The sequence below is a fragment of the Flavobacterium sp. YO64 genome (assembly GCF_004119505.1).
Classification (GTDB): Bacteria; Bacteroidota; Bacteroidia; order Flavobacteriales; family Flavobacteriaceae; genus Flavobacterium; species Flavobacterium oncorhynchi.
Map to the genome: position 1 here is coordinate 57,672 of NZ_NRQV01000003.1, position 57,671 is coordinate 115,342.

The following is a 57,671-nucleotide window of genomic DNA, read 5'->3' on the forward strand; positions in this document are numbered from 1 at the left end:
ATTGTTCCGCTTGCTTTTCCATTGATAGCCGGAGCAGGTACAATGACTACTTTACTCTCGCTTCGATCTCAATTTCATACGGTTAATATTATCATTGCAATCATACTAAACATTGTCTTAGTTTATATTGTTTTGAAATCGTCTAAAAAAATCGAAAATTTATTAGGAGAAAACGGACTTGGCGTGGTTCGCAAGACATTTGGAGTCATACTTTTAGCAATTGCTGTTAAATTATTTGCTGCTAATGTTAAAGGTTTGTTTGTCTAAGATTTATTTTTATACTTTTACCTCATAAAATTTCTAAAACAGAACTTTAAGACTTTTTTTTAACTTAAAGTTCCTTTTTACTATTTTAGACAAATAAATAAGCATATGAAAATCTTTACTTCAATCTTAGTGCTTCTAGCATTAGCTCTAATTGTTTTTAATATTACGTTATTAGACTTTAAAAATCCTTTTCAAGGTGATAGTATGGTAGCTTTTATTGGAATCGCAGCTTCTTTCTGCGCAGTATTGATTCTTTTGATTTTTAGAATTTCAAAAAGAATTGAAGAAAAAACAAACGGTCGATAATATATGTTTGACGTTTTAATTGTCGGTGGAGGAGTCTCAGGGATTTCTTGTGCCCTTGTTTTGGGTTCTGCCAAAAACAAAGCTTTTGTTACCGATAAAAAAATTGGAATCTTTACACATCAAAAGAATTCTTCTTTACAAGAAGCTATTTTTTACAATGCTTATGGTATTTCACCTGGAAAATTAGGTTCTGAATTACTAACAGAAAGCACACAAGATTTAGCAGCTTCTTATCCGCATATTACTCAAATCGCAAATGAAAAAGTAATTAAAGTAGAAGGAACTTATCCTGAGTTTACTGTAATTACCAATAAAAATTCCTACCAAACAAAAAACATTGTTATTGGAATTGGTTCTGCAAATACTTTTGACATTGAAGGTTTGATGCAGTATATTGAACCTCATAAAAAAGCACTTCCCGAAAAACAACGTATTCAGCTTAAAAACGACGATCATAAAGTAGCCGAAGGCATTTATGTAATTGGAACTTTGGCAGGCTGGAGAAGCCAATTAGCCATTGCTGCAGGAAGCGGCGCGGCTGTTGCAACAGATATTCTTACTTTATGGAATAACGGCGTACAAACTCACGCACATGATAGCATTAGATAAAATTTTAAACCGTTTCTGTTATTTTACCGAAACGATTTCTTTTACTTTGATATATTTCTCTGTATCCGTTTTCCAGATCTCTCCTTTTACAGAAACCTCATCGCCTTCTTTTAATTTCTTGTAATTTTCTGGACCGCCAACATTTACAATACTGATTGTCGCAAAATAAACTTCGTTTTTAGCCGTATTGATTTTAGCTGTATACCCATCCTTTCCAAATTCAATGGATCGAACTTTTCCCGAAATTGTATTTTTATCTTTCATACTTGCACAAGAAATTGCAAAAGCTATTAGAAGTAAAAGGAAACTTATCTTTTTTAGATTTTTCATATTTTGTGATTTATCCGCAATCTTGAGAGCTAATAATAACGAAAAGTAAGCAAAGTCTTGTTTTGAAAATTTACGCTAACTGCGCGCAGCTTCCAGCGATCACTTTTAGATCTTCGCCAAACTGTTTCCAAACACGAATGTATCTCAAAACACCATCAATCGGGTTATTATCAAATTTTCCTTTTAATGAAACTGTAACAACAACGACAGCCGAATCGCCAATTAAATTAATAATTTGATCAGAAGCCTCAATCATATCAATTTTCATTTTACCCGAACGATAAGAATCGAGATCAAACTGTTTTGTAATTGTATTGCCATCAGGCAAATTGAACAACAAATCGTCATGAAGCATTCTTTCTAATACTAAAACATCAGCATTTTTAACAGCAGTCAGAAGTTCGATTTCGGCATTTACAACAGTTACTACTTCCATATTAAAAAGGTTTATGATTACTTTTTCGGATTTAAAATTGTTTTTATCATGGCGTCATCTTTCAAAATAACATCATAATAATACATTTCTCCATACAATTGTCTGGCAAATTCTGCAGTAATATATCTATTTACCAATGCTTTGGTTTTATCTAACTTTAGATCTAAACCGGTTAACGAAATGTATTTTTTAAACTTCTTAAAGTAGTCGTCAGAATTTTTCATCTGCGCCAGAAACTCATTAAAATGAGCATCTTTAAAAGCGCTTCGGTTTTTATCTAATTCTTCAAAAACAAAATGCCCTACTATTCCAGTTTGAAGCAAATAAGCAACATTTTCATTTCCGTGTTCAGCTTCCATCGGTACAAAAACATCCGGAACAATTCCGCCGCCGCCGTATACGATTTTACCTTTTGGCGTTTTAAACTTTAAAGAATCTGCGACTTTTATACTGTCTTTTGCATACAATTCGCCAGTTGTAACACGTGATTCTGATTCTTTAAAATACGCTTCATTTCCTTTTTTATAGGGTTTTTGAATTGATCTTCCAGTTGGTGTATAATATCTTGCCACCGTAAGACGAACTGCCGATCCATCGTTGAAATCCATTTCACGCTGTACTAAACCTTTTCCAAAAGAACGGCGACCAACGATAGTCCCACGATCATTATCCTGAATTGCACCTGCTAAAATTTCGCTTGCCGAAGCACTATTTTCATTGATTAACACATATACTTTCCCTGCTTCAAAACTTCCAGCTTTTGTAGCATACGTTTTTTCTGTTGTTCCGTTTTTATTTTTGGTAAAAACAATCAACTGTTTGTCTTTTAAGAATTCATCTGCAATTGCAATCGCTTCTTCCATATAACCACCTCCATTATCACGAAGATCGATTACGAGCGACTGAATTCCCTTTTCTTTTAATCGTGTCAAACCTGTTTTAAACTCGTTAAAAGTAGTTTCGGCAAAACGATTTATTTTTATATAACCTACGTTATTCCCAATCAACAAAGAAGCATCGACACTTTTAATTGGAATAATGTCTCTTTTGATTTTAAATTTCAGCTTCTTTTGCTCAGATTTTCTAAAAACAGTCAATTCAATTTCTGAACCTTTAGCTCCTTTTAGTTTAGAGAACAAACTGTCTGATGGCAGTTTTCGTCCGTATAATTTAGTTTTTCCTGCGAATAAAATTCGGTCGCCGGATTTCAATCCTGCTTTTGCAGAAGGCCCATTTTCAACAGGTTTTATAATGGCAACAGAATCTTTATACATATAAAAATTGATGCCGATTCCAACAAAATCACCTTTCATACTTTCGGCTACTTCAGCCTGTTCGCTTGGCGGAATATAAACGGAATGCGGATCTAATTTTGAGAGTATATTATCAACGGTAAGATTAACAATTGAATCGGTGTTGATGCTGTCAACATATTCATTATTGATAAAATCGATAAGTTTATTGAGTTTAGTTTTGGAGTAATTTTTAGCCAAAAACTGGTCATCTGCAGAAGTGTGCATTAAACTTCCGAGTACTGTTCCTAGAGCAAAAGTGGCTCCAATAACAATGGGCAGATATTTGGGATTAAATTTCATTATTCTTCTAAAACAGGAATATGTTCTACTTCGACACCCGCTTTTATTAAAAATTGAATTCCAGAGTCATCACGATATCCGTTATGATAAACTACTCTTTTTATGCCTGATTGATGTATTAATTTACTGCATTCTTTACATGGCGAAAGCGTGATATACAAAGTTGCACCTTCACATGACTGAGTTGATCGCGCTACTTTTAAGATCGCATTTGCTTCGGCATGTAAAACATCCCAGCGTGTTAAACCATCTTCGTCTTCACAGCAATTTTCAAACCCTGAAGGCGTTCCATTATAGCCGTCAGAAATAATCATTCTGTCTTTTACGATGATAGCACCCACTTGTTTACGCTTGCAATAAGAGAGTAAACTCCATTCTTTAGCGATTCTCAAATAGGCTTTATCGTATTTATTAAGTTTTTTTACTTCCATTTATTTTATCTGTTCCAAATTGGGCTTTCGATAATCATCGGAATTACTACTCCAATAATAAAAGCCGACATCACAAGTGCCCAGTCGCGTTTTGAAAAACGAAACACAGTCTGTACAATATATGAGATTACCAAAACCACAAAAACCACTACTAACTGCGCTGCTTCGATACCTAAAGCAAATTCTCCTAAAGGTAATAATTTTGAACTTGGCGAACCTCCTAAAATAGTTTTAAAATAATTCGAAAATCCTAGTCCGTGTATAATTCCAAAAAACAGCGTTACAAAAAATATTAAATTTATGCCGTCATTTTTAGTTGCTTTTCCTGCTGTAAAAAGATGATATAAAGCTGTAATCAAAATTGTTATTGGAATTAAAAACTCTACAAGATTTACTTTTACTGCAATTATTCCAAAAACAGAAAGTACTAACGCTACGGTATGACCAATTGTAAATAAGGAAACTAAAAGCAAAATGCGTTTCCAGTCTTTAAAAGTATACGGAACTGTTAATGCAATTAAAAAAAGAACATGATCGTAAGCGTTGATATCTAAAACATGCTTTAAACCTATTTGAAAGTAAATCCAAAATTCTGACATAAGAACTAATAATATTTTAATGATTAGGGGTTGTAAACATACGATTTATTTTGAAGATTCAGTAAATACAGTTCTTAAAACAATGAATAAAAATAAGTTAAATTTATGAGGAATTTAAAATTGTTAAATTAAAATAAGATTTATCTTTGCGAAATAAAACACTTTTTAATTATGCCATTTTCAGAATTATTTGATAACGAATTCAAACAAAGAAACAGAGGTCATTTCTCTGCAATTGTGCGTGTAGCATTTGCTGACGGTAAAGTAAGTCCTGAGGAGAAAGACTTTTTGGACAAATTAGCTTCAAGATTAGAAATCTCGGAAGAAGAATACAGTGAAATCTTAGTTGATCCTTGGAAACATCCAATAAACCCGCCGTATTTATATGCACAACGTTTAGAGCGTTTGTTTGATTTGGCGAGAATGGTTCATGTTGATCATCATTTAGGAGACCAACAAGAAGTTATGTTGACTCGTATGGGATTAGCTTTAGGATTTACTCCAGGAAACGTAAATTACATTATTTCAAAAGCATTGTCTTTAGTAGACAAAAAAGTAGATTTAGATACTTTTGTTTTTGAAATGGAAAATATGAATAAATAATATTCAGATTTTAGCGTTCAGTTTTTATACTGACTTAAAATTGAAACTTAAATAAAACTCAAAAATAAACCCGACTAGATTTTAAATCTTGTCGGGTTTATTTTGTTTGTACTGTATTCAGATTTATGAATTATAAAATATCAATTATTGTTTAAACAATTCTATTTCATAAAACAGAATGGCGTATTAATCCTTAATTAATTTCAACCCCAATTTTCCTTGTCGTTCTTGACTATCATTTGCAGTAATCTCATATGTATAATTCCCTTTTTCAAGAGTTGTTTCTCCAACATAATCAATAGGCTGCAATGTATATGTTTGACCATCAATTTGTAACTCAACAAATGCATAACTATATGCATACTCAAATACTTTGTAACTTGTTTTCTGTCCTGAACTTACATCCTCGAAATTCACATTTCCGGTTGAAGTATTTACTGTAATATTTTTAAAATTAAATTTACTTGCATTCGACAATCTAATTTTTACTCCAGAGGAATCATCATCATTAGAACAGCTAAATAAAGTTACGGTCAAGATTAACAAAATGGATAGTTTTTTCATAAGTCTTTTATTTAAAAGATGTTGAAAATGTAAAAAGGTTGCGTCGTCTAAAAAAAATAGTTTACTATTGCGCTTCTTTCATAAACTCCTCTGCCTTTTCGACCATTTTATAGCTTCCGCAGAAAAACGGAACTCTTTGATGAAGTTCTGTTGGCTGGATTTCCATAATTCTTCCAAAACCGTCTGTTGCTTTTCCTCCGGCTTGTTCTGCAATAAACGCCATTGGGTTACATTCGTATAATAAACGTAATTTCCCCTTTGGTGCTTTTGAACTTGTTGGATAAATATAAATTCCGCCTTTAATCATATTTCGATGAAAATCTGAAACCAAACTTCCAATATATCTTGACGTATAAGGTCTGTCTTCTTCTTCACGCTGACAATATTTGATGTAGTTTTTTACACCTTGCGGAAAATGAACATAATTCCCTTCGTTTACCGAATAGATATTTCCGTTTTCTGGAAATTTCATATTTGGATGCGAAAGGTAAAATGTACCAATTGCCGGGTTTAGTGTAAATCCGTTTACACCATGTCCAGTTGTATACACTAACATAGTCGAAGTTCCATAAATTACATATCCTGCTGCAACTTGATTGATTCCCGGTTGTAAAAAATCCTCGCTTGTTACCGGAGTTCCTATTGGAGTAACTCTTCTAAAAACAGAAAAGATAGTTCCTAAAGAAACATTTACATCAATATTCGATGATCCGTCAAGCGGATCCATCAAGATCACGTACTTATTATTATGACTGTTGTCGCTCCCCTGAACAGTTATAAAATCGTCGTTTTCTTCTGAAGCAATACCACAGACAATCTCACGGTTTATTAACGTCTGGATAAATACTTCGTTTGCATAGACATCTAATTTTTGCTGGTCTTCGCCTTGGATATTTTGTTCGCCTGCTGCGCCAATAATATCTACTAAACCTGCTTTGTTTACTTTATAGTTTACGACTTTCGCCGCCAAACGTATAGAGTTGATAATTCGGGAAAGCTCCCCCGACGAATACTGAAATGCTTTTTGGTTCTCAATAATAAACTCTCCCAGTGTTTTATTGCGTTCTTCCATTGCTATATCGTTATAGTTTTTAATTTTAAGTCACAAATATCGCTTATTTTGTGAGAATGATTTAAAAATTATTTTGTTAGTTTACTACTATTGTATATTTGCTAATTAATAGCTGAAAGCAGCATATAAAAAAATGCTTTTTTAGCTAATAAACGGTTAATAATAAGAATATATGAAATTGATCTTGACAAAGACACAATATTATATAGGAGCGATAAAAGAATAAAATTAGGATAGTTATGAATATTAGAAAAGGGAATCCTGAAGACATGAAATATGTTTTGGGATTAATACAGGAACTGGCAATATTCGAAAATGAACCTGATGCGGTTATTATAACTGAAGAGGATTTAATACGTGATGGATTTGGAGAAAAACCGCTTTTTCATGTATTTGTAGCTGAGATTACAAATGATTTAAATGAAAAGGAAATTGTTGGAATCGCATTGTACTATTATCGCTATTCGACTTGGAAAGGAAAAACAATCCACTTAGAAGATTTAGTTGTAAAAGAGAAAATGCGGGGTACTGGTCTTGGTTCTGCATTGTATGCCGAAATAATGAGACAAGGCAAAAGAGACAATGTGAGAAGGGTTGAATGGAATGTTCTCGATTGGAATACTCCTGCTGTAAAATTTTACGAGAATTCAGGTGCAAAAATTCTCGACGGCTGGCAGGTTGTTCAAATGGATGAGTTAGGAATTAATACGTTCTTAGATAAATTATAAAAATATTAGTTTGCCACGAATTTGCTTCGCCTGTTCGCTTTCGCTCGAGTCACGAATTAGCACGAATTAAATTAGTGGAAATTTGTGTAATTCGTGGCAAACTGACACAGATTGTAAAATCATTTTAATCCTTAATCTGTGGCAAAAAAAGACGCATAGCGGTGCGTCTCTACAAATTTAATCCAAATAGAATTGGAATTTAGAAAATTGAAATTTTATAAAAGAAACAGCATATATACAAAATGAGAGTATTTAAATTTGGTGGTGCATCTGTAAAAGATGCTGAAGGAATAAAAAACGTATACGACGTTTTACAAAAAGTAGGTTATGAAGATGTGATTTTAGTTGTTTCGGCAATGGGAAAAACCACAAATGCTCTTGAGGTTGTTATCAAGAATTATTTTGATAAATCGGCAGAGCTGAATTCATCTGTACAAGAAATAAAAAAATACCACAACCAAATCTTATTGGATTTGTTTGAAGATGAAAAACACGAGGTTTTTACGGCTGTGAATGCGCAATTCTCAGAATTAGAATATTTCTTAGCGCATAATAAATCTCCAAATTATAATTTTGTTTATGATCAAATTGTAAGTTTTGGAGAGTTAATCTCGACTACTATTTTAAGTCATTTTATGAATTTCATGGGCATTCAAACGCAATGGCTTGATGTTCGTAATTTCATTAAAACAAATGCAAACTACAGAGATGCCGAAGTAGATTGGGAAACAACGCAGCAGCTTATAAGCAAAAATGTACCTAGAAAAATCTTAAACATCACTCAAGGATTTTTAGGTGCTGATGAAAATAATTTCACTACGACTCTAGGTCGTGAGGGTTCTGATTATACTGCAGGAATTTTTGCTTATTGCTTAAACGCCGAAAGTGTAACGATCTGGAAAGATGTACCAGGAGTTATGAATGCTGACCCGCGTTATTTTGAAAATGCAAGTTTGTTGAATCAAATTTCGTATCGTGAAGCAATCGAATTGGCTTTTTATGGTGCCACTGTAATTCACCCGAAAACATTACAGCCATTACAGAAAAAAGAAATTCCTTTATATGTAAAATCATTTATCAACCCATTATTAAAAGGAACTTGTGTTTCTAAAGGTGTTGATCTTGAACCGCAATATCCTTGTTTTATCGTAAAAAGAGAGCAGCTTTTAATTTCTCTTTCTTCGATTGATTTCTCTTTTATTATGGAAGAAAACATCAGTGAGATTTTTGGGTTATTCCATGAATTTAAAATCAAAGTAAATTTAATTCAGAATTCTGCGATTAGTTTCTCTGTTTGTGTGGAAGATAAATTTGGAAATTTCAGTGATTTGAATGCTATTCTTTCGAAAAAATTCAAAGTAGATTACAGCGAAAATGTAACTTTATATACCATCCGTCACTTTACAGAAGATGCTGCACAGACTGTTGAAACAAACAAAGAAGTTTTACTAAAACAAGTCAGCCGCGAAACCATGCAAATTGTAACTAAAGAACTAAATTAATACTTTGTAAAAGGTAATTATTTCAATTCAAATATATTTTAAAAAGGCTTCACTTAATTGTGAAGCCTTTTTTTCTACCTCGCCCTATTATTCTCTGTCTGCTCAATTTCAGTTTTCTTGTAAGTTGTCTTTTTTGAATTCCCAAAACTATAAGTTGCTATTAGTTTAAAATAATTTGTAGTATAGGTTCTGTGGTAATAAATTTGAGTCTGCCCCACTTCGTAATCACCAGAAACCATAAACTTATGAAAGATATCATTCGCCGTAAAATTTAGTCTTAGCGCCTCTTTAAAAAAGTTTCTTTCAATACCCAGCGTTACAGTTGAGCGCGGATTTTCACTTCGCAATCCATAGCTTTTGTCGCCAAGATACCAAGCTAATAATTGAATTTTGAAAAGATCAGGAATCGTAAAAGTATTATTTGAGTACAAATAAATTTGAGGCTTAACCGGGCCTAAAGCATATTCATAAAAATTATCAACTGATTTGCTTAAATTCATACTTACCGTATTTGTAGAATTCCACCATTTCACATTGAAAGATCTCGAAATCGACGTAAAAAAAGTATGCTCTTTTTCGATATTTAAAGACCTTAAAATATAGCTATTTGGCGTGTCGCCCCGCAATGCAGCACCCGAAATTGGATCAATTTTGTAGGTGTACCCAACTTTAAAATCAAACTTTTTATACATCGTACCAATTTCAAAAGCATGCGTTTTTTCAGGAAGCAAATTCGGGTTTCCTTCTATTGTCGTAAATGGATCTTGATAAATAACATAAGGATTTAAAGCTTGGTAACGAGGTCTTGTAATTCTGGAAACATACGAAAAATGTGCTTTCCAGTCTTCTGATAAATTAAAATTCAAAAGGAGGTTTGGAAAAAAATTCTCATAATCTTTACCAAATTTCTGAACCCCATTTGCATTTGTATACAAATCATAACTTGTGCTTTCTACCCTTGCTCCAATAGAAAAATTTACTTTTTCACCTAGCATACTTCCAAAATTAAAATAAGCCGCACTAATCTTTTCCTTGTATGTAAAATCACTCGAAAGAGTATCGTCTAATTCAAAATCATTGGTATTAGCAATAAAAAAGTCAGTTCCAGACTTTATAGCGGCATAACTAAATTTAGCTCCAAGTTCAAGTTTTGTTTTATCACTAATTTTTCTCGAATAATCGGCTTGTGCCATTATAATGTTAATGGTACTTCCAACATCATTTTTTAGAAATCTTTTGCCCTCTGTTTCCTCAACAACACTATTTTCTTCAATAAAATCTCTTACCGTTCCGTTGTAATTTGAATATTGTGTTCCTATAAACAATGACGAACCTTTGGGATCTGTTATCAGATTATAATTCAAATTAATAAACTGATTCAGCAGTACATCATTTTTGGCAATATCTGTAGCATAAAAACTATTTCCGGAATTATTCGTTATTGAATTTCTGCTTTTTACTGCTCCGCCTAAATCTTCGATATTTCCACTGTAAGCCAGCGAAATATAACTATTCATCGAAAAAGTATATTGAATTCCAGCTCCAAAATTGGAGTAATTATTAAATTGCCTTTGCCAATCTGTAGTTAGAGCAGACTTCATAAAAACATCTGGATTTGGACGCGTTCTGGTGGTGTACAACAATTCTCGACCTTTGCCCAATTGCAATCCGTAATTGGTTATAAAAGAAAATTTACCTTTCGTATAATTAAAATCTAAAAGGGTATTGGTGCTTGTTCCTGCAAATTTAGAAACGGTAACATGCTGGCTTGCCGTTCCCATTATACCATTTTCGATGTTTTGTTTTGTAATAATATTGATAACTGCTTTTCCTTCGGCATCGTACTTTGCTGATGGATTTGAAATTACTTCAATTTTTGCAATCTGCGAAACAGGAATCGCTGCAAAACGTTCATAATTTATCAAGATTCCGTTGAGATAAATAATCGCTTCACCTTTGCCCAAAACGCTTATTTGTCCTTCGGCAACTACAACATTTGGAACTCGCCCTAACAATTCATTTACAGAACTGCTCGCTGCCAGAACAGTTCCGGTTACATTAACATCGATTGTACCGTTTGCACCGTATTTAAGCAATGACGGCTGACTTTTTACGACTACTTCGTTTAACTGATTGTTACTTTCTAAAACTATAATCGAACTCAAATCAATATTTTCGGCATTTGAATAATTTATGTTCATATGCTTATCTGTAAATTCTGATGAAGTCAATTTTAAAATTACTTCTTTTTGATTAATATCAGATAATTGAAAAACTCCGTCTAAAAAATCCTGCTGTTTTATAATCAAGGAATCACGAACAGACAAAACAACAGCTGTTCCCATCATCAATTCGTTATTACGATTGACCACTTTTCCAGAAATTTTTTGAATAGATTGCGCCTTTAAAAATGCACTATTAAAAAGAAAACAATATAGGTAAACGAAAACCAGAATTAAAAACCTCATAAAATTTAATGATTAAGATTTGACTTTTTGCAGAGACAAAAGTCAGCTCTAAACCACGAAAAGAGGTAAGCGAAAGCGAAATCAGGAGTACGAATTTATAAATTAATACTTCTGTTAAGCCTGTAAAGTTTGAAGCTGATAGTTTAAAGGTGTAGTTCCTGTATGTTTTTTAAAAGCGGCAAAGAATGTCGATTTCGAATTAAAACCCACATCATAACCAACAGATTCTAAAGTCAATTTATCATTTGACCTTATTATTATACAAGCTTCATTTATTCTCAATTCATTTACATAACTTGTAAAATTCTTCCCCAGATTATTATTCAAAAACTGAGACAATTGATGCGGCGTCACATTTAATTCTTTTGATAAATCCTGTAAGCTCAAATTTGCATTTTTATACAAACTTTTCTCAATCATTTTGTTCTGGAGTTTCTCAAGTAAAAGGGCAGCTTCAGATTCTTCCATTTTCTTTCCCGAAGCTTTTTGTCCGTACAATAAGAATAAATCATCTGTTCTTTTTCGATACAAAAGAATCGAAATTATCAAATACAAAATAAAAGAAAACACAACTGCTCCGCCAATATAAACTGCCGCTCTGGCTCCCATTATTGCTAAAAAATAAAAAAGAAACAGTAAAAAATTCGCCAGAAAAAGCATTCCAAACCATATTTCCGCCGGAGTTGTTTTTTCTTTTATATTGATTATTTTCTTTAAAATGTTTCTAATGGTAAAAGCAGAAAAAAGGATATAAACAAACCATTGAAAATAAATAGTTCTGATAAAATAAGTACCCCAAAGTTCTGGATACGTTTTGTATGGATATACTATTCCAACGACTGCAATTAAAATTCCCCAAAACAAAAGTGTCAATTTCCAAGATTTGGGTAAAATCGTAACTTCATCAACGGCAGATTTTAGAAAATAATACAAACAGGGTCCAATAAAAAAACAAGCCGTAAGTCCTAACTGCAAATACAATTTTGGCAATTCTGGATGAAAATAAACAAATACCGACTTTGCTATTCTTACGCTTAATGCAAACAAAAGCATTCCTAAGAAGTAATTTGTCAAGTATTTTTTCTTCGTGAAAAAGAAAAAATAAATACTCAAAATAATTCCATTGAAAGCTCCCAATGCACTAAAAAAAATAAAAGTTCTTTACCAGTATCCATTATTCAAATTTGTTTATCCTGACAAAGCTAAAAAAAAATGATTTCGGTTTCTTTCTTTTTTAATTTTAATAGAAAATGCGATTATTCTTATAGCTGCAAATATTTAACTAATTTTATAACTCTAACAGAAAAACATTAAACAAGATCAAATATTCCTAAATCATGGAAAACGACAAAGAGCCTTCAGAAGAAACAAAAGAAAGATGGATCAAAGATCCTAATAATTGGATTTGGGGTCTTTTTTATTATAACCCAGAAGACAAAAGAATCTTTCCTCCAAAGAAAATTAAAGAGTTTGGCTGGACCACCAATTTTGCAAATCCTAATTCTGTTTTTGTATTATTAGCGATAATGGCTGTTCTTATTACCTTAGGTCGCTACCTTAACTAATTCACTTCAAACTGTAATATTCGAAGTAATAATTCCCGATTATAAATACTACTTTTGATTTTTGAGAGTCAAAGTGTTTATGTTGAAAAAACTACTGTTTTTTGTGATATTGTTTTGGTATTCTGGGCTTAAGGCTCAGGAAACTGAATCGCTGTACAAAACAAAAAAAGTCGTTGCTGCAAAAGATACTATTCACCTCGAACCTTTCAGCATAAACTCCAGTTTTTTTGAGCTTTTAAACTCCAAAAACCAACGTATTGATTCTACTTTTTATAGAGTCGATTTTCAAAAAGGAACACTGCTTTTAAATGAAAAACTAACTTCTGTTTCAGATACTTTAATTGTTAATTATCTCAATTATCCTGATTTCCTGACAAAAGAATATGGTTTCTACAAAGACAGTCAAGTGGTAAGCAACGATATTGATACCGAAAAATTATACAAAATTGACAATTCCAATATTAAAAAAATCACTCCATTTGACGGTTTAAATACTTCTGGGAGTATTACTCGAGGTGTAACAATTGGGAATAATCAAAATACGGTTTTAAACTCTAATTTAGATTTACAAATTACCGGAAAAATATCCGACAAAGTTAGTTTGCGCGCTTCTCTGCAAGACAATAATATTCCACTTCAAGATGGTGGTTATTCTCAAAAACTAGATCAGTTTGACAATATTTTCATGGAACTTTTTACGGATGACTGGAACATTCGAGCGGGTGATGTTTTTCTAGAAAATCGGAAAACACAATTCTTAAGTTTCAACAAAAAAGTTCAAGGACTTTCTGCCAGTTTTGATTTTGATACTGAAAAAAGTAAGACTAATGTTTTTGCGTCGGTTTCGTTTGTAAAAGGTCAATATGCTAAAAGTACTTTTACAGGTCAGGAAGGAAATCAGGGACCGTATAAACTTAAGGGTCAGAATGGCGAATTGTATGTTTTAGTAATTTCAGGTTCAGAGCGCGTTCATGTAAACGGTGTTTTACTTAAAAGAGGCGAAAACAACGATTATGTAATTGACTATAATGCGGGTGAAATTGTTTTTACTTCTCTTTTTACGATAACTTCAGAAATGCGTATCAATGTTGAATATCAATACTCTGAACGCAATTACAATCGATTAGTGACTTATGCAGGTGCCACGCACGAAAACAAAAGCTGGAGTTTTGGCGGCTATTTATACTCCGAAAATGACATGAAAAACCAGCCGTTACAGCAAAATCTTTCTACAGAACAAGTGCAGGTTTTGGCGCAGGCAGGCGATAATCAAAACTTAATGAAAGCTCCATCGGCATATGAAGATGCTTATGCTGACAATAAAATATTGTACAAAAAAAACAGTGTCAATTCTGTAGAATATTATGAGTACTCAAAAAATCCAGCGGATGTTTTATACAATGTAAAATTTAGTCTTGTGGGTAATAATCTCGGAAATTACATCATTCAAAATAATACTTCTGTTGAACGTATTTATGAATATGTTCCGCCTATAAATGGCACTCCGCAAGGAAACTACGAACCAATTGTACAACTGGTCGCTCCAATAAAAATTCAGGTCGCGACTTTTTTAGGAAAATACAATCCTAACGAAAAAACATTGGTTGATTTTGAAATTGCCATGAGCAATAACGACAAAAATTTATTTTCTCCAATTGATGATTCTGACAACGAAGGCATTGCTTTTAAAACAAATATTAAAAAACGTCTTTTTACAAGAAATTGGACTTTAGATGGTTTTGCTGATTATCAATTTGTTCAAAAGGATTTTAGATCTGTAGAACGCTTGTACAATATAGAATTTAATAGGGATTGGAACTTAAACACAGCACTTTTAGGAAATCAAAGTTTACTGGTTACGGGCTTAAACTTTGATTTGTTTGCCAAAAAAGAAACTTCTAATATCGGGTTATTTACTTATCAATTTGAAAAATTGGATTTTACCGAAAGTTATTCGGGAACTCGCCATACCACGACCGCTTTATTCAAATTTAAAAATTGGACAATCGAGAATCAAGGCAGTTTTTTAAATAGTGATGCAACGGCATCGACTTCAAAGTTTATTAGAAATCAAACTAGAACTAAATATCATTTTGGCAAAAACTGGATTGGAGCAAGTATGCAGCTTGAAGATAATCAGGAAAAAGATAAAGTTAGCAATCAGTTTTCGGCGATAAGCCAGCGATTTTCTGAATATGGTGCTTTTGTCGGACGCGGCGACAGTACAAAGGTTTTTGTTGAACTAGGATATTTACAACGAAGAAATGACAGTTTACAAAATGGACTTTTACAGCATGTAAATAACTCTCAGACTTATTATTTAAAATCGAAGTTAATTCAGAATAAAAAAACTGATTTGGCGGTTTATGCAAGTTATCGAAATCTTGATTTTACAGATTCTAACCGAAAAAATGAGCCTTCTTTAAACTCTAGGATTCTTTATAACGATCGATTCTTTAACCAATTTATGCAAATAAGCAGTGCTTATGAAACCAGTTCTGGAACCATCGCTCAACAAGAATTCACTTATATTGAAGTTCCTGCCGGGCAAGGCGTTTATACTTGGAATGATTATAATGGTAATGGCATTCAGGAACTGGAAGAATTTGAAATTGCAGCTTTTCCAGATCAGGCAAAGTTTATCCGAATCTTTTTACCGAATCGAGTTTACATCAAAACCAATCAAAATAAATTTTCACAATCTGTTGTACTGAATCCGCTGCAATGGCAAAATGAAAAAGGGCTTAAGAAAATCATATCCTATTTCTACAATCAAACTTCCTTTATCATGGATCGAAAAGTGAAAAGTGAAGGTGAGTTGGAATTGAATCCTTTTTATTCTTCAGATGAAAATATTCTAGGTTTGAATTCGAGTTTTAGAAACAGTTTATTCTACAATCGAGGCAAACAGAAACATTCTGTTACGTATTCGTATCTTATCAATAACGGAAAAAGTTTACTTTCAATTGGCTCGCAGAATGTCAAAAACAATTCGCATCAATTGCAATACACGCATTTGTATCAAAAAAGCTGGTTGTTTAATTTCTTTACAAAAACAATAAGCACCAACTTGATTTCTAAAGATTTTGCGGAGAAAAATTACGATTTAAAAGGATATCAGCTTGCGCCAAAAATTAGCTATTTGTTCTCAAGAAATACTAGTTTAGATTTTTTCTATGAATTTCAAAACAAGGAAAATCAGATTGGCAATTTTGAAACATTAATGCAAAACCGTCTGGGCACTTCGTTTTCTTTTGCTGGAGAGAAAAAAGTAACTTTAAATGGTGAGTTTTCTTTTTATGAAAATAAATTTACCGGAAACGAGTTTTCATCCGTAGGTTTTCAAATGCTTGAAGGCTTGCAGGCGGGACAAAATTTAGTTTGGAAACTGCTTCTGCAAAAGAATATTACACAGTTTTTAGATGTAAATTTAAACTATCAAGGACGTAAAAGTGAGGCTGGATCTACTGTGCATACAGGCAACGTTCAGCTTAGAGCATATTTTTAGCGGTTAACAAAAAACATAAGAATTAATTGCTTAATTTTATAATACTATTTAAACTAAAATCTTATGAAAAAATTATTATTGCTCTGTTTCATAGTAGTTTTATCTACTAATTTTTACGCTCAGGAAACAGTAACTAAAGCGGCTAAAAGCAAAACCGAAACGGCTGCTAAAAAGACTAAAGCGAAAGCTGATAAAACTACTGCTGATGCTAAGAAAACAGCTGATAAGGCTGCAAAAACTAAAACCACTGCAGAAAAAGAAACCGCTAAAGCGAAAAAAGAAACTACTGCAGCTGCAAAAAAAACAGCAGATAAAGAAACTGCAAAAGCAAAAAAGGAAACAGCAAGCGCTGCTAAAAAAACAACCGCTAAAGCTGAAAGTACAAAAGCTGATGTAAAGAAAACGACTGCAAAAGCTGATGCCACAGCTAAAACTGCAGCTAAAGATGCGACTGCAGCTAAAAAGACTGCGACAAAAACTTTAAAAGAAACGAATGAAAAAGCACCAAAAGTAGCCGATAAAGTTACTGGTGAATACAATGGTAAAAAAGTATATACTGGGCCAAGAGGTGGTAAATACTATATCAACAAAAATGGTAATAAAACCTATATTCAAGACTAAGAAAAGGTACTCAGGAACTAAGGTTCTGAGGTGCTAAGATTCTAAAATAAGAGACTTTGAAGCCGAACTTATGTTCGGCTTTTTTATTTTCAAAATACAAAAATCTTAGAACCTTAGTACCTCCGCGCCTTAGAACCTTAAATAAAATATTGAGTTAATAATTTAGTAATATGTGCGAAATAACATAAAAAACATATTTCTTTATCTTCGTTTGCAAAAAGCGTTAAACTATGAGCATTGACTATTCTGCTAACAAAACAATTTTAGTTGCTCCATTAAACTGGGGACTTGGCCACGCCACAAGATGCATCCCAATTATTAAGGCGCTTCAGGAAAACAATTTTATTCCAATTATTGCTTCTGATGGTGTTGCACTAGCTTTGCTGCGAAAAGAATTTCCCTATATACAAACACTGGAACTGCCTTCTTACCACATTGAATATGCTAAAAATGGTAAAAATTTTAAATGGAAGTTGATTAAAAATCTTCCAAAAATGATTGCTGCTATTTTAGATGAGAAAAAAATGGTGAACAGCTGGATTAAAAAACATGGTATTGACGGAATAATTTCTGATAATAGATTGGGTGTTTTTAGTAAAAAAGTGCCTTCTGTTTTTATGACGCATCAGTTGAATGTGATGACAGGAAACACTACTTGGTTTACGAGTAAATGTCATCAGTATTTTATAAAAAAATATTCGCAGTGCTGGGTTCCAGATTCAAATGAAAAAACAAATCTTACCGGCGATTTAGGTCATCTTAAAAGCAATGATTTAAATCTGAAATACATTGGCCCTTTGAGCAGAATGCGTAAAAAGGAAACGCCTAAGATATACGATTTGATGATTATTTTATCAGGACCAGAACCGCAGCGTACTTTTCTGGATGAAAAACTTCAAAAAGAAATAGCGGGTTACAAAGGAAAAGTGGTTTTTGTTCAGGGAATTGTGGAAAAAACACAAACCAAATGGCAGGCTGGAAATGTTACTTATTACAACTTTATGAATTCTAAACAATTAGAACAGACTTTTAATGAAAGTGATTTTGTTTTATGTCGTTCTGGTTATACAACTGTTATGGATTTGGCTAAACTAGGCAAAAAAGCTTTTTTTATTCCAACTCCGGGACAATATGAACAGGAATATCTGGCGGTAAAACTTCAGGAAGAAAATCTTGTACCTTATGCAATGCAAGACGACTTTACGATTGATGATTTATCAAAGGTAAAGTCGTTTAAAGGTTTGTCTCAATTTAATGATGAAATAGACTGGGATTCGCTATTTACAGTTTTTGAAGACTAATTTTTTTAGAAATTGAACTGAGCTTGCAATCGCAGTAGATTTCCTTGTTGTCTGTTTATTGGAAGTGCACTGTCCTCAAAAGTTCTGTCGGCAATTACATACTCGGCAGTTAATTCTAGTGCTTTAATTGGCTGCCATTCGATACCTATTTCGTAATCTCTTACGACATAACTTCTGGCGTCTTTTTCATATTTTTTACCTCCGTCATAATATTGAAATTTTGCAAAAGGATAAAGATGCTGTTTTTTAAAATCGAGTTTATAACTCAATAAAACATAACCTCCATTTAAGTCAGTTTCATCAACAGTATTGGTTAAGGTATTGTAACGAGGTCCTGTTCCTACATTATATTCTGCCTGAATCCCGAAAGGTCTTGGATATAAAACAAAAGTTGCTCCTACTCTTTGATCTTTCACATATTGTGGATCATTAACTTTTACTCCTGGCGAAATTTCACCTGTAAAAGCCCATTTACCAGTATAAGCCTGAATTCCTGGCTCTATAATTTGACTTCCAATCACAAAAGGATAAGTAACTCTGGCCACGACATTTAAATCTCTGTTGCCGTCTAGTTTATTTGCTATTTGCCCATTGTAAACTCCAAAAGCAAAAACTCCATAATCACCAGATCCTTTGAATCCGTCTTTTACAAGCATTTCGAAACGTTTTCTAATTTCAGCAGGTGCCCAATAAAAAAACAAGCCTAAATCACGCTCATTCAAAATGGCACTATTCATCGCATCGTTACGATCTAAGGCTAAACGCTGCGAACTTGATTGCATATTCTCGAAACCATAAGGAATTTTACTCTGTCCAACACGAACGCGATATTCTTTTTTCTTATCAAAAGAAAGATCAAAATACAAGTCACGAATTTGCACAAAATTCTGAATTCCAGTACTTGGAGAACTCGCAAAATCGGGTTGAAAATAAAAGAATACATTAGGATGAACCTGTCCTGAAAAGACTAAACGTGCACGACGAATAAAAAGCCCGTTGTTTGATTTTGCGTCTGGAGCTGTAGAAGTTGTTCCCCAAGATTTATCACATTGTTCGCAGGAAACTTTATCGTTTGTAGAGAACAATCCATTGTATCTAATTTGCGCATAACCTCTTAAAGAAATTCTGTCGTACCAATGTTCCTCACCGCTGACTCCCGATTTAGTATCTGGCAGTTTCGCTTTATTGATAGAGTCTAAAATACGAATTACTTCGTTTTTTACTTCTTGCTTGTTCAAATCTTGTGCATTAGATGCCCAAGTCAACAGTAATAAAACTGCAATTATTTTTCTTTTTATCATTCTTTCTTAAATCCCTTAATTTCAGAATGCAAAGATGTATCACCTATGTTAAGAAATCATTAACCAGATGTTACTATAATAAAAATTTATTGTTATGAACTAAATCCGAATGTTGATTTATTGTTAAACACCTTTGTTTTAGGGCGTTTTACAAAAACTCAATTACAATTTTTTAACGTCAGCTTTTTGATTTTTAAGCGCTTTTTCGAGCGTAAAAGAGAATTCTGAACCAATTCCGAACTCACTTTCTACATAAACTTTCTCTTTATGTGCCTCAATAATATGCTTTACAATCGCCAAACCTAAACCAGAACCTCCTTCTGATCGAGTACCGCTTTTATCAACTCTATAGAAACGTTCAAAAAGTCGCGGAATATTTTGTTTCTCAACTCCTTCTCCGTTATCACTGATACGTATTAAAACTTTTCTCTTGGTTAAATTGACTACGCCAACTTCGGTTAAACCGCCTTCTTTTCCGTATTTGATCGAGTTAACAATTAGATTTTCTAAAACTTGTTGAATCCTGTCTTTATCACCTCGAATAATTACAGATTGTACATTTTTACTTTCAAATGCCAATTTAATTTTCTTTTTGTCAGCTTTCATTTCTAACAAATCGAAAACATTATGAATGAGCTCTACAATATCAAAATCTGTAATCATCAAATTTAAATCACCAGATTCCAATTTGGTAATCATATCTAAATCTTCAACAATGTAAATTAATCGTTCAACTCCTTTTTCGGCACGTTTTAAATATTTTTTTCGGATATTTTTATCATCCATTGCTCCATCAAGCAGAGTCGAAACGTAACCTTGAACGGTAAATAATGGTGTTTTTAATTCGTGCGAAACATTTCCTAGAAACTCTCTGCGATATTGCTCTCGAATTTCGAGCATTTCGATTTCCAGCTTTTTATCTGTCGCAAACTTTTTTACTTCTCGCGACAGCGTTTCCATATCAGTCGTTATGGGCTGATTGATAAGTGTTGTTGATTCTAACAGCGAAACCTCATCGTATATTTTTTTAACTCTTCTATATATAAAACGTTCTACACGATATTGCAAAACCAGAAATGAGAAGATGTAAATTGAGATTAAAAAAATTATTCCAAATGCAATTTGGTGTTTCAATTGACCTTTATAAAATAAAGACATCAATATGAGTACAAATCCTGTTGCAAATAGACTTATATATAATGCCGATTTTACAGCAAATTTGTATGTTTTCTTAAAATTAATTTTCATTGAAAATATTAAACCATTAACAGATTATTTTTTCACCATGTAAGTGATATAAGTTTATTTAAAAGTAAAACTTAATGGTGTGCATTTACATAAGAACCTAAAAAAGCAAATCTTTGTCAAAGTTCAGAACTTTGACAAAGATAATTATTGTGAATGTAGGTAAACCACAAATTAAATGAACTTATATCACCAATATGGTTTCCTTAATATTAAATCCTTAAACTTCAAATTTGTAGCCTACTCCTTTTATAGTTTTAAAAAGGTCTTCGCCTATTTTTTCGCGTAGTTTTCTAATATGAACATCAATTGTTCTTCCCCCTACTACAACTTCATTTCCCCAAACTTTATCCAGAATTTCATCTCTTTTAAAAACTTTACCTGGTTTTGAAGCTAATAAATAAAACAATTCAAATTCTTTTCTTGGAAGCGCAATTTCCACATTGCCTTTAATAATTTTATACTCTTCGCGGTTAATCTCGATTCCTCCAACATTTATAGTATCACTAACTACTTCTTGTTCTTTTAACCTTCTTAACAGAGCCTTTACTTTTGAGACCAATAATTTTGGTTTTATTGGCTTAGTAATATAATCATCAGCACCAGCATCAAAACCAGCTACTTGCGAATAGTCTTCACTTCTTGCGGTAAGAAATGTTATGATAACATTATTTAATTCAGGGATTTTTCTGATGTGCTCACAAGCTTCCATTCCGTCCATTTCAGCCATCATCACGTCCATAATAATTAATTCTGGCAATTCTTTCTGAGCTTTTGCTATAGCATCTTTTCCGTTAGAAGCTGTAACAATCTGATAGCCTTCTTGAGCAAGGTTATAGCCAACGATTTCTAAGATATCTGGTTCGTCGTCAACTAATAAAATCTTGGTTTGTGTTTTTTTCATAAATAGCAAAAATTGAGATTTTTACATCAAATTCTCTTTAATATATATCCGATGTTTTTTATTTCACAGGGTAAATATAGTAATAAATGAATCGTTAAAAATTGCTGTTAACGGTAATTTAATCTGGTAACAATTTGATAATCTTTAGCACACAAAAACATAACAAGTTCGTAACATCGACTTCACAGCTCAGTTATTTCTTTGCACAAAAATAAATCAAACACAACACTGAAATGAAATTCAATTTAAAATTTCTATTTATTGCATTATTTATCTGTACGATTTCGATCGCACAAAACAAAGGTACGATTTCTGGCGTTTTAACCGACAAAGAAATGAACAACGAAGCCTTACCTTTTGCAAATGTTTTAATTAAAGGTACAAACATTAGCGTAAATACTGACGTTGACGGAAAATATTCGTTAAGCGTAAATCCAGGAAATTATATCGTTATTTATAGTTTTTTAGGATATGAATCTAAAGAAGCTCCAGTTACGGTAAAAGCAAACGAAACTGTAGTGGTAAATCAAGTACTTTCTTCGGGAAGTTTTACTCTTAAAGATGTTGTCGTAAAATCTACTGGAAACAGAGAAAAAGAAACGGCTTTATTATTAGACCAAAAAAATGCTGTGGTAATCAAACAAAGTATTGGTGCGCAGGAAATGTCTAGAAAAGGAGTAAGCGATGTTGAAGAAGGTTTAACTAAAATTACCGGAATTACTAAAGTTGGATCAAGAGGTTTATTTGTTCGCGGACTTGAAGACAGATACAACAACTTATTGATTAATGATCTTGCTGCTCCAACAAACAATCCATTTTTGAAAATTATTCCGCTAGATTTATTCTCTACGGATATCGTTGGTGTTATTGAAGTTTACAAAACATTCAGCCCAAACATTTATGGTGATTTTGCAGGTGGAACATTTAATATCCAAACTTCTAAAAACACAAAAAGCATCACGAAAATTAATATTGGAACAAGCTATCTTGTAAACAGTAATTTAAAAAGATTTTCTATTTCTAAAGATGCTGATTCTGCAGAAGGCTTTTTCGGAATGACTGGAGACAATAGAAAATTACCTTCTTTATTAGGAGATACTCCATCTGGTCATGTTTTTACTCCTCAAGAATCTTTAAACTCTTTCCAAAGCGGCTTTGACGTTTCGACTATAAGAACTCCGCTAAATACAAGTATTGGTTTTTTACATGCTGAAAAATTTGACTTAGAAAAAGACAGAAGCCTTTCTTACATCATCTCTGTAAATGCAGAAAACAGCTATGCAATTCAGGAAGGAGTTGACAGAACTTTTGCTTACCAAAGTACTGGAATCAGCTATAAAACTGATTTTATCACCACAGACAACCATTATAGAACTTCCTTGACTGGTTTATTAGGTTTAAACTATAATACAAACAGATTTAAACTTGCTTACAACAGCCTTTTTATCAGAACAACTGATAACTTAATCAAAGATCAATTTGGTGTTGCAAATGCTGAAACTGGAACTGGAACAAACAAAACTCTTATTCGTACGAACCAATTAGACCAATCAGATTATTGGAACAATCAATTATTAGGAGAATATGCAATTACAGAAGACAAAAGCCAAACTGTAAAAGCAGGCGCCTCTTACGCATTGACAAAATACAACCAGCCTGATAGAAAAGCATTTTCTGGTATTAAAACGGATAACGACGGAATCATTGCTTCGATTGCAGGAAACAACTTTATCAAACAATATTTAGAAATTACTGGAAACTCTTATTTCTCTGGTTTAGCTGAATATAACTTGAAATTTGGAGCAGATAAAGGTCACAAATTAACGGTTGGTTATAACGGAAACATGTCAGACATGGAATCTTCATATCGTTTTATTTCTCCAACTCCTGGTCCAAATATCGATGCTCCGCTTAACAGTATCGACGATCAATTGAATGGATACATTGCTGGAGGTGCTTTCAATTTTAGAGAAAGTTCTAACTCTACTTACAAAGCGATTTTAAAAGAAGGGGCTAATGCTGGATATGCTAATTTACTTTACAAATTCAATGATAAATTTGAACTTAATGGTGGTGTAAGATTTGAAAGTACAAATAGAGAAACTAAATACAGAAATCAAGGTTCTTTTGATGAGCCATATGTAACTTTAAACTACGACAAAACTTATTTCTTACCTTCGTTAAATGCTAAATACAGCGTTACCGAAAAAGCAAATGTTCGTTTAGCGGGTGGTATCACTTACACTAAACCAGTAATAATGGAAGCTTACCCAATTGAGTACATCAATGCCGATGGAACTTCTATGAAAGGAAATCCATATTTAGTAAACAGTGATAATTACAATGTTGATTTAAAATATGAGTTTTTCCCAACTGCAAAAGAAATGTTTGCAGTAGGACTTTTTGGTAAACAAATGAAGAATCCTATCGAAAGAACTTTGACTGCAAATGCTGCTGGTTCTACAATTATCACTTACTTAAATTCTGACAATGCCGTTATATATGGTGCAGAAATTGAGTTTATCTATGATTTAGAAAGATTAACTAATACGTTCAAAAATTTCTCTTTAGGTTTTAACACTTCTTTAATGAGTACCAAAGCAGAAGTAAAACCTTTTATCATAAATCCTGACGGAAGCGTAACTCAAACAATCGAAACTCATACATCAAGAGATTTACAAGGTGCTTCAAAATGGTTGATCAATTCAGATTTGAAATATCAATTTGACGTAAACAAAAACTGGAGCAATACACTTTCATTAGTTTACTCTGTATTTGGAAAAAGAATTTATGCAGTAGGAACAAATGGTCTAGATCATATTTATGAACTTCCTGTATCACAATTAGATTTTGTATGGAGCAGTAAATTATCACAGCATTTTGATTTAAAATTCTCTGCAGACAATTTACTTGATCCAGCACGAAAATTTGAAATTGGAGACAACAGTGTAACACCAGTTGTTGGAGATCCATTAACAAGAAGTTACAAAAAAAGCAGAGGTTTTTCATTAAGTCTAGGATATACGTTTTAATCCTTTTTAAAACTAAGATCACAAAGCCCTATTTCGATAGGGCTTTTTTTATGAACATAATGTAAATCTCTTAACATTATCTTGACATTTAGGAGTATTTATAATAACGGTATTGTAATAATCAGCTAACATGCATAAAAGATTCCCGTCCTACTTTTGTCTGCAAAGAAATCAACTATTAAACAACAATTATGAAAACTAAATTTTTCGCTTTAGCCCTTTCAATTGGCTTATTATTTTCATCTTGCAGCAATGACAACGATCCAGCTCCATTTACTATCGCTCCTTTAACAGGAACTGAGAGTATTGTTGTAGGAGGAACTACAACTTTCAGCAGTACAACTACAGGCGGTACTTATTCTAGTGCTACGCCAGCTGTTGCAACTGTTGTGCCTGCTACTGGAGTTATTACAGGGGTTTCTGTAGGTACTTCTGTTATTACTTATACACTACAATCTGTTTCAGTAACAAAAACAGTAACTGTAACAGCTGTTCCAGTTGCAACAGGAGAAATTACTGGAACAATTACAGCTGATAAAACTTATCCATTAGGAAACTATACTATGAAAGGTATGGTAAAAGTAAATGCTGGAGTAACATTAACATTTGATGCTGGTTCAACAATTACAGTTGATAAAACTACTGGAGACAACGCTTTAGTTGTATTAAACGGTGGTAAATTAATCATCAACGGTACTGCTGACAAACCAGTTGTATTTACTGAAAAATCTAAAATCGCTGGTTCTTGGGGAGGTATCATCATGTACGGTGACGCTCCAATCAATGCTATCAACGGTGTAAAAACTTCTACTTCTGAAGACGGAAATGCGCTACCTTACGGAGGAACAAATGCAGCTCACAATGGTGGTTCATTGAAATATGTAAGAGTTGAATACGCTGGTTCTAAATTAGCTGACGGAACAAAAGAATTAAACGGATTCTCATTCTACTCTGTAGGATCAGGAACAACTTTAGACCACTTAGTATCTTACAAAGGTGCTGATGACGGATTCGAATTTTACGGAGGAACTGCAAGTTTAACAAATGCAATTTCTTATGACAATACTGATGATTCATTTGACTGGCAAGATGGATGGCAAGGTCAAGCCAATTCAAACTGGTACGCTCATCAAAATGCAAAAGGAAACTTTGGAATCGAAATTGAATCTTCTAAAAACAACAACGCTTACTTCCCTAAAGTTACAAACATCACTTTAAGAAGAATTGCTGGTACAACTCCAGAAGCTGTTGGAGATGTTCAAGTTGATGCATTCCAATTCAAAAATGAAGGAAACGGTGATTTCAGTAACGTTATCATAGATGGTTACGGTGATTACACAGAAGGTGGTAAATTATACACAGGAGCAGCAGTTAAAATTCAAGATGCTTCTACAAATACGAACCAAGTAAACGGTGGTAAAATTAAAATCACTAAAGTTAAAATTACAAATACTTCTAAAGATATCTTAGGTGTAGTTGTAGCTCCATGGGACGGTGTAGTTACATTCCCAGCTGGAAACTTCGTAATCGATGCAACAGCAACTGGAGCATCTATCACAGGTGGTGCTTGGGCAACAGTTAACGGTGTTGACTTGACTAAATAATAGTTAGAAAAAAAATAATGTTAAAAACATCCTAATAATTTAGGATGTTTTTTTTTGGCTTAGTTTTTGTAATTTTTTTTGTATATTTACTCATCCAAATAAATGCGATGGCAAAAAACTACTTTTATATTATTTTTTTATTGGCTTTTTTCTTTACTGTAAGTGTTTCAGCACAAGACAGTAAGCAATTACCAAAAACTCAAGAGTCCGTAGGAATTGAGGGTCTTAGCTTGTACCCTAACCCAGTGGTCAATGGAAAAGTATATATTACCTCAAAAAATGATTTAGAAAAAGAAATCATCATTTTTGACATCTTAGGAAAAAGAGTATTACAAGCGCATCTAAGCTCAAAAGAACTAAACGTTGCAGATCTTGTTCCCGGCGTTTACATTATAAAAATAAGCGAGCAAAATGCTACGGCAACCCGAAAGCTCATTATTCGATAAAACACAAAAAAAAGCTCCTGATGGAGCTTTTTTTAGTTTACAGTGTTCCGTTTTTTAGTATCCAGTCTCATTATCACTTGCTAAATTTGATACTTAAGAATACTGAAATAAAAAAGGCAACACTGAACGCCAAAAAATAAATATCTTTGCACAAAAAAAGTTTTGATTACAGCCAGCGATATATTTACGATTTCCAGCCATAAACAATTTGAAAAAACAGCACTAAAAGTGTTTCGCTTTCAATATGAAAACAATCTTGTATATCGTGATTTTTGTGATTTCCTTAAAACAAATGTGCAGCAGGTAAAAACATTAGCACAAATTCCATTTTTACCTATTCAGTTTTTTAAAAGCCATGACGTAGTATCAAACACTAATCCTGCCGAAGTTACTTTTACCAGCAGCGGTACGACTGGAATGATTACCAGCAGACATTTGGTAACCAATGTTTCTCTTTATGAAGAAAGTTACCGAAAAGGATTTTCTCAATTCTACGGTAATATCGAAGATTATGTCGTTTTAGCCCTTTTACCGTCCTATTTAGAGCGTGAGGGATCTTCGCTTATTTACATGGTCGAAGACTTGATAAAACTATCCAATCAGCCTGAAAGCGGGTTTTATTTACACAATCACGACGACTTAATTAAAAAACTGACTGAACTTGACGAATCAGGTCAAAACGTAATTTTAATTGGCGTTACTTATGCTTTGCTAGATTTAATTGAAAAACACCAATTCAACCTTCAAAATACTATTATTATGGAAACTGGAGGAATGAAAGGAAAACGCAAAGAAATGATTCGCGAAGAACTCCACGAACAACTTTGCAAAGGATTTGGTGTAAATGCAATTCACTCAGAATACGGAATGACAGAACTTTTAGCGCAAGCTTATTCTTTAGGCGAAGGTGTATTTGAATGCCCTTCTTGGATGCATATTTTAGTTCGTGATCCAGAAGATGCTTTAACCTATATAAAAGATGGAAAAACCGGCGGAATCAACGTTATTGATTTAGCCAATATCAATTCTTGTTCTTTCATTGCCACACAGGATTTAGGCAAAAAAAATCCCAACAACTCTTTCGAGGTATTGGGACGTTTTGATAATTCTGATATTCGTGGGTGTAATTTGATGGTGTTATAGTTTAATCGTTGATTTGTCAAATCGTTTAATCGGCTCAACGCTCGATTAAACAATTACCCGATTAAACAGTTAAACAACACGAATCACAAAATAGTTTTTCTTTCCACTTTGTAACAACACAAATTGATTATTAATCAAATCATTTGCAGTTAACACAAAATCTTCTTTTATTTTTTCTCTGTTTACAGAAATAGAATTAGCTGTCAACGCACGTCTAGCTTCCCCATTTGATTTAAAGAAACCTGTTTTCTCGTTTAAAACCGTTACAATATCTAATCCGTTTTCCAAATCTGCTTTTGCAATTTCAGCTTGCGGAACTCCATCAAAAACTTCTAAGAAAGTCACTTCATCCAATTTTTTCAAATCATCAGCAGTAGAATTTCCAAACAAAATATTCGAAGCCTGAATCGCTTTTTCTAATTCTTCTTTACTATGAACAAAAATCGTGATTTCTTCAGCTAATTTCTTTTGTAAGATTCTCAAATGCGGTGCTGTTTGATGCTCAGCAATTAAAGCCTCAATAGTTTCTTTATCTAAGAATGTAAAGATTTTAATGTATTTCTCTGCATCAACATCAGTTGAATTTACCCAAAATTGGTAAAACTTGTACACAGAAGTTTTATCAGCATCCAGCCAAACATTTCCACCTTCAGATTTTCCAAATTTAGATCCGTCTGCTTTTGTAATCAAAGGTGTTGTCAAAGCGAAAGCCTTTGCTCCTTCTCCACCCATTCTGCGCACTAATTCTGTACCTGTAGTAATATTTCCCCATTGGTCAGAACCTCCCATTTGCAAAATACAATTGTTGTTTTTATACAAATGATAAAAGTCGTACCCTTGAATTAATTGATATGTAAATTCAGTAAAAGACATTCCTTCACCTTCTCCGCTAAATCTTTTTTTAACAGAATCCTTCGCCATCATATAATTTACTGTGATACGTTTTCCAACTTCACGAGCAAAATCAATAAACGAGAATTCTTTCATCCAGTCATAGTTATTTACCATTACTGGAGCATTTGCTTCTTTTGAATTAAAGTCTAGGAAACGAGACAGAACACTTTTAATTCCGGCAACGTTTTTAGCCAAAGCTTCTTCGTTCAACAAATTTCTTTCGTCAGATTTTCCAGAAGGATCACCAATCATTCCAGTCGCGCCGCCCACAAGAGCGATTGGCTGATGACCAAAATTCTTTAAATGAACCAATAAAATAATCTGAACCATACTGCCAATATGCAGCGAATCTGCTGTTGGATCAAAACCAATATATGCCGAAGTTACCTCTTTTAGCAATTGTTCTTCCGTTCCTGGCATGCTATCATGGTACAAACCGCGCCACTTTAATTCTTCAACTAGATTCTTCATTTTTAAAATATTTTGCGCAAATATAATCAATGGTAATCGCAATGACAAAAACTTATGCCACAAAGGCGCTAAGGTGCAAAGTTTTGAATTTTTTAAAATAATATTTGTGCCTTAGCACCTTAGCAACAAAAAACCTTTGAACCTTTGTTTCTCTACAACTTTAAACCTTTACAAAAAAACCTTTGCAACTTTGTCTCTCTGCTTCTTTGCACCTTTCCAACAAAAACTTATATTTACAAAATGGTATTAGTAACTGGCGGAACAGGTTTAGTAGGCTCACATTTATTGCTTCATTTAATCGAAAATGGAGAAAACGTTCGGGCAATTTACAGAACCAAAAACAACATTCAAAAAGCAAAATCGGTTTTTGAACTTTACAAGAAAGAAGCTTTATTTGAAAAAATAGAATGGCTTGAAGCCGATATTTTAGACGTTCCTTCTTTAGAAAATGCTTTTATTGATATTGATTACGTTTACCACTGCGCCGCTCTAATTTCATTCGACCCCAAAGATGAAGAAGCACTTCGAAAAATAAACATCGAAGGAACTGCTAATATGGTTAATTTTTCGATTGCACTAGGTGTAAAGAAATTTTGCTTTGTAAGTTCTATTGCCGCACTTGGCGATTTGGCATCGCACGAAACTTACATTACTGAAGAAACAGACTGGAATCCCGAAAAACCACACAGCGATTATGCTATTTCTAAATACGGTTCTGAAATGGAAGTATGGCGCGCTCATCAAGAAGGTTTAGATGTTATAATTGTAAATCCCGGCGTAATTTTAGGACCAATTCCGAAAACAAAAAACAAACAGCAGGGAAGCGCTGAATTGTATTTAAAAGTTGCTAACGGTCTTTCATTTTATACTCTTGGAAGTACTGGTTTTATTACCGTTGACGATGTTGTAAAAATTTCTCGTCAATTAATGCATAGCGAAATTAAAAATGAGCGTTTTACTTTAATTGCCGACAATATTATTTTCAAAGATATTCTTGATACAATTGCCGAGGTTTTGAAAGTAAAAAAACCAAGCCGTCATGCAAAACCTTTATTTATGAATTTTCTATGGATGGCTGACGGAATATTTTCAACTTTATTTTTTCAAAAAAGACGCCTTACAAAAGCAACTGCAAAAGCTTCTTATTCTAAAAATCTGTATTCAAATGAAAAAATAAAAACCGCTCTAGAAACAGTTTTTACAGATGTACATCAATATGTTAAGGATATTTCTAAATTATAGAATTATTTTTTTGGCTGCGGTTTCATTTGTCGTCTTATAGAATCAAGATTTATTTGACTCTTTGTCTTTTTAATCGAATCTTTAGGCCTTTCTTTATCCTTAAGATTCACCGCTTTCATCGCCTTTTTCTCTTCAATTTTAACGATCGAATCTGTGTCTCTTTGATTTTTTGCTAATCGTTTTCCAACCTCATCAAACATCTCTTTGTAATTCTCATAATCTGCAGCATAATACATATTATTTTGAGCAAATTGAAGACTGTCTACTTTGTATTTCTTTAAAATAAACTTCGTTGGATTTGTTTCTGTAGAATCTAACGAAATTGGATTTTGATATTTCATTGCTTCCAAAAGAGACAAATCATACATAATATCAATCATTTTATCTTTCTCAATAAGTTTAGCGGGCTGTTTTACAACCTCTCTTTTACAACTTACAGAAAGAAATATAACTAATACTATTACAAAACAATTTTTCATTTCGCCTTTTTATCTATCAAACAATAAACGTTTTCCAGCACGGATATCTTTTACTTTAAAGTTATTGTAAACCATTTCACCATTTACAAAAGTGTGCGTAATTCTCGATTTAAAAGCCGTGCCTTCAAATGGAGACCAACCGCATTTGTATAAAATATTATCTTGATTTACACTCCAAGGCAAACTCGGATTTACAATTACCAAATCGGCATAATAACCTTCTTTAATAAAACCTCTTTTTTCAATTTTAAAGATTTTCGCAGGATTATGACACATTTTTTCTACAATTTTCTCTACGCTTATTTTACCTTGATGATGCGCTTCGAACATTGCTACAACGGCATGCTGCACAAGCGGACCTCCAGAAGGTGCTTTTAAGTAAGATTGTAACTTTTCTTCTTTTGTATGCGGCGCATGATCTGTTGCAATAACATCAATTCTACCGTCATTCAAAGCTTCCCAAAGTGCTTTTCTATCACTTTCGGTTTTTACAGCAGGATTCCATTTAATGAAATTCCCTTTTGTTTTATAATCTTCATCGGTAAACCAAAGATGATGCACACAAACCTCAGCAGTAATTTTTTTATCTTCTAATGGGATTTTGTTTGTAAACAATTCCATTTCTTTTGCTGTCGATAAGTGAAAAATATGCAAACGTGCTCCAGTTCTTTTTGCCAAAGCGACGGCTTTTGAAGACGAAATATAACAAGCTTCAGCACTTCTAATTAAATTATGTGCCGTTACTGGAACATCTTCACCATATTTTTCTTTGAACTCTGCTAAGTTATTTTGAATAGTAGTTTCATCTTCGCAATGTACAGCGATTAACATTGGTGTGCTTGAGAAAATTTTTTCTAAAGTTTCTTCTTTATCAACCAGCATATTTCCTGTTGAAGAACCTAGAAATATCTTAATTCCAGCAACATTTTTAGGATTCGTTTTTAGAACTTCTTCTAAGTTATCATTAGTAGCCCCCATCATAAACGAATAGTTCGCAAATGATTTTTGAGCAGCGATTTGATATTTATCTTCTAATATTTCTTGCGTAACAGCATTTGGAACCGTATTTGGCTGTTCGATAAAAGAAGTAATTCCTCCCGCAACCGCAGCTCTTGACTCTGATTCAATATCGCCTTTATGCGTTAAACCTGGTTCTCTAAAATGAACTTGATCATCAATTGCACCTGGAATCAAATAACTTCCTTCGGCATCGACAACAATACAATCAGATGATTTTAAACTGATACTGTCAGCGACTTCAACAATTAAGTCATTTTCTATAAAAACATCTCCATCAAAAATAGACCCTTCGTTTACAATTTTTGCATTTTTAATTAAAATCCTATTCATGTTCTATCTTTATAATGTATTGACTAATTTTTTTAATCTTAACGAAATCACTCCAAGAATTGCTTCTTTGATAATGGCGTTACTCATTTTCGAAACTCCTTTTGTTCTATCTGTAAAAATAATTGGCACTTCTTTAATTTCAAATTGAGCACAATAAGTTCTGTACTTCATTTCGATTTGAAACGCATATCCCACAAACTTTATTTTGTTAAGATTGATTTTCTCTAAAACTTCTCTTTTATAACAAACGAAACCAGCCGTTGCATCGTGAATTTTCATTCCAGTAATAAATTTCACATATACTGAAGCGAAGTATGACATCAAAACACGGCTTAAAGGCCAATTTACCACATTTACACCTTTTACATAACGAGAACCAATAGCCAAATCAGCTCCGCCAAAATGACAAGCATCATATAATTTCTCTAAATCATTTGGGTTATGCGAAAAGTCAGCGTCCATTTCAAAAATGAAATCGTATTTACGCTCCAAAGCCCACTTAAAACCATGAACATAAGCTGTTCCTAAACCCGCTTTTTTAGCTCTTTTTTCAAGAAATAATCTTCCAGAAAACTCTTCTTGCAAGGCAATCACTTTATCAGCAGTATGATCAGGAGAATTATCATCTATTATTAAAAGATGAAAAGGTTTATGCTGCGAAAGTACCGCTCTCACAATACTTTCAATATTTTCAATTTCGTTATAAGTTGGAATTATGACAATACTATCACTCATTTTTCTTGGTAATTTCACCGCAAAAGTAAACTTTTTATAGCATTTGGTTCATAATAAATACATAATAAAAGTATTGATGCAAAAAATTACTAATTTTGTGCGCTATGATTGAACAACTTCATCCTCGAATTATTGAAAACAAAGATTGGGCAACTGTTTTATTCATCCTGACCTTTGCGATTGTTGCTATAACAAAATCAGCATATGAAACTCGTTTTTCTGAGTTCAGCAGGTTGATTTTCTCAGACAAATATGCTAAAATTTATCGCGACAATAATCATATAAACAGCAGCTTTACTGTTGGTTTGTTTTTTGTACAAATTATTTCATTTGCTTTTTTTATTCAACTTACGATGAGCATTTATGGAACAGCGTCAAAAACAGATTATTTATTGTTTATCCGAATTGCAACTTTTCTTCTTTATTTTATTCTCGCAAAATATTTGATCGAAAAAATTGTAGCAGCTTCGTTCAATATTGATGAATTTATGGAACTTTTTAACTTACAAAAAGTAACCTACAGGACTTACATTGGCGTTTTAATACTTCCTATTAATGCTATTTTATTCTATTATAACAATATTCCAATAATTGTTCCGTTTACGATCATAGGTATTTCGCTGTGTATCAGCCTATACTCATATTTTATTTCAATTAAAACGTATCAAAACGCAATTATCGACAAGTTGTTTTATTTTATTTTATATCTTTGCGCTCTTGAAATAGCCCCTTATTATTTTCTCTATTATTGGATGACAAAAGGGAGTGCTTAGTAAATGTTTATAATATGAAAGTGAAAACAATTTTGGTGTCACAGCCTGAACCTAAAGTGGAGAATTCTCCTTACTTTGAGCTCCAACAAAAACACAAAATAAAAATTGATTTCAGACCATTTATTCATGTGGAAGGGGTTAGTGCAAAAGAGATTCGATTACAAAAAATCGACCTTAATCACTACACTGCTATCATTTTAACAAGTCGAAATGCTGTAGATCATTTTTTTAGAGTGGCTGATGAAATGCGCTACAAAGTTCCTGAAGGATTGAAATATTTTTGTCAATCTGAAGCAGTTGCATTTTATCTGCAAAAGTATGTAGTATACAGAAAACGTAAAATTTACGTTGGTGCTAAAGATTTTGCTGATTTATCGCCTCTAATTAAAAAATACAAAGACGAGAAGTTTTTACTTCCAGCATCTGACCAATTAAATGCAGACGCTCCAATAACATTAAATAGTCTAAAAGTAGATTGGGCACAAGCCGTTTTTTACAGAACTGTAATGAGCGACTTATCTGATCTTGCCGATGTTTATTATGATGTTTTAGCATTTTTCAGCCCAACAGGAATTAAATCATTGTTTAAAAACTTCCCAGACTTTAAACAAAACAATACCAGAATCGCTGTATTTGGAAGCACAACTCAAAAAGAAGCTTTAGATCACGGTTTAAGAATCGACATTCTTGCTCCAACACCTGAAACGCCTTCTATGACAATGGCTCTTGAAAAATACATCGCCGAAGCAAACAAAGGAAAATAAAACCTTAAGAATATAAAATATTTAAAATCCAAATTCCAACTTAATCACTTGGGATTTGGATTTTTTTTTACACCTTTTTGTTTACTGTGGTTTCAACCACAGGCTGTATTTTTGAAATTTGGGATTTAAAAAATTGGAATTTTATTTTCCCTTCATTTTAACTATATTTGATTTCTATTCTAAACCAAATTAAAAGAATTAGTTTCAAATTACAAGTTATGAAAATCAACTCCTTATTAATTGAAATTGACGGTATCGACAAAGAAATTCTTCGATATTTAATGGATGATGCCAGAAAACCTATTTTACAAATTGCTAATAAAATAGGCATCTCTGGAGCTGCAATTCATCAGCGTTTAAAAAAACTGGAACAATCCGGCGTTATTTCAGGATCTAAATTCACAGTAAACCCAAAAGTTCTGGGCTATAACACTATGGCCTTTGTAGGTGTTTATCTAGACAAAGCCTCTAGAAACTCCGAAGCCGTAAAAGATCTTAGAAAAATCCCAGAAGTACTGGAATGTCATTATACCACAGGAAATTGGTCTGTATTAATTAAAATCATCTGTAGAGATAACGAACATTTAATGCAGCTTTTAAATACCAAAATTCAAGCAATTGAAGGTGTTTCTAGAACCGAAACCTTTATTTCGTTAGATCAGCAGATAGACAGACAGATTCAATTATAAATGTGTCAATGAGAAAATTTGATAATTAGATAATTAGATAATTCACTGTTACATGTTAAATATTAGATCAGAATACAAGACCATATTCTTTTTCATTGTTTATTTCTCAATAACCTTCATTTACACCAAAATTGATCCAGGAGGTCCATGTGCTCCCGGAATGGGTGCTTTTCTATTTCTTCTTGCAATTCCGATAAGCATAATTTATACTATTGTTCTTTTTTACAAATTATATAAATCTGAAGAAAATCAATATTTATATTCCATTTACACCCTTGCAGGACTTTGGGCTTTACTTTATGTTCTTCTGCAATTAAATGAAAACTAAATAAAAAAACAAAACCCGACAGGTTTTAAAAACCTGTCGGGTTTGCTATAAATTATCTAATTGACTAATTATCTCAATTATCAAATTAGTTTCTTCTGCTTCCTGAGTAAATCGAGATATAGTACAACAGCGTTGCGATTGAACCTATAGCCGCAACAACATAAGTTCGTGCCGCCCATTTTAAGGCATCTTTTGCACCAGCCTGTTCTTGCTGAGTCAACATATGTTTGTTTTCTAACCAAGCCAAGGCTCTATTACTTGCATCATATTCTACCGGCAGCGTTATAATTGTAAACAATGTAGTTGCTGCAAAAATAACAATTCCAATTAGCAGTAATTGAGGAAAAGTCCTAATCATTAAGATCCCCGCAAGCAAAATCCATTGCACATAATTTGAAGCCACACTTACAATAGGCACTAATTTAGAACGCATTGTTAGCCATTCATAACCAATAGCATGCTGAACCGCATGCCCGCATTCGTGTGCCGCAACAGCCGCCGCCGCCGCATTACGATGATTGTAAACCGCTTCGCTTAAATTAACTGTCTTATCTGCAGGATTATAATGATCTGTTAACTGACCCGGAGTCGAAATAACGCGAACATCCGTAATACCATTATCAGCAAGCATTTTTTCAGCGATTTCCGCACCGCTCATTCCGTTTCGTAATTGCAGTTTAGAATATAATTCGAATTTACTTTTTAGTCTTGAACTTACCAGCCAGCTAAATAACATTATAGCTCCGGCAATAATTAAATATCCACTTCCCATATTTTTATCTTTTTTTGATTGATTTCTAAAGTTACAAAACAAATCACAATTTCTGAACCAAACTCTAAAAATGACATTTTGACATTTAAAACAGTAATTACGACAGTAGAAATATTAAAAATTTAACAAAAAAAAGACGCACTTCGGTGCGTCTATATAATATGGCCGTAAAATTATTCCTTAAAGCAGCTGATTATTTACTTCTTCAAACTTCTCAATCAGGGCATTTATTTTTAGCTGCTGTTTTTTAATTTGTTTTGGACGAATATAAAACCAATTAAACGCCATCCAAAGTAATGTTATTCCATAACACAAACTTGCACCCAAAGCACTCATTCTGCTGGCATATTCATACATATACAAACAAATTCCAGTTGTAAGCAGCAGAAAGTACAAACTCATCATTTTTGTCTGCATAAACTGTTGTTTCTTTTTAATCAAAATCAGTTTTTGTAAATATTCCTGATTCGTTTGTGTCGCATCGATATTTCTAAAAGGAGTCAATAATTTATTAAAAGCAAATACATAAATAACCATCGCCAAAATCGTCAAAACAATCCCGATTTTAGTCGAAATAAACTCCGGCTGATAATATATCCATATAAAAACAATAAATGCAGTTGTCAAAAAAAGCAAAACATTTGTTATCCATAAACTTCTTAAACCTGCTTTTTTAAATTTACTCACTCTCGACAGCAAATCTTTCATATCTGGTTGATTTATGGCTTGTTTTTTCCATAAATCTTTAAAATCTATATTGTTATCGTTGTCCATTTTCTTTAAATTTTTCGGTCAGTTTTTCTTTTATTCTGTGAATTTTCACTCTAACATTGGCATCAGAAAGTCCAACTATTTTTGCAATTTCTGACTGCTTAACTTCTTCTAATTCCAACGAAATAATGATACGTTCCGTTTCAGGCAATTCGGCTATGCATTTATACAAAAACTGAATTTGCGGTTCTATGGAAGTTTGTTTCTCTTCAGAAAGATGAATTGGCAAATCGGATTTCGGGAAACGCTTTTCTTTTTCAATCTGCCTTAAACAATTGTTAGATGCAATTCTGAAAATCCAAGTTCCAATAGCCGATTCGTTTCGAAAAGTTTCTAATTTCTGCCATACAATTATAAAGGTTTCCTGAGCCAAATCCTGCGCAGCATCATAATCATTTACGAAACCCATGCAAAGCCTGAATATTCTATCCCAATAAGTCTTATAGATTTCTTCAAATTCCATTCTTACGATTTTACAAAAGTGTTTAATTGCGCTAAATACCAAGCCGCATCGTCATACATAATAAAATGCAGACCTTTGCTCGCATACTTAAAATCAGCTGTTTTTAAATTTTTATATTGTTCCTCGATTGCTGGTTTTAAATTTATAAAATAAGATTCTAATAAAATTAATGATGAACATTTTATAGCAGCAATTTTATTTCTCAAATCGGTATTTGAAAAATCACAATACATTTGAGCAAATGTTTTTCGGTCTGATTTTAGACTCCAATCTACAACTGTATCCATTTTTGAAGCATCAGCCAAAAGTCTCGGCATTGTTTTTTTCTGCATTTCAAGAAACTGAGCATCTGTCATACCAGTCATTTGGCTTACCATTGCTGAACAATCATTATTTTCTTTTGATTTAAAAGAAGGATCCATCAATGCTGCCAAACACGGAAGCGCATCTACAACTACAATTTTCCTAATTAATTCTGGATAATCTGCTGCGATTGCAAGCGCAAGTCCGCCGCCCATACTGTGACCAATTAAAATTGGCTTTTCAATTTTATTGTCTTTAATATAATTTGCGATTTCTGTTTTCCAATTTTCGAATGATGGATTCTGTTGTGGTTTTACTCCTGCAAATCCTGCCATTGTAAATGTATAACAAGTATACTCTTTTTCGAAAGCAGTTTTGGTTTCATTCCACACCTCTCCAGAAGAAGCAAATCCGGGAATGAAAATTATTGATTGTTTTCCTTTTCCGGTTTTAATAACTTCGAAAGGATATGATTTTGTTTGTGCAAAAACATTTAGACATAAAGCTGAGAATAAGAATGCGATAAATAAGATGATATACTTTTTCATTTTTAATAGTTTTAAGTTGTTAATTTAATCGGATCCATGCTTTTGATACGACAACTATTAAAATGTTACAAAAGTTTTTAAAAATTTTAATAATAAAATTGTGAATCTCAATGTTAGTGCGGGTTTTTAACCGCTAGGAACACGAAGATTTACGTAAAGAACGCTAGATTTCCGCCACGAATTACGCGAATTTTCACTAATTTTCATTTCGAAAAACACATAGTTTGTCATTTCGACGAAGGAGAAATCTCCACGAGAAACTCGACAAAGATTGATTTATTGGAACGGAGTTACTTGCGAAGATTTCTCCTTCGTCGAAATGACAAGATTGTGGAGTTTCTTTGCTTTGTTCCGTTATAAATTGCACAAATTCAATTCGTGAAAATTCGCGTAATTCGTGGCGAAAAAACAAGACGTAAAAAAATAAAAAAAATCCCAAACCCCAATCGTAAAATTGGAATTTGGGATTTTTATATTGGAATTTATTTGGTTATCCAACCAAATTGATGATTTTCCCAGGAACGATAATTACTTTATTTGGCGTTCTGCCGTCTAATTGTTTTTGAGTTCTTTCGTCTTTCATTACAATTTCTTCGATTTGTTCTTTGGTTAAATCCAAAGGCAATTCGATGGTAAAACGCATTTTTCCGTTGAAAGAAACTGGATATTCTTTATTTGTTTCAACTAAATGACTTGCCTCAAAAATTGGGAACGATGCTTCAGAAATTGAAGCTGTATGTCCTAACTGCGACCATAATTCTTCGGCAATATGCGGTGCATAAGGCGAAACCAATATCGCTAACGGCTCTAAAATCGCTCTTGAGTGACAGTTTTGAGTAGACAATTCATTTACACAAATCATAAATTGAGAAACCGAAGTATTGAAAGAGAAACTCTCGATATCTTCTGCAACTTTTTTGATGGTTTTATGCAATGATTTCAAGTTGTCTTTTGTTGGTTCGTCGTTGTTTACGATTAAACCATTATCATCAAAATACAATCTCCATAATTTTTTCAAGAAACCAAAAACTCCCGAAATTCCGGCAGTATTCCAAGGTTTTGCCTGCTCTAACGGACCTAAAAACATTTCGTATAAACGTAATGTATCAGCTCCGTATTCGTTACAAATATCATCTGGCGTTACTACGTTGTAATATGATTTCGACATTTTTTCGACTTCACGGCCAACAATGTATTTTCCGTTCTCGTCAAAAATAAATTCTGCTGTATTGAAATCTTCTCTCCAAGCTTTGAATTTTTCGATATTCAATTCATCAGAAGAATTAACGAAATTAACATCAACACGAATTGGCTGTACATTCTGACCTTCAATTTTATTTTTAGACACAAAAGTATTTGTTCCTTCTAATCTGTAAACATACGCTGTCGTACCCAAAATCATTCCCTGATTAATCAGTTTTTTGAATGGTTCTTCGGTTGGAGCAAAACCTTTATCTTTTAAGAATTTGTTCCAGAAACGAGAATATAATAAGTGACCTGTTGCGTGCTCGCTTCCTCCAATATATAAATCTACACTTTCCCAGTAAGCCAAAGCTTCTTTGCTTGCAAATTCATTTTCATTGTGTGCATCCATATAACGCATCCAATACCATGAACTTCCCGCCCAACCCGGCATTGTGTTTAATTCTAGAGGAAAAATCGAAACATTGTCAACTAAATCTGTATTAACAACTTTATTTTGTTTTGTATCCCAAGCCCAAACTGCTGCATTTCCTAATGGAGGCAGACCGTCTTCTGTTGGTAAATATTTTTCTACTTCTGGCAAAATAATTGGCAAGTGCTGTGCATCAATCATTTTTGGCAATCCATTTACATAATAAACTGGAAATGGTTCTCCCCAATAACGCTGGCGAGAGAAAACAGCATCACGCAAACGGTAATTTGTTTTTCCTTTTCCTTGTCCTAATTTTTCTAATTCAGCGATTGCTTTTTGAGTTGCCTCTTTATAATTTAATCCGTTTAAGAAATCAGAATTAGCGATTTCAACGTTATCTTTTGATCCGTAAGCTGCTTCAGAAATATCAACATTTGCAAAAATGTTTTTAATTTCCTGCATTCCGTTTTGACCTTTAAAGAAATTAGCAAAAGCATAATCTCTTTCGTCTCCGCAAGGAACTGCCATTACAGCACCAGTTCCGTAACCTGCCAAAACATAATCACCAATCCAAACTGGAATCGCTTCTTTTGTGAATGGATGTTCTGCATAAGCTCCTGTAAATACTCCTGAAATAGTTTTTACATCTGCCATACGCTCACGCTCAGAACGTTTTGATGTTTTTTCGATATAAGCTTCAATTGCCGCTTTTTGTTCTGGAGTTGTAATTTTAGCAACCAAATCATGTTCTGGCGCCAAAGTCATAAACGTTACTCCAAAAATAGTATCAGGACGAGTAGTAAATACCTCAATAACTTCATCGTGATTCTTCACATTAAAAGTCACCAAAGCCCCAACCGATTTCCCAATCCAGTTTCTTTGAGATTCTTTTATAGACTCGCTCCAATCGATATCATTTAAACCTTGAAGTAAGCGTTCGGCATAAGCAGAAATTCGCATACTCCATTGTGTCATTTTTTTTCTTATAACAGGAAAGCCTCCACGCTCAGAAACTCCGTTTACAATTTCGTCATTCGCCAAAACAGTTCCTAAACCAGGACACCAGTTTACTTCGGTTTCAGCCAAATACGTCATTCTGTATTGCAAAAGGATTTTTTCTTTTTGATCTTCAGAATAAGCGTTCCATTCATCTGCAGTAAAAATCGCTACGTTGTCATCACAAACTGCTTCAACCAATGCATTTCCGCTTTCTTCAAAAACTTTTACAAGCTCTGAAATTTCAAAAGCTTTCCCTTGTTTTTTGCAATACCAAGAATTGAACAATTGGATAAAAATCCATTGCGTATGTTTGTAATAATCAGGATTTGAAGTTCGCACTTCACGCGCCCAGTCAAATGAGAAACCAATTTTATCTAATTGTTTTCTATATCCTGCAATTTGCTTTCCTTCTTTGTCTACTCCGCCATCAATATTTACACGCGTTGTATCTTCTGGACGTTGTCCTGTCTGAATCGCGTATTGTTCTGCCGGCAATCCGAAACTATCGTACCCCATTGGATGCAAAACATTGAAACCTTGATGTCTTTTGAAACGAGAATATACATCTGAAGCTATATAACCAAGCGGATGCCCAACATGCAGTCCTGCTCCTGATGGATAAGGAAACATATCGAGTACATAATGTTTAGGTTTTTCAGAGTTATTTTTTGCTGCAAAAGTTTGATTTTCTGCCCAATATTTTTGCCATTTGGCGTCAATTTCGTTTGGATTGTACTTCATTTCTAAGTGACTAAGATTCTAAGTTACTAAGGTTCTAAGGCTTTTCACTAAATTAATTATTAGGCGCAAATTTACATTTATTGTTGCTTGTTGCAAAGCTATTTCACTGACAAACAAATAAAATAACAAAATACTTATTTTAAATTAAGTAAAAATACTTATGTTTGTAATAACAATACTTAGTTAACGCGTTTTTAATTGTTTATTTTTTAATAATAGAAGAATACTATTACAGTAAAAACAATTATTTTTACAAGGATATATTAAGAATGAAATGGGTAATGATAAAAAATATTCTATTGAAGTACGACTTTGGATTGAAGAAGCTGAAGGTCCGTTTTTAGGTATTGGAAAAATCTGGCTTTTAGAAAATATTCGCAAAACAGGCTCTATAACAAATGCTGCCAAGGAGATGAAAATGGCATACAGACAGGCTTGGCAGTTGGTTGAAGAAATGAATCAACGAGCTCAAAGTCCGTTAGTCGAAAAATTATTGGGCGGAAAAGGCGGCGGCGGTGCAAAATTGACTGATGCCGGAGAAAAGGCAATTGCAGTTTTTTATGAAGTAGAAAAACGCATTAAAGATTTTGCTGAAAAAGAAACTCAAAATTTGAAGTTTTAAATAGCTTCAATTTCATAGATCGTTTTCATTGAAATTCACAAATATGATTTTGGTCATAATTTAAATGTGTAGAAATTGCTTTTTTTGTCGTGCAAATCAGTATTCCTGAAAAAACACACTGAATTTTTATTTTAAAAAACATACAAACCAAAACAAATTTCTTAATTATCAGTATTCATTTTAAAACATACTGAAAAATCGTATCCTTATGAAACTAAAAATTATCGCCTTTTTACTCTTTCCGCTAATCGGATTTTCACAGCAAAACAATTCAACGCCAACAGATTCCATAAAACCATCAAACGTTTTTATGCTGGGAGAAGTAATTGTTACCAATCATCAAAATAAAGACACTTTAAACAGAGTAACTTCAAAAACAATGGTTTCTCAAAATAAAATGGATGTTTCGAGAGCTTTAAATATGCTGCCAGGGATTACATTAACGGCTTCTGGACCACGAAACGAATCGATGGTTTCTGTACGTGGTTTCGATTTAAGACAGGTTCCAGTTTATATGGATGGTATTCCAGTTTATGTTCCTTATGACGGTTACGTTGACTTGGCAAGATTTACCACTTTCGATTTGGCAGCAATTGATGTTTCAAAAGGATTTTCGTCTGTACTTTATGGTCCCAACTCACTTGGAGGCGCTATAAATTTAGTTTCTAGAAAACCTTCTCAAAAATTAGAATATGACGGCTCACTTGGAATGATTAATGAAAATGGCTATAAAGGAAACCTCAACATTGGTTCTAACATTGGGAAGTTTTATTTTCAGGGCGGGTTTTCTTATTTGGATAGAAACTCAACTAGAATGTCATCTAATTTTGTTCCAACAGCAAATGAAAACGGAGGACAAAGAGACAATTCATATCGCACGGATCAGAAAATCAGCTTTAAAATTGGATGGACTCCAACTGAAAAAAGCGAATATGCGATTGGCTACATAAATCAGCAGGGCGAAAAAGGAAATCCAGTTTATACAGGAAGCGATCCTTTAAACTCTCTTTTACTAAAACCTCGCTACTGGCAATGGCCAAACTGGGATAAAGAGAGTTTTTATTTCATCTCAAATTCAAATTTTGACGACAAAAACAGCTTAAAAACAAGGTTATATTTTGACCGTTTCAAAAATACTCTTGACAGTTATGATGATGCAACTTATACGAAACAAACTAAACCGTATGCTTTTCAAAGCATTTACAACGATTACACTTACGGTGGAAATCTAGAATACAACACGAAATTTATTCCAAAAAATGATTTGAAAATTGCTTTTCATTTTAAAGAAGATGTGCACCGCGAAAACAATCTTGGTGAACCAGTTCGTCATTTTATAGACAATACAGTTTTGGTAGGAATTGAAGATATTTATAAAGTGACTCCAAAATTTACTGTTATTCCGGGTGTCAGCTACAACATAAGAAAAAATACTGAAGCAGAAGATTACAACAGTACTACAAAAGTAATTTCAGATTATCCATCTGCTGGTGCGAGTGATGCTTTTAACGCTCAAATTGGATTTTTTTATCAGTTGAATGAAGCGCAGAAATTGGGCGCAACAGTTTCGCAGAAAACAAGATTTGCAACAATCAAAGATCGTTATTCGTATAGAATGGGAACTGCAATCCCAAATCCAGACTTAAAACCTGAAAAAGCGGTAAATTACGAATTGAATTATACGGCGGGACTTTTTAATAAAGTTACTTTTCAGACGGCGCTTTTCTACAGCAAACTTTCTGATGCGATCTTAAATGTAAGCAACGTTCAACCTGGAAAATCTCAAATGCAGAATTTTGGTGAAGCAGAATATCTTGGAGTTGAGGCTCAAATAAACTATGAAATCTTATCTAATTTGTCGCTTAATGTAAACTACACTTATATTGAACGAAACAATATTACAAATCCGAATATTCATTTTACCGATGTTCCAAACACAAAGGTTATGGGAACTTTAGAATATAAGCCGATTAAAATATTGCGCTTAATTGCTAATTCTGAATTTAACTCATCTCGTTTCAGCACGAGCTACGGAGCAAGAGTTCCAGATTACACACTTTTGAACTTTTACGCTTCGGGCAAAATAGCTAAAAATTTCAGCATCGATGCGGGAATTAATAATATCTTCGATAAAAACTATTGTCTTGTTGAAGGTTATCCTGAAGAAGGACGCAACTTTTTTGTAACACTTCGTTTTTTCAATAACTAAACCTAAAAAATAATTTTATATGAAAACTCAAAATTATATTCTCGTACTTCTTATTGCATTTTCATGCGCAATGTGCAATTCGTCTAAAAAGGAAAAAGAAGATTCGATTGCAACAGAAAAGGTATCTAAAACTGACAACGATAAACATCCTGTTCTTACGCCGGCTGACAGTTTAAAAATGGTAAATCACACTATTGAAGTAAAAGGCGATGTCGAATTTCCACTTCAATTAAGTGTTGATTCTTTAAAAAAGATGAAGGTGGTAACTATTGATAATTTCAAAGTTGTCTGCCAAAGCGGCGAAGTTAAAAAAGACAACAAAGTCTGCAAAGGCGTGCTTTTGAAAGATATTTTAGAGAAGGCAAAAATCAAACAAGACGGACATAAGGATCGCAATTTTTATATTGTGGCACGAGCTTCTGATGATTACAAGGCCACTTTTTCATGGGCAGAGATTTTCAACAATCCAACCGGAGAAAATGCTTTCGTTCTTTTTGAGGAAAATGGAAAACCACTGAAAAGCGGCGAAATGATTGCTATTTGCAAAAATGATATTAAAACTGGACCTCGACATGTTTACTGGCTTAAAAGTATTGAGGTTTATAGAGTTAAATAAGGTTCTTAGATACTAAGATACTAAGTTACTAAGATTCTGAGGCTGAAAGTTTTTCTAATATTTAGCCGCAAAGTTCGCAAAGCTGATCTAAAAAAGCTTTGCGAATTTTTTGTTATCATCAAAGTAAACCATAATGCTCTTTCTACTTAAATAAACAAAAATTTTACGCACTTTGCTGTTAAATAAACTTTTATTCAATATGGAATTGTACATTTATGGTATAAAAGTTCGTTAATAACTTTAAATAAAGAAATTCTTTATTATTTTTACCACATAATTTAAGCAAACTATGAGTTCTAACTTTGATAAATTTCAAAAACGCAGGTTAATTTCCTCTTATTTTTCGGTAGTATTAAGTGTATTTCTAGTATTATTCCTTTTGGGAGTATTAGGATTATTTATTATTAATTCTAAAAAACTGGCAAACGATTTTAAAGAAAAAATTGCCATGACAGTTTTCTTTAAAAATGAAGCAAATGACAGCGTTATCAAAGCATTCAATACAGAATTAAAAAGAGCGCCTTTTGCGAGATCTTATGCTTACGTTTCTAAAGAAAAAGCAGCAAAAGAACATACTGATATTATTGGAGAAGATTTCCTGACCTTTTTAGGAGAAAATCCTTTATTGAATTCATACGACATTCACTTAAAAGCAGATTATGTTGAAAGAGACAGCATTTTGCAAATCGAAAGCAGTTTACGCAAAAACACCATGATCGAAGATATTGTTTACGACAAACAATTGGTAAATCTGGTAAATGATAATATCAAGAAAGTAAGTATGTGGATTTTGATTATCAGCGGTTTCCTAGCGGTAATTGCGGTTTTATTAATCAACAGCTCATTGCGTCTTTCTATTCACTCAAACCGTTTTATTATCAAAACCATGCAAATGGTTGGTGCAACCAAATCGTTTATTCGTAAACCTTTTGTAATGCGCAGTGTAAAACTAGGAATGCTGGGTGCTGGATTGGCAATTATTGCCTTAATTGGACTTTTATTCTACGTTGAAACTAATTTTCCTGGTTTAGGAATTTTAGAAGATAAAGCTTTAATTGGATTGGTTTTATTGGCCGTTTTTGGATTAGGAGTTTTAATTACTTGGGTAAGTACACATTTTGCAACGCAACGTTTCTTAAATTTAAGAACTGATGATCTTTACTAATTTTAGAACAAAAAGACTTTCATAAACTTAGTTCAGAACAACAAAATAAACAAACCTCTAATTACTTAAAGGTTCAAAAAAAATAAAAATGAAAAACAATAATACAGAAGAAACTCCAAAACACGAATTCCTTTTTGACAGCGTTAATTACAAAATCTTATTGATCGGAATTGCTGTTATCGCTTTAGGTTTTATTTTAATGTCAGGCGGAGGAAGTCATGATCCAAATGTTTTTAATGAAGATATTTTTAATTTCAGACGTATTCGTTTAGCTCCAACTACCGTTTTAATTGGTTTTGGAATTACGATTTATTCTATTTTCAAAAAATCAAAATAGACAACTTAGACATCTTAGACAACTTAGATCTTTAGAATATTCTTTTCTAAAAAAATCTAAGAACTCTAACATTCTAATAATCTAACAATCTAATAAATGAATACATTACAAGCTATCGTTCTTGCCATTATTGAAGGAATCACAGAATTTTTACCTGTTTCTTCAACTGGACACATGATTATTGCCTCTTCTTTTTTTGGAATTGCACACGACGATTTCACTAAACTTTTTACTATTGTTATTCAACTTGGAGCAATTCTTTCGGTTGTAATTCTATATTTCAAACGTTTCTTTCAAACACTTGATTTTTACTTTAAACTTTTAGTTGCTTTTATTCCAGCCGTTGTTTTAGGTTTATTATTAAGCGATTTTATTGATGGTTTATTAGAAAATCCCGTTACGGTAGCAATTTCTCTTTTAATTGGAGGTTTAATTTTATTAAAAGTCGACGAATGGTTTAATACACCAAACAGTACCGAAACTTCACAAGAAATAAGCTATTTACAAGCTTTCAAAATTGGTTTATTTCAATGTCTTGCCATGATTCCCGGCGTTTCTCGCAGCGGTGCAAGTATCGTGGGCGGAATGTCTCAAAAATTATCAAGAACTACTGCCGCTGAATTTTCATTTTTTCTTGCTGTACCGACAATGTTGGGTGCAACGGTAAAAAAATGTTACGATTATTATAAAGCAGGATTCGAATTATCACACGATCAAATCAACTTATTGATAATAGGAAACATTGTCGCTTTTATTGTGGCGCTTCTTGCTATTAAAACCTTTATTGGATTTTTAACTAAAAACGGATTCAAAGTTTTTGGTTATTACCGAATTATTGCCGGAATCATTTTATTATTGATTCACTTTTTCATTCACCCGCTTACCATTATATAATGACACCTGAAGAATATTTAGACGGACAAGTTTTACTGATAGACAAACCTTTAAAATGGAGTTCGTTTCAAGCTGTCAATAAATTAAAATATCTTTTAATTAATAAAGTCGGCCTGCCCAAAAAGTTTAAAATTGGTCATGCCGGAACCTTAGATCCTTTGGCAACTGGACTTTTATTAATTTGTACTGGAAAATTTACTAAGAGAATTTCTGAGCTTCAAGGTCAAGCCAAAGAATATACTGGAACATTTTATATTGGAGCTACTACTCCATCTTACGATTTAGAGACTGAAATCGATCAGACTTTTCCAACGGAACATATCGATGAAGCACTTATTCATGAAACGGTTAAACAGTTTTTAGGCGAAATTGATCAAAAACCACCAATATTTTCTGCTATTAAAAAAGACGGAGTTCGTTTATACGAGCATGCACGTGCTGGTGAAACTGTCGAAATTGCGAGCAGAAAAACTACAATTCACGAATTTGAAATTACCCGAATAGCTTTACCTGAAATTGATTTTAGAGTAGTTTGCAGTAAAGGAACTTACATTCGCTCTCTTGCTTACGATTTTGGAAAAGCCATGAATTCAGGATCGCATTTAACTGTTTTACGTCGAACTAAGATTGGCGATTACGATGTAAAAAACGCAATTGACATTACACTTTTTGAGGAAAATCTATAACATAATATTTTTTTGATTTTTGTAATTTAGTCGTTTGCTTTAAAATTTACAAAATGAAAAATTTCTTTTTAGCGTTATTTTTAATCTCCGCAAAAGTTTCTTTTAGTCAAACTGCAGGCCAAAAATTTATATCAACTGATATTGATAATTTTTGGAAAGCATACGAAAAGGTTACTTCTACTTCTGACAGTATAAAACAATACCAATATTTAAATGAGTTTTATCTTGATAAAGGTTCACCTGGCTTAAAAAGCCTTATTGAAGTACGTAATTACACTCCAAAAGAATTCCTTAACTCAATTACAAAATATCCAAAATTCTGGAATTCATTAAAAGCAAATACCACAAATGTCAGTAATCTTTATCCTGAAATTGAAACTGACATTCGTAAACTAAAAGAAGCCTATCCAGAATTAAAACCATCGACTATTTACTTTTCAATTGGTGCTTTTAGAACAAACGGAACGATACAAAATGATCGAATTCTAATTGGAAGCGAACTCTCGTTAGCAGATGAAACTACTGTTATCAATGAACTGCCTGAATGGAGACAGCCTTTTTATAAAGAATACGAGCCAAGAAAAAATATTGCTTTATTATGCACGCACGAATATGTGCATACGCAGCAAAAAGAGTTAGTAGAAAACTTGCTTTCTATGTGTTTGTATGAAGGTGTTGCAGAATTTATTTCCTGCAAAGTAACTGGCAAAAAATCTAGCAGTCCTGCAATAGAATTTGGAAAAAACAATCAAGAAAAAGTAATCAATCAGTTTATTGCCGATTTGTATATCATGAGCAATAATTATAACTGGTTGTGGGGTGAAAACAGAAATGATTTAAAAATTAGAGATCTTGGCTATTATATTGGCTATGAAATTTCTGAACGTTATTACAATTCATCCAAAGACAAAGCAAAAGCCATAAAAACGCTTATTGAACTCGATTATCACAACGAAAAAGAAATGGAGCAAATCGTTGATGCCTCAAAATTATTTCCAAAAAGTGTAAAGAAATTAAATCAAGATTACGAAAAACAACGACCAACTGTACTAACAATATCTGGCTTTAAAAACGGAAGTAAAAAAGTAAAATCAGGATTAAGAGATATTACAATTACTTTTTCAGAACCGTTAAACGGCCGCAATACAGGTATTGATTTTGGTCCTCTTGGCAAAGAATTTTGTCCAAAGTTAAGTCCTGAAAGAAATTGGTCTTCCGACAAAAAAACATGGACTTTCAAAGCCGATTTGCTGCCAAACAAAAAATACCAAATCTTAATTACAAGTAATTTCAGAAAGCAAAACGGAGTTAGATTAAAACCGTATTTAATCGAATTTCAAACGGCTGAATAAAAAAAGCACATTACAAATCAAACCGTAATGTGCCACCTCTTTAATTAAAGTAGTGTTATTTCATACGCAATTCCTTTTGAAGTTAATAATGATGAACATTCTTTCCTCCAAATAAAAAGGTCGAAAAAAAATCGTAAAACCTTTCGAATAACTTTTTCATAATAGTGCATTTTTTAATTGTTAGACATTAAATAAACACCTATAAAAAGAGTAAATCAAAAAGTAAATAATAGAAGTGGGATTGCTTTACTAAGATACAAAAATAATACTAAAAAAAACAACTCAAATACATTTTTAAGAGCATTATAACATTTGTTATCAACAAGTTACAAACACCCATTTTAAGATTTTGTTATAAAAACATTCAAAATTAAAGCCTGTCATATTTGATATTCTCCATAATCTGAACCAATTCTTCTTGAACAGAAATTCCTTTATCAGCCAAATACCACAACTGAAGATCTGTTTTAATTTTTTCATCAATTACGCCAAATTCCTTTTTATAGTTTTCCATCAATTCAGATGCTCCTTTTGGTCTTGGTCCCCAATCTGCACGAACAATTCCGGCTTCTTTACAAACAATGATTACTTTAGGTATTGCTCTTCCTCCATTTGTTAAATAATGATCCATCAATTCCGTATTCTCATCACGAAAGACAATTCGAAGATCTATTTTTTTATTCGAATCATGCGCCATTTTATTTAAAATTGGAAGAATCTGAGCCGCATCACCGCACCAGCCTTCAGAAATAACCAGCCAAAAATAATGATTATCTAAATTTTGAAGCTTCGAAATCACTTCTTCAGAAATCTTGACTGTTTTATCCAGTCGATTCATTCTAGCCTCGTTTAACTTTGAATAATTGGTCAAACTTTCAGACTGTTCGTTGCCCGTTGACTTTCCTTCATACAACAAATCAGTGACTATTTTTCGATATTCGGCATAGGAATGGCTATTGAATAATGCTTTTGCTATAAAGTTTTTCATAAATAATTATTTGATTACTATAAAAATACGGATTTTAAGAAGATACAGAAATGACTTTTATCACATTCCATCGAAAAAAAACAAAACCCGCATAAATTAAAACAAAAGAGGAATTAATTTTTTGTAAACATTATTTTTAAAAATCAGAATATGTCTATATTTGCACAAATTAACGCAACACAAACATGAAATATAAAAGAATTCTTCTAAAACTTAGCGGCGAGGCCTTAATGGGTGATTTACAATACGGAATTGACCCTAAAAGATTAGGCGAATATGCAGACGAAATTAAGCAGATTCACGCAAAAGGAGTAGAAATTGCTATCGTTATTGGAGGAGGAAATATTTTTAGAGGCGTTGCTGGTGCAAGCGCAGGAATGGATAGAGTACAAGGCGATTATATGGGAATGCTTGCTACCGTAATTAACGGAATGGCTTTGCAAGGCACACTTGAAGACAAAGGAATGAAGACGCGTTTACAAACGGCTTTGAAAATGGAGTCTATCGCAGAACCATATATTAAAAGAAGAGCTGACCGTCACCTTGAAAAAGGCAGAATTGTAATTTTTGGTGCCGGAACTGGAAATCCATATTTTACAACTGATACTGCAGCAGTTTTAAGAGGAATCGAAATTAATGCAGATGTTATCCTAAAAGGAACTCGTGTTGATGGTGTATACGATTCTGATCCAGAAAAAAATGCATCAGCGGTAAAATTTGATATGATTTCGTTTGATGATGTTCTTAAAAAAGGACTAAACGTAATGGATACAACAGCTTTTACATTAAGCCAGGAAAATAAATTACCAATTGTTGTTTTTGATATGAATAAAATAGGAAACCTATTGAAAATCTGTGAAGGCGAAAACATTGGAACTGTAGTAAACGTTTAAGCTGCTTTAGATTGTTAGATTGAAATTCTAATAATCTTCAAAAACAAAAAAATAAAATTATATTAGTTAGTAAATTAAATGATCTGTTTTTAATCTCAAATCCAATCGTTTAAAAATCTAAAAAAATAAAAAAAATGACTGAAGAAATCGATTTTATATTAGAAAGTACTGAAGAATCAATGAACGGTTCTATTGCACACTTAGAAAAAGAATTTCTAAACATTCGTGCAGGAAAAGCTTCTCCAGCAATGTTGGGAAGTGTTTTTGTAGATTATTATGGTTCAGCAACTCCCCTTTCACAAGTTTCAAAAATCAGTGTTCCTGATGCAAGAACAATTACTTTACAGCCGTTTGAAAAAAACATGCTGCAGGTTATTGAAAAAGCAATTATGGTTGCTAATATTGGTTTTAACCCAATGAATAACGGAGATGTAATTATCATAAGCGTACCGCCTTTGACTGAAGAGCGTCGTCGTGATTTAGCAAAACAAGCAAAATCAGAAGCTGAAGATGCTAAAATTGGTGTTCGTAACGTACGTAAAGATGCTAATAACGAAATTAAAAAATTAGAAAAAGACGGAACATCAGAAGACATTTGTAAATCTGCTGAAGAAGAAGTTCAAAATCTAACAAATACATACATTAAAAAAATTGATGAATTATTGGCTGAAAAAGAAGCTGAAATCATGAAAGTGTAATTGTATTTCATAACAAAATAAAATCCGTTTGGTTAAATTTTACCAAACGGATTTTTTTATTCTTATTTTTGCATACTTAAATGACATATTTTTCGTTTTTGAATCTATATTATTCTCTATGAGGCTATTTTGCTTATTGACTTTACTTTTTACGCTTAGCATACAGGCGCAAGTTCAAATAAGCGGTATTGTAACTGACTCAAACAACAAAGCACTTCCGTTTGCTACAATAACTACTTCAAACAACAGTAATACAATTACGGATGTAGATGGAAAATTTATTTTTAACATTGACTCAAAAACGGGAAATTTTACTGTTTCATACATTGGTTTTCAAACTAAAATCATAAGTATTACAGAAAATAAAAAATTCTATCCAATTTCGTTATCTCAAAAAACGGATGCTTTACAGGAAGTAATTGTTTCAAATGAAAATCCTGCTTTAACGATTATTAGAAAAGTAATCGCCAATAAAGACAAAAACGATCCGCAGAAAAAGCTCAGCAGTTTTGAATACAAAACCTACAACAAACTGCTCGTTACTGCAAATCCTGATTCTATCGACGGAAGAATCGATTCTTCTGCTGTTTACAAAGACTTTAATAAAAAGAAGATCAACATCGATTCATCTGATTATAAGTTTAAAGAAATCATAAGCAAACAGCATTTGTTTCAAACTGAAAAAGTATCGCAATATCAATTTGGAGAAAACAAGCTGAAAGAAACAGTTTTGGGAACTAAAATTGCAGGTTTTAAAAACCCAATTTACGAAGTTCTTGCTTTTAACCTGCAGTCTATATCTATTTACGACAATAAATACGAGCTGTTTGAAACCAAATATGAAAATCCAATTTCGAGATCAGCACCTTCAAATTACAATTACAAACTGCTTGACACAGTAAATATAAAAGGCAGAGAAACTTTTATGATTTATTTTAAAAACAAGCAAAAAAGAAAAGCTTCTGGACTAGAAGGTGTATTATACATTGACGCAGAAAACTTTGGTATTGCCAAAGCTGTTATGCGTATAAAAGGCGTTTTGGACATTAGCGGAATTCATGAATTTGAATATGTTCCAAACGAGAAAATATGGTTTCAGAGCAACACCACTTTTAAAATTGTAAAAGGGAAAAATGATGATGATATCAAGATTCTTGGTGGAACGATTCAGTTTGACGGAGATGTTGCAGACAATTACGAACCGCGAAAAAAAACAGCTTCAGATTTTACGTATTTGCTTTCTGAGAGTAATAATTTTGACGTTCATTACAATACAAATTCCTCTATAAAAAATCCTTCGCTTTATATCGAAATTAAAGACGATGCTAATAAAAAACCTGAAAGTTTCTGGAATGAATACCGAAAAGACAGTTTAGATCTAAAAGGTCAAAAAACATATCAATTACTCGATAGTTTATCTGTAAGCAAGAGAATTGAAAAACGTTTGGGACTTGGACGAAAAATCATAAATGGTTATCTGCCAATCGGGCCAATTGATCTTGATTTAAAAAAATAATCAGTTACAATAACTACGAAGGTTTCCGACTTGGACTTGGCGGTATAACAAACGATCGTTTTTCTAAAAACTTCAGAATTGAAGGATATACTGCTTATGGTACAAAAGACGGCGCTCTTAAATACAATTTAGGAGTTGGCGTTTTACTGGATAAAAGCACCAATACATGGCTAAATGGATCTTATACTGATGATGTCAGGGAAATTGCGAGTACCTTTTTTGCTGTTGATAAACGGGTATTTAAAATCTATGATCCAAGACCAATCAACATTAGTACATTTTATAAATACGACAGCTGGAAAGCAAACGTTCAAACTAAAATTATACCTAAAACAGAAGCTGTATTTGAATTATCAAGAAGTTTTGTTGAACCCAAATTTGATTATCTCTTTAATTACAACGGTCAGCTGTACTCAAGTTACGTTATGACAACAGCAATGCTCTCGATTGTTTGGGCTCCATTTAGTAATTTTATGCAGACGCCGACTGGAAGAAATGAATCTGATAAAAAGTTTCCAAGATTTACTTTCCAATTCACGCAATCTTTACCAAATGTTTTAGATAACGATTTTACTTTTGGAAAAATAGATTTTAAAACGGAGTACGAAAAACAATACTTAAACGGTCAAAAAACCAGTGTTTTACTGCAGGGAGGTTATGCAATTGGCGATGTTCCGATTACGCATTTATACAATACAATGCCGAATAACTTAACTAAAGAAACCGTAATTCAGCGTATTACTTTTGCAGGTCGAAACAGTTTTGAAACCATGTTTTTTAATGAGTTTTTCTCTAGTCAATATGTATTCTTTCAGGTTAAACATGGTTTTGATCGAATCAAGATTATGAAAAAAGTACGTCCTTCTTTGGTTTTAGTGACGCGAATGGCTTGGGGAAATATGGAAAATCCTGAACAGCACGTAGGACCAACTTACAAAACATTAGACAAAGGCTTTTTTGAATCGGGAATTGAGTTAAATAAAATTTTCAAAGGATTTGGTTTAGGCGGATTCTATCGTTATGGACCAAATCAACTTATGAAGTTTGAAGATAATATAGCCGTTAAGATTTCTTATGTGATTGATTTGGGGCTATAAGATTTCAATTTCACCTATTATTTGTCATTTCGACCAAAGGAAGAAATCACACTCGTAAATCGACAAAGATTGGCGATTTTCTTTGCGGAATTTCTAGTGTGATTTCTCCCTTCGGTCGAAATGACAAAAGAAAAAAATCCCAAACTCCAATCGTAAAATTGGAGTTTGGGATTTCTAAATTGTAATTTCTAAAAAAATTATGGCTTCAAAATCAAAACTGAAGGCGTGTTATTAAGCCAAGTACTTTGAGATTCTATTAGTTTTTTCCAGCTGTCTAAACTAATAATCATTAAATTCTGGCTTTCAATAAACTCTTTTTTAATTGTTCTGTCATGCATAATCATAATATGATTTGGGGCAATTTGTTCAATAGATCGAATCGTTTCTTGAATCTCGCGAGTATTTTTTACATCACCACTGGCATCCAAAACTGTAATCTGTGAACCATTATTATTGATTAATTTCTTAGCATATTCAATTAAAAAAGCATCTTCTTTACTAAAAACTGGCATAAAAATCTGGTTTACCTCTTCTAAATCTTTATCGATAAGTATACCAACCGGCATTTTAGTTTTGGCAATAATATGACGCGTTCTTTCATCAAAAGGAGAATTCTCAAACAATCCTTCTTTTCCTGTAAATTTATCTATTAAACGATCGGGATTTACTATTCGAGTGGTAAAACCAAGTATTTTCCCCAGTAATGTACCTTCAAAAATAGACTGACCTAAACCAACTAACAATAAATCATATTCACCTTGGTTTGCTGAATCAATAATCTCGGCATCAATATCATTGGTAACTTTAAAAACACTTACCATATTCTGATTCAAACGCTGAGATTCTTCAACTACCGGCACTAACATTTTACGTTCATGATCTTTTATATCAAACGAATGTATTTCTGTACTCAATGATAAATGCATCGCTGTTACGATCGAATTGTCGCCCTGTTTCTTAACCAAACTATTTGCGATCTTCAGTAGTTTCTTTCCTCTTTCAGGAGTTGCAAACGATAATAAAATCTTGTATTTGCTTTTATTTCCAATTTCCTGCGGTACGATTGTTTCTTTATCTTTAAATATAAATCCGATAAAATCTAAAGCCGGACCAGTCATAAAAGTTGTTACTAGAGCCATAATTACCATCATGGTAAAAATCTCTGTAGATAAAACACCAAGATCGTAACCAATGTTTAACACTACCAATTCCATTAAGCCACGAGTATTCATTAAAGCTCCAATAGCCAAACTATCTTTCCAGTTTTGCCCTACGAACTTTGCAGCCAATGCACTTCCAAAGAATTTTCCAACAACCGCAACCGCAATAATCAACCCTGTAATTTTCCATAAAGCAGGATCGTTCAACAACCCAATTTGAGTACGCAGACCTGTAAACACAAAGAATAGTGGCAATAATACAATTATAGAAACGTCTTCGACTTTCTCAATAAATATATTTCTGAACTTATTATTTTCCGGCATAATAGCTCCTGCTAAAAAAGCGCCAAATAAAGCATGAATACCAATTAACTCTGATGCATACGCAGAAATAAGAAGGGTAATAAAGAATATAGCAACAACGGGTTTATTTAAACTTTCTCTTGTTGAATTTAAATCTCCAACACGTTTTAGGAACGGGCGAACAATTTTCAACATTATAATTACGTACAAAATAGCCAGTCCAATAACATATAAAGCACTAGTAAAAGAACCTGCTTTTACGATCGCAATTACAACTGCCAAAATACACCAAGCCGTAATATCATCTGCCGCAGCACAAGTTATGGCAATGGTTCCTAGTTTTGTTTTCTGCATCCCGCGTTCTTGCACAATTCTAGCTAGAACTGGAAACGCAGTAATACTCATTGCAATTCCCATAAAAAGTCCAAAAGAAGCGAACTCAACACCAACTGGCGCAAACGTATGGTAAATGTAATACGCTAAACTTAGTCCTAAGGCAAACGGAATTACAATACTTGCGTGGCTGATAACAACGGCGTCATGTGCTTTATTTTTTAGAACCTTCAAATCCAGCTCCATACCAATAACAAACATGAAAAGGATTAAACCAATCTGGCTTAAAAATTGTAAATTACCTAAAGATTCTTTTGGAAATAAAGCTGCCGAAAACTCTGGAAAATACATTCCTACCAATGACGGCCCTAAAACAATACCCGCAATCATTTCGCCAATTACAGATGGCTGCCCTATTTTTCTAAAAACCCATCCAAACAAACGTGCTGCTAAAATAATAGTAACGATCTGTGCTAATAATATAGCTAACGGATGCTGCAGGTTTTCGACCATTGAATGCAAGAAATCATTCCAATGATTACTTTCGATCTTTTTCTTAACGATATTACGCCCCACTTCAAGCGCTGCGCCTTTTGAAATTACCCAATATATCAGTGCTGTAAAACCGCCGATAATTGTAACGTAAAATAAAGAGTTTTTAATGTTATTCATAACTCGTTCTTTT

At 33.0% G+C, this 57,671-nt stretch carries 54 protein-coding genes (1 of these 54 only partly in view); 31 read left to right on the forward strand and 23 right to left on the reverse strand.

The genetic code is table 11. The features are described from left to right. From BOW57_RS02850 to BOW57_RS02860, 3 genes are all read left to right on the forward strand, one after another. Positions 1-267: the end of a MarC family protein gene (locus tag BOW57_RS02850; protein ID WP_129052980.1), read on the forward strand. Its footprint begins 312 nt before the window's first position; only the last 267 of its 579 coding nucleotides appear in the window; its start codon lies off the left edge, out of view; the stop codon is at positions 265-267. Between the two features lie 105 nt (positions 268-372). Then, positions 373-573 (forward strand): hypothetical protein, encoded by a 201-nt coding sequence (locus BOW57_RS02855; protein ID WP_026728410.1) that lies wholly within the window; start codon positions 373-375, stop codon positions 571-573. A 3-nt stretch (positions 574-576) separates the two neighbouring features. Then, positions 577-1,182 (forward strand): FAD-dependent oxidoreductase, encoded by a 606-nt coding sequence (locus tag BOW57_RS02860; protein ID WP_089054278.1) that lies wholly within the window; start codon positions 577-579, stop codon positions 1,180-1,182. A gap of 18 nt (positions 1,183-1,200) precedes the next feature. Here the strand turns inward: BOW57_RS02860 and BOW57_RS02865 are convergent, their stop codons facing one another. The 5 genes from BOW57_RS02865 to BOW57_RS02885 form a co-directional block, all read right to left on the reverse strand. Next, entirely contained in the window at positions 1,201-1,512 is a 312-nt protein-coding gene (locus BOW57_RS02865; RefSeq protein ID WP_129052981.1) for a hypothetical protein, read from the reverse strand. A gap of 70 nt (positions 1,513-1,582) precedes the next feature. Continuing rightward, the gene (locus BOW57_RS02870) at positions 1,583-1,948 is read right to left on the reverse strand and encodes a nuclear transport factor 2 family protein (protein WP_129052982.1); all 366 of its coding nucleotides are present in this window, start codon (positions 1,946-1,948) and stop codon (positions 1,583-1,585) included. A 17-nt stretch (positions 1,949-1,965) separates the two neighbouring features. Next, positions 1,966-3,543, reverse strand: coding sequence for a S41 family peptidase (locus tag BOW57_RS02875; RefSeq protein WP_129052983.1), 1,578 nt, complete (start codon positions 3,541-3,543; stop codon positions 1,966-1,968). Continuing rightward, on the reverse strand, positions 3,543-3,974 hold the full coding sequence (locus tag BOW57_RS02880) for a dCMP deaminase family protein (protein WP_089054282.1): 432 nt from the start codon (positions 3,972-3,974) through the stop codon (positions 3,543-3,545). Before BOW57_RS02880 ends, BOW57_RS02875 begins: the two co-directional genes overlap by 1 nt. Before the next feature lie 5 nt (positions 3,975-3,979). After that, a complete protein-coding gene (locus BOW57_RS02885; protein ID WP_089054283.1) occupies positions 3,980-4,573 on the reverse strand; it encodes a HupE/UreJ family protein in 594 nt (197 codons plus the stop codon). Positions 4,574-4,744: 171 nt separating this feature from the next. Here BOW57_RS02885 and BOW57_RS02890 point away from each other — a divergent pair, with 171 nt between their 5' ends. Beyond that, complete coding sequence (locus BOW57_RS02890) at positions 4,745-5,176, forward strand: TerB family tellurite resistance protein (protein ID WP_089054284.1); 432 nt, start codon at positions 4,745-4,747, stop codon at positions 5,174-5,176. Positions 5,177-5,362: 186 nt separating this feature from the next. Here BOW57_RS02890 and BOW57_RS02895 read toward each other — a convergent pair whose 3' ends face one another. Beyond that, positions 5,363-5,740 carry a hypothetical protein gene (locus tag BOW57_RS02895; protein WP_129052984.1) on the reverse strand — a complete coding sequence of 126 codons (378 nt, stop codon included), beginning with the start codon at positions 5,738-5,740 and terminating at the stop codon, positions 5,363-5,365. 64 nt (positions 5,741-5,804) lie between these two features. Further along, positions 5,805-6,812, reverse strand: coding sequence for a class 1 fructose-bisphosphatase (gene fbp / locus BOW57_RS02900; protein WP_089054286.1), 1,008 nt, complete (start codon positions 6,810-6,812; stop codon positions 5,805-5,807). A 239-nt stretch (positions 6,813-7,051) separates the two neighbouring features. Here fbp and BOW57_RS02905 point away from each other — a divergent pair, with 239 nt between their 5' ends. Together BOW57_RS02905 and BOW57_RS02910 are read left to right on the forward strand one after the other, a co-directional pair. Next, positions 7,052-7,540, forward strand: coding sequence for a GNAT family N-acetyltransferase (locus tag BOW57_RS02905; RefSeq protein ID WP_129052985.1), 489 nt, complete (start codon positions 7,052-7,054; stop codon positions 7,538-7,540). Positions 7,541-7,782: 242 nt separating this feature from the next. After that, a complete protein-coding gene (locus tag BOW57_RS02910) occupies positions 7,783-9,042 on the forward strand; it encodes an aspartate kinase (RefSeq protein ID WP_129024515.1) in 1,260 nt (419 codons plus the stop codon). Between the two features lie 74 nt (positions 9,043-9,116). On the opposite strand, the gene BOW57_RS02915 is transcribed toward BOW57_RS02910, so the two are convergent. Next, positions 9,117-11,510, reverse strand: coding sequence for a TonB-dependent receptor domain-containing protein (locus BOW57_RS02915; protein ID WP_164973660.1), 2,394 nt, complete (start codon positions 11,508-11,510; stop codon positions 9,117-9,119). Positions 11,511-11,624: 114 nt separating this feature from the next. Then, complete coding sequence (locus tag BOW57_RS02920; RefSeq protein ID WP_241687367.1) at positions 11,625-12,584, reverse strand: AraC family transcriptional regulator; 960 nt, start codon at positions 12,582-12,584, stop codon at positions 11,625-11,627. 263 nt (positions 12,585-12,847) lie between these two features. Between BOW57_RS02920 and BOW57_RS02925 the strand changes: the two genes are divergently transcribed. From BOW57_RS02925 to BOW57_RS02940, 4 genes are all read left to right on the forward strand, one after another. After that, positions 12,848-13,075, forward strand: a complete 228-nt coding sequence (locus tag BOW57_RS02925; RefSeq protein ID WP_129052986.1) for a DUF5808 domain-containing protein — start codon at positions 12,848-12,850, stop codon at positions 13,073-13,075. A gap of 79 nt (positions 13,076-13,154) precedes the next feature. Continuing rightward, on the forward strand, positions 13,155-16,583 hold the full coding sequence (locus BOW57_RS02930) for a hypothetical protein (RefSeq protein ID WP_129052987.1): 3,429 nt from the start codon (positions 13,155-13,157) through the stop codon (positions 16,581-16,583). A 63-nt stretch (positions 16,584-16,646) separates the two neighbouring features. Beyond that, complete coding sequence (locus BOW57_RS02935) at positions 16,647-17,204, forward strand: hypothetical protein (RefSeq protein ID WP_129052988.1); 558 nt, start codon at positions 16,647-16,649, stop codon at positions 17,202-17,204. Positions 17,205-17,434: 230 nt separating this feature from the next. Beyond that, positions 17,435-18,505 carry a glycosyltransferase gene (locus BOW57_RS02940; RefSeq protein WP_129052989.1) on the forward strand — a complete coding sequence of 357 codons (1,071 nt, stop codon included), beginning with the start codon at positions 17,435-17,437 and terminating at the stop codon, positions 18,503-18,505. A 5-nt stretch (positions 18,506-18,510) separates the two neighbouring features. Here BOW57_RS02940 and BOW57_RS02945 read toward each other — a convergent pair whose 3' ends face one another. The 3 genes from BOW57_RS02945 to BOW57_RS02955 all read right to left on the reverse strand — a co-directional run bounded on the left by BOW57_RS02945 (position 18,511) and on the right by BOW57_RS02955 (position 21,955). Further along, a complete protein-coding gene (locus tag BOW57_RS02945) occupies positions 18,511-19,806 on the reverse strand; it encodes a porin (protein WP_129052990.1) in 1,296 nt (431 codons plus the stop codon). A 162-nt stretch (positions 19,807-19,968) separates the two neighbouring features. Then, on the reverse strand, positions 19,969-21,054 hold the full coding sequence (locus BOW57_RS02950) for a cell wall metabolism sensor histidine kinase WalK (RefSeq protein WP_089054297.1): 1,086 nt from the start codon (positions 21,052-21,054) through the stop codon (positions 19,969-19,971). Between the two features lie 217 nt (positions 21,055-21,271). Beyond that, on the reverse strand, positions 21,272-21,955 hold the full coding sequence (locus BOW57_RS02955) for a response regulator transcription factor (protein ID WP_089054298.1): 684 nt from the start codon (positions 21,953-21,955) through the stop codon (positions 21,272-21,274). A gap of 233 nt (positions 21,956-22,188) precedes the next feature. Between BOW57_RS02955 and BOW57_RS02960 the strand changes: the two genes are divergently transcribed. The 4 genes from BOW57_RS02960 to BOW57_RS02975 all read left to right on the forward strand — a co-directional run bounded on the left by BOW57_RS02960 (position 22,189) and on the right by BOW57_RS02975 (position 28,180). Next, positions 22,189-24,987: a TonB-dependent receptor gene (locus BOW57_RS02960; protein WP_129052991.1), complete on the forward strand. Its 2,799-nt coding sequence runs from the start codon at positions 22,189-22,191 to the stop codon at positions 24,985-24,987. Positions 24,988-25,178: 191 nt separating this feature from the next. Continuing rightward, entirely contained in the window at positions 25,179-26,591 is a 1,413-nt protein-coding gene (locus BOW57_RS02965; protein WP_206734730.1) for a hypothetical protein, read from the forward strand. 107 nt (positions 26,592-26,698) lie between these two features. After that, on the forward strand, positions 26,699-27,037 hold the full coding sequence (locus BOW57_RS02970; protein ID WP_129052992.1) for a T9SS type A sorting domain-containing protein: 339 nt from the start codon (positions 26,699-26,701) through the stop codon (positions 27,035-27,037). 162 nt (positions 27,038-27,199) lie between these two features. Continuing rightward, complete coding sequence (locus tag BOW57_RS02975; protein WP_129052993.1) at positions 27,200-28,180, forward strand: acyl transferase; 981 nt, start codon at positions 27,200-27,202, stop codon at positions 28,178-28,180. A 69-nt stretch (positions 28,181-28,249) separates the two neighbouring features. Here BOW57_RS02975 and tyrS read toward each other — a convergent pair whose 3' ends face one another. Next, on the reverse strand, positions 28,250-29,545 hold the full coding sequence (tyrS, locus tag BOW57_RS02980) for a tyrosine--tRNA ligase (RefSeq protein WP_129052994.1): 1,296 nt from the start codon (positions 29,543-29,545) through the stop codon (positions 28,250-28,252). Between the two features lie 240 nt (positions 29,546-29,785). Here tyrS and BOW57_RS02985 point away from each other — a divergent pair, with 240 nt between their 5' ends. Further along, positions 29,786-30,787 carry an NAD-dependent epimerase/dehydratase family protein gene (locus BOW57_RS02985; protein ID WP_129052995.1) on the forward strand — a complete coding sequence of 334 codons (1,002 nt, stop codon included), beginning with the start codon at positions 29,786-29,788 and terminating at the stop codon, positions 30,785-30,787. Positions 30,788-30,789: 2 nt separating this feature from the next. Here the strand turns inward: BOW57_RS02985 and BOW57_RS02990 are convergent, their stop codons facing one another. From BOW57_RS02990 to BOW57_RS03000, 3 genes are read right to left on the reverse strand one after another with little or no spacing between them, the layout of a single operon-like run. Beyond that, entirely contained in the window at positions 30,790-31,266 is a 477-nt protein-coding gene (locus tag BOW57_RS02990) for a DUF4296 domain-containing protein (RefSeq protein WP_129052996.1), read from the reverse strand. 9 nt (positions 31,267-31,275) lie between these two features. Beyond that, positions 31,276-32,616 carry a dihydroorotase gene (locus BOW57_RS02995; RefSeq protein WP_089054306.1) on the reverse strand — a complete coding sequence of 447 codons (1,341 nt, stop codon included), beginning with the start codon at positions 32,614-32,616 and terminating at the stop codon, positions 31,276-31,278. A 9-nt stretch (positions 32,617-32,625) separates the two neighbouring features. Beyond that, positions 32,626-33,351: a polyprenol monophosphomannose synthase gene (locus BOW57_RS03000; RefSeq protein ID WP_089054307.1), complete on the reverse strand. Its 726-nt coding sequence runs from the start codon at positions 33,349-33,351 to the stop codon at positions 32,626-32,628. 104 nt (positions 33,352-33,455) lie between these two features. Between BOW57_RS03000 and BOW57_RS03005 the strand changes: the two genes are divergently transcribed. The 4 genes from BOW57_RS03005 (at position 33,456) to BOW57_RS03020 (ending at position 35,905) form a co-directional block, all read left to right on the forward strand. Beyond that, positions 33,456-34,124: a DUF4271 domain-containing protein gene (locus tag BOW57_RS03005; protein ID WP_129052997.1), complete on the forward strand. Its 669-nt coding sequence runs from the start codon at positions 33,456-33,458 to the stop codon at positions 34,122-34,124. A gap of 14 nt (positions 34,125-34,138) precedes the next feature. After that, positions 34,139-34,888 (forward strand): uroporphyrinogen-III synthase, encoded by a 750-nt coding sequence (locus tag BOW57_RS03010; RefSeq protein ID WP_089054309.1) that lies wholly within the window; start codon positions 34,139-34,141, stop codon positions 34,886-34,888. Between the two features lie 218 nt (positions 34,889-35,106). Beyond that, positions 35,107-35,577: an Lrp/AsnC family transcriptional regulator gene (locus BOW57_RS03015; protein WP_089054372.1), complete on the forward strand. Its 471-nt coding sequence runs from the start codon at positions 35,107-35,109 to the stop codon at positions 35,575-35,577. 52 nt (positions 35,578-35,629) lie between these two features. Further along, positions 35,630-35,905, forward strand: a complete 276-nt coding sequence (locus tag BOW57_RS03020) for a hypothetical protein (RefSeq protein ID WP_129052998.1) — start codon at positions 35,630-35,632, stop codon at positions 35,903-35,905. A gap of 85 nt (positions 35,906-35,990) precedes the next feature. On the opposite strand, the gene BOW57_RS03025 is transcribed toward BOW57_RS03020, so the two are convergent. From BOW57_RS03025 to leuS, 5 genes are all read right to left on the reverse strand, one after another. Then, positions 35,991-36,677 (reverse strand): zinc metallopeptidase, encoded by a 687-nt coding sequence (locus BOW57_RS03025; protein WP_089054310.1) that lies wholly within the window; start codon positions 36,675-36,677, stop codon positions 35,991-35,993. A gap of 180 nt (positions 36,678-36,857) precedes the next feature. Next, positions 36,858-37,451, reverse strand: a complete 594-nt coding sequence (locus tag BOW57_RS03030) for a hypothetical protein (RefSeq protein ID WP_129052999.1) — start codon at positions 37,449-37,451, stop codon at positions 36,858-36,860. Continuing rightward, the gene (locus BOW57_RS03035; RefSeq protein ID WP_089054312.1) at positions 37,438-37,911 is read right to left on the reverse strand and encodes an RNA polymerase sigma factor; all 474 of its coding nucleotides are present in this window, start codon (positions 37,909-37,911) and stop codon (positions 37,438-37,440) included. Before BOW57_RS03035 ends, BOW57_RS03030 begins: the two co-directional genes overlap by 14 nt. A 2-nt stretch (positions 37,912-37,913) precedes the next feature. Further along, positions 37,914-38,762 carry an alpha/beta fold hydrolase gene (locus tag BOW57_RS03040; RefSeq protein WP_129053000.1) on the reverse strand — a complete coding sequence of 283 codons (849 nt, stop codon included), beginning with the start codon at positions 38,760-38,762 and terminating at the stop codon, positions 37,914-37,916. Between the two features lie 490 nt (positions 38,763-39,252). Continuing rightward, positions 39,253-42,117: a leucine--tRNA ligase gene (leuS, locus tag BOW57_RS03045; RefSeq protein WP_129053001.1), complete on the reverse strand. Its 2,865-nt coding sequence runs from the start codon at positions 42,115-42,117 to the stop codon at positions 39,253-39,255. 274 nt (positions 42,118-42,391) lie between these two features. Here leuS and BOW57_RS03050 point away from each other — a divergent pair, with 274 nt between their 5' ends. From BOW57_RS03050 to BOW57_RS03085, 8 genes are all read left to right on the forward strand, one after another. Continuing rightward, positions 42,392-42,739: a winged helix-turn-helix domain-containing protein gene (locus BOW57_RS03050; protein WP_129023758.1), complete on the forward strand. Its 348-nt coding sequence runs from the start codon at positions 42,392-42,394 to the stop codon at positions 42,737-42,739. A 208-nt stretch (positions 42,740-42,947) separates the two neighbouring features. Further along, the gene (locus BOW57_RS03055; protein ID WP_129053002.1) at positions 42,948-44,948 is read left to right on the forward strand and encodes a TonB-dependent siderophore receptor; all 2,001 of its coding nucleotides are present in this window, start codon (positions 42,948-42,950) and stop codon (positions 44,946-44,948) included. 19 nt (positions 44,949-44,967) lie between these two features. Then, positions 44,968-45,564 (forward strand): molybdopterin-dependent oxidoreductase, encoded by a 597-nt coding sequence (locus BOW57_RS03060; RefSeq protein WP_164973661.1) that lies wholly within the window; start codon positions 44,968-44,970, stop codon positions 45,562-45,564. 289 nt (positions 45,565-45,853) lie between these two features. Next, positions 45,854-46,729 (forward strand): ABC transporter permease, encoded by an 876-nt coding sequence (locus BOW57_RS03065; RefSeq protein ID WP_089054317.1) that lies wholly within the window; start codon positions 45,854-45,856, stop codon positions 46,727-46,729. 88 nt (positions 46,730-46,817) lie between these two features. Further along, complete coding sequence (locus tag BOW57_RS03070; RefSeq protein ID WP_089058422.1) at positions 46,818-47,066, forward strand: DUF3098 domain-containing protein; 249 nt, start codon at positions 46,818-46,820, stop codon at positions 47,064-47,066. A 96-nt stretch (positions 47,067-47,162) separates the two neighbouring features. Continuing rightward, a complete protein-coding gene (locus tag BOW57_RS03075) occupies positions 47,163-47,960 on the forward strand; it encodes an undecaprenyl-diphosphate phosphatase (RefSeq protein WP_089054319.1) in 798 nt (265 codons plus the stop codon). Further along, positions 47,960-48,646: a tRNA pseudouridine(55) synthase TruB gene (gene truB, locus BOW57_RS03080; protein WP_089054320.1), complete on the forward strand. Its 687-nt coding sequence runs from the start codon at positions 47,960-47,962 to the stop codon at positions 48,644-48,646. Before BOW57_RS03075 ends, truB begins: the two co-directional genes overlap by 1 nt. A gap of 53 nt (positions 48,647-48,699) precedes the next feature. Next, entirely contained in the window at positions 48,700-49,998 is a 1,299-nt protein-coding gene (locus BOW57_RS03085; RefSeq protein ID WP_129053003.1) for an Ig-like domain-containing protein, read from the forward strand. A 370-nt stretch (positions 49,999-50,368) separates the two neighbouring features. Here BOW57_RS03085 and BOW57_RS03090 read toward each other — a convergent pair whose 3' ends face one another. Continuing rightward, positions 50,369-50,986, reverse strand: coding sequence for a thioredoxin family protein (locus tag BOW57_RS03090; protein WP_089054322.1), 618 nt, complete (start codon positions 50,984-50,986; stop codon positions 50,369-50,371). A gap of 185 nt (positions 50,987-51,171) precedes the next feature. Between BOW57_RS03090 and pyrH the strand changes: the two genes are divergently transcribed. The 4 genes from pyrH to BOW57_RS20825 all read left to right on the forward strand — a co-directional run bounded on the left by pyrH (position 51,172) and on the right by BOW57_RS20825 (position 55,190). After that, positions 51,172-51,879, forward strand: coding sequence for a UMP kinase (gene pyrH, locus BOW57_RS03095; protein WP_129053004.1), 708 nt, complete (start codon positions 51,172-51,174; stop codon positions 51,877-51,879). 134 nt (positions 51,880-52,013) lie between these two features. Then, on the forward strand, positions 52,014-52,577 hold the full coding sequence (gene frr, locus BOW57_RS03100; protein ID WP_089054324.1) for a ribosome recycling factor: 564 nt from the start codon (positions 52,014-52,016) through the stop codon (positions 52,575-52,577). 118 nt (positions 52,578-52,695) lie between these two features. Next, complete coding sequence (locus BOW57_RS20820) at positions 52,696-54,093, forward strand: DUF5686 family protein (protein ID WP_241687368.1); 1,398 nt, start codon at positions 52,696-52,698, stop codon at positions 54,091-54,093. 425 nt (positions 54,094-54,518) lie between these two features. After that, the gene (locus BOW57_RS20825) at positions 54,519-55,190 is read left to right on the forward strand and encodes a hypothetical protein (protein ID WP_241687369.1); all 672 of its coding nucleotides are present in this window, start codon (positions 54,519-54,521) and stop codon (positions 55,188-55,190) included. Positions 55,191-55,387: 197 nt separating this feature from the next. On the opposite strand, the gene BOW57_RS03110 is transcribed toward BOW57_RS20825, so the two are convergent. After that, entirely contained in the window at positions 55,388-57,658 is a 2,271-nt protein-coding gene (locus BOW57_RS03110) for a cation:proton antiporter (RefSeq protein ID WP_129053005.1), read from the reverse strand. Positions 57,659-57,671 lie beyond the last annotated feature (13 nt).

Excerpts from the sequence above, each read along its gene's own strand:
- BOW57_RS02855 (WP_026728410.1), top strand. The coding sequence starts at position 373 with ATGAAAATCTTTACTTCAATCTTAGTGCTTCTAGCATTAGCTCTAATT.
- BOW57_RS02860 (WP_089054278.1), top strand. The coding sequence starts at position 577 with ATGTTTGACGTTTTAATTGTCGGTGGAGGAGTCTCAGGGATTTCTTGT.
- BOW57_RS02865 (WP_129052981.1), bottom strand. The coding sequence starts at position 1,512 with ATGAAAAATCTAAAAAAGATAAGTTTCCTTTTACTTCTAATAGCTTTT.
- BOW57_RS02870 (WP_129052982.1), bottom strand. The coding sequence starts at position 1,948 with ATGGAAGTAGTAACTGTTGTAAATGCCGAAATCGAACTTCTGACTGCT.
- BOW57_RS02875 (WP_129052983.1), bottom strand. The coding sequence starts at position 3,543 with ATGAAATTTAATCCCAAATATCTGCCCATTGTTATTGGAGCCACTTTT.
- BOW57_RS02880 (WP_089054282.1), bottom strand. The coding sequence starts at position 3,974 with ATGGAAGTAAAAAAACTTAATAAATACGATAAAGCCTATTTGAGAATC.
- BOW57_RS02885 (WP_089054283.1), bottom strand. The coding sequence starts at position 4,573 with ATGTCAGAATTTTGGATTTACTTTCAAATAGGTTTAAAGCATGTTTTA.
- BOW57_RS02890 (WP_089054284.1), top strand. The coding sequence starts at position 4,745 with ATGCCATTTTCAGAATTATTTGATAACGAATTCAAACAAAGAAACAGA.
- BOW57_RS02895 (WP_129052984.1), bottom strand. The coding sequence starts at position 5,740 with ATGAAAAAACTATCCATTTTGTTAATCTTGACCGTAACTTTATTTAGC.
- fbp (WP_089054286.1), bottom strand. The coding sequence starts at position 6,812 with ATGGAAGAACGCAATAAAACACTGGGAGAGTTTATTATTGAGAACCAA.
- BOW57_RS02905 (WP_129052985.1), top strand. The coding sequence starts at position 7,052 with ATGAATATTAGAAAAGGGAATCCTGAAGACATGAAATATGTTTTGGGA.
- BOW57_RS02910 (WP_129024515.1), top strand. The coding sequence starts at position 7,783 with ATGAGAGTATTTAAATTTGGTGGTGCATCTGTAAAAGATGCTGAAGGA.
- BOW57_RS02915 (WP_164973660.1), bottom strand. The coding sequence starts at position 11,510 with ATGAGGTTTTTAATTCTGGTTTTCGTTTACCTATATTGTTTTCTTTTT.
- BOW57_RS02925 (WP_129052986.1), top strand. The coding sequence starts at position 12,848 with ATGGAAAACGACAAAGAGCCTTCAGAAGAAACAAAAGAAAGATGGATC.
- BOW57_RS02930 (WP_129052987.1), top strand. The coding sequence starts at position 13,155 with ATGTTGAAAAAACTACTGTTTTTTGTGATATTGTTTTGGTATTCTGGG.
- BOW57_RS02935 (WP_129052988.1), top strand. The coding sequence starts at position 16,647 with ATGAAAAAATTATTATTGCTCTGTTTCATAGTAGTTTTATCTACTAAT.
- BOW57_RS02940 (WP_129052989.1), top strand. The coding sequence starts at position 17,435 with ATGAGCATTGACTATTCTGCTAACAAAACAATTTTAGTTGCTCCATTA.
- BOW57_RS02945 (WP_129052990.1), bottom strand. The coding sequence starts at position 19,806 with ATGATAAAAAGAAAAATAATTGCAGTTTTATTACTGTTGACTTGGGCA.
- BOW57_RS02950 (WP_089054297.1), bottom strand. The coding sequence starts at position 21,054 with ATGAAAATTAATTTTAAGAAAACATACAAATTTGCTGTAAAATCGGCA.
- BOW57_RS02955 (WP_089054298.1), bottom strand. The coding sequence starts at position 21,955 with ATGAAAAAAACACAAACCAAGATTTTATTAGTTGACGACGAACCAGAT.
- BOW57_RS02960 (WP_129052991.1), top strand. The coding sequence starts at position 22,189 with ATGAAATTCAATTTAAAATTTCTATTTATTGCATTATTTATCTGTACG.
- BOW57_RS02965 (WP_206734730.1), top strand. The coding sequence starts at position 25,179 with ATGAAAACTAAATTTTTCGCTTTAGCCCTTTCAATTGGCTTATTATTT.
- BOW57_RS02970 (WP_129052992.1), top strand. The coding sequence starts at position 26,699 with ATGGCAAAAAACTACTTTTATATTATTTTTTTATTGGCTTTTTTCTTT.
- tyrS (WP_129052994.1), bottom strand. The coding sequence starts at position 29,545 with ATGAAGAATCTAGTTGAAGAATTAAAGTGGCGCGGTTTGTACCATGAT.
- BOW57_RS02985 (WP_129052995.1), top strand. The coding sequence starts at position 29,786 with ATGGTATTAGTAACTGGCGGAACAGGTTTAGTAGGCTCACATTTATTG.
- BOW57_RS02990 (WP_129052996.1), bottom strand. The coding sequence starts at position 31,266 with ATGAAAAATTGTTTTGTAATAGTATTAGTTATATTTCTTTCTGTAAGT.
- BOW57_RS02995 (WP_089054306.1), bottom strand. The coding sequence starts at position 32,616 with ATGAATAGGATTTTAATTAAAAATGCAAAAATTGTAAACGAAGGGTCT.
- BOW57_RS03000 (WP_089054307.1), bottom strand. The coding sequence starts at position 33,351 with ATGAGTGATAGTATTGTCATAATTCCAACTTATAACGAAATTGAAAAT.
- BOW57_RS03005 (WP_129052997.1), top strand. The coding sequence starts at position 33,456 with ATGATTGAACAACTTCATCCTCGAATTATTGAAAACAAAGATTGGGCA.
- BOW57_RS03010 (WP_089054309.1), top strand. The coding sequence starts at position 34,139 with ATGAAAGTGAAAACAATTTTGGTGTCACAGCCTGAACCTAAAGTGGAG.
- BOW57_RS03015 (WP_089054372.1), top strand. The coding sequence starts at position 35,107 with ATGAAAATCAACTCCTTATTAATTGAAATTGACGGTATCGACAAAGAA.
- BOW57_RS03020 (WP_129052998.1), top strand. The coding sequence starts at position 35,630 with ATGTTAAATATTAGATCAGAATACAAGACCATATTCTTTTTCATTGTT.
- BOW57_RS03025 (WP_089054310.1), bottom strand. The coding sequence starts at position 36,677 with ATGGGAAGTGGATATTTAATTATTGCCGGAGCTATAATGTTATTTAGC.
- BOW57_RS03030 (WP_129052999.1), bottom strand. The coding sequence starts at position 37,451 with ATGGACAACGATAACAATATAGATTTTAAAGATTTATGGAAAAAACAA.
- BOW57_RS03035 (WP_089054312.1), bottom strand. The coding sequence starts at position 37,911 with ATGGAATTTGAAGAAATCTATAAGACTTATTGGGATAGAATATTCAGG.
- BOW57_RS03040 (WP_129053000.1), bottom strand. The coding sequence starts at position 38,762 with ATGAAAAAGTATATCATCTTATTTATCGCATTCTTATTCTCAGCTTTA.
- leuS (WP_129053001.1), bottom strand. The coding sequence starts at position 42,117 with ATGAAGTACAATCCAAACGAAATTGACGCCAAATGGCAAAAATATTGG.
- BOW57_RS03050 (WP_129023758.1), top strand. The coding sequence starts at position 42,392 with ATGGGTAATGATAAAAAATATTCTATTGAAGTACGACTTTGGATTGAA.
- BOW57_RS03055 (WP_129053002.1), top strand. The coding sequence starts at position 42,948 with ATGAAACTAAAAATTATCGCCTTTTTACTCTTTCCGCTAATCGGATTT.
- BOW57_RS03060 (WP_164973661.1), top strand. The coding sequence starts at position 44,968 with ATGAAAACTCAAAATTATATTCTCGTACTTCTTATTGCATTTTCATGC.
- BOW57_RS03065 (WP_089054317.1), top strand. The coding sequence starts at position 45,854 with ATGAGTTCTAACTTTGATAAATTTCAAAAACGCAGGTTAATTTCCTCT.
- BOW57_RS03070 (WP_089058422.1), top strand. The coding sequence starts at position 46,818 with ATGAAAAACAATAATACAGAAGAAACTCCAAAACACGAATTCCTTTTT.
- BOW57_RS03075 (WP_089054319.1), top strand. The coding sequence starts at position 47,163 with ATGAATACATTACAAGCTATCGTTCTTGCCATTATTGAAGGAATCACA.
- truB (WP_089054320.1), top strand. The coding sequence starts at position 47,960 with ATGACACCTGAAGAATATTTAGACGGACAAGTTTTACTGATAGACAAA.
- BOW57_RS03085 (WP_129053003.1), top strand. The coding sequence starts at position 48,700 with ATGAAAAATTTCTTTTTAGCGTTATTTTTAATCTCCGCAAAAGTTTCT.
- BOW57_RS03090 (WP_089054322.1), bottom strand. The coding sequence starts at position 50,986 with ATGAAAAACTTTATAGCAAAAGCATTATTCAATAGCCATTCCTATGCC.
- pyrH (WP_129053004.1), top strand. The coding sequence starts at position 51,172 with ATGAAATATAAAAGAATTCTTCTAAAACTTAGCGGCGAGGCCTTAATG.
- frr (WP_089054324.1), top strand. The coding sequence starts at position 52,014 with ATGACTGAAGAAATCGATTTTATATTAGAAAGTACTGAAGAATCAATG.
- BOW57_RS20820 (WP_241687368.1), top strand. The coding sequence starts at position 52,696 with ATGAGGCTATTTTGCTTATTGACTTTACTTTTTACGCTTAGCATACAG.
- BOW57_RS20825 (WP_241687369.1), top strand. The coding sequence starts at position 54,519 with ATGACAACAGCAATGCTCTCGATTGTTTGGGCTCCATTTAGTAATTTT.
- BOW57_RS03110 (WP_129053005.1), bottom strand. The coding sequence starts at position 57,658 with ATGAATAACATTAAAAACTCTTTATTTTACGTTACAATTATCGGCGGT.